Here is a 55,329-nt window from a genome sequence, read left to right as displayed (position 1 = left end):
CCTCGATGCTCGTAAAGATCTCACTGAGCCTTAACCCGCCGGGGGACCTTTTACGCTGCATAGTGCGTCCTGTCATCTATACGAGCCGACATAAATGCGGCCTTCCTATTTATACACGATTCGCACCTGCCGCAGTGCAAAAACTGCCTGCTCTTCCTTACGCCGTTTGAGTAGCAGCTCCATGTGGCGAACAGTTTGTTGCCAAGGATCTTGTACCCTGCTTTCAGTAGAGCCTGCTTGTCAAGGCCGCCTGTCGCAGGCGATATCACCTGCACCCTCTGCCTCTCGCCAGTGCCTATACTGTCGGCGTCGGCAAGGTTCAGCGCCTCCTCGATTGCCCTTGCAAACTCGGGCCGGCAGTCCGCATAGTGGGGGACGTCGTCAAGGTGCGCTCCGTACGCGACCTTGATGGCGCCAATGCTGAGCGCCCATGCGCCTGCTATGGAGATAAAGACGGCGTTTCTTGCAGGCACCACTAGGCTGTGGTCGAATCCTGCCGCAAGTTTCTTACTCCTGTCTGTAAGCGAGTTGGTCGAGCCGTACAGCGACTTCATGAATGAGATGTCGACTATTCTGTGCTCCTCGGCTTTCAAGACCCTGGCAAAGTGCTTTGCGGCCTCTATCTCGCGCCTTGCGCGCTGGCCGTACGCAAATGTTATCATGTATATGTCGTGGTTCTGGGCGAGGATAGCGGCATAGCATATCGAATCAAGACCCCCGCTTGCAATGCAGACGACGCCTGGCACAAAGCAGGTTGGATGGAGGGACTATTCTATCTTGTGTATCGCTCGATTATCCGCCTGTGGTCAGGATACTCTCTGAGGAGCTCCTCCCTCTTGCCCATCTCCCAGTCGGCAAAGTCAAAGCCGGGCGCCACCGTGCAGCCTGCAAGCGAGTACGAGCCCGGCCTTGCGACTGATGCCGCAAACCAGCACCCCGCCCTTACTGCAGCCTGCGGCGCCTGTCCTCTGCCAAGCGTCACCCTCGACATCTTTCCATTTTCGATTACGTGGAGAACAAGCGGGCTTCCGGCGTACAAGTGCCACAGCTCGTCTGATTTTATGCGGTGAAACGCCGAGAAACGGCCCGACTCCAGAAGATAGTAGATGGCAGTCGAGGCGCTCCTTTTGCCGGAAAAGCCCGGCGCGGACACCTGGATCTTTGAGCGAAAAGTCTCGCGGAAATACCCTCCCTCGGGATGCTTTGCAAGCCCGAGCTTTTTCACCCAGTCTCTTGCCTTCAACCAGATCCCTTGGGCGCAGTGTTTGAAAAACATTAATGCAGGTCAGGCGCGCCTTTCACCGTCGGATGATAATAGGACTCATAGGCAAGGCAAACGTCGGCAAGTCGACGTTTTTCAACGCGGCCACAGAGCTTGCGGTGCCCTCTGCCAATTACCCGTTCACCACTATAGAACCAAACGTGGGCGTCGCCTACGCAAGGATCAGGTGCACCTGCCGCGAGTTTGGCGTGCAGGACAATCCCGTGCACTCGATGTGCATCGACGGCAACAGGTTCATACCTGTAAAGCTGATCGACGTCGCAGGCCTTGTGCCGGGAGCGCATGCCGGCAAGGGGCTTGGCAACAAGTTCCTCGACGACGCAAGGCAGGCCGACGCGCTTATACACGTAGTCGACGCGTCGGGCTCAACTGACAGCGGTGGCAAGCCGGTTCCTGCCGGGACGGAGGACCCGATGTCTGACATCAAGTTTGTGGAAGAAGAGTTTGACCTCTGGATGGCCGGAATCGTGTCAAGGGACTGGAGCAAGACGGCACGGGAGGCGGAAAACCAGGGGCAGAAACTGGAGCAGATGCTTGCCAAGAGGTTGTCTGGCCTTGCGATACCTGAGCACCACGTTTTTTCAGCAATACACGAGTCGGGTCTTGGCTCAAAAAAGCCCACTCTGTGGACGGAAGACGACATACTGCATTTCTGCAAGGTGCTCCGGGCCCGCGCAAAGCCCTTCCTTGTCGCGGCAAACAAGGCCGACCTGCCAACCGCCGAGGCAAACATTGCGAAGATGAAGCAGGCAGGAATGAAGGTGGTCCCGTGCGCCTCAGAAGCGGAATCGATGCTGAAAAAGGCGTCCAAGAAAGGGGTATTGCATTATCTGCCCGGCGACAACTCGTTTGAGGTAAAGCCGAGTATGCAACTGAACGAGCAGCAGAAAAAGGCGCTTGACCTTGTCAAGGGGCTGATTGAAAAGTACGGGTCCACCGGCGTCCAGGATGCGATAAACACCGCCTGCTTTGACCTCCTGCACCTTGTCGCCGTCTATCCTGTCGAAGACGAGGTAAAGCTGGCAGACAAGAAGGGAAACGTGCTTCCCGATGTCCGCCTGCTGCCTGAAGGCTCGACTGCCAAGGACTTGGCGGCAACGGTGCACGCCGACTTGGCAAAGGGGTTCCTTTACGCGATTGACGCCCGGACAAAGCAGAGGATAGGCGCAGACCACAAGCTGAAGGCCGGCGACGTGATAAAGATAGTCTCGGCGGCGAGCAGGGGATAGCCATGCTGTGCCTCGGGATAGAAAGCACGGCGCACACCTTTGGCTGCGCGGTCGTGGACGAGAAGGGCAGGATACTTTCAGACGCAAGGGCAGTGTACAGGGCGCCTGAAGGAAAGGGCATACACCCTAGGGAAGCCTCGAGGCACCACATCGAGGCGTCGCACGGAGTACTGAAAGAGGCGCTTTCGCAGGCGGGCGCGGGCATGAAAGACATAGACCTGGTGGGCTACTCGGCCGGCCCGGGCCTCGGCCCTTGCCTGCGCGTGGGCGCAGTCGTCGCCCGCACAGTCGCAGGATACCACAAAAAACCGCTTGTGCCTGTGAACCACGCACTGGGGCACATCGAGCTTGGCGCGGCGCTGACTGGAGCATCGGACCCGCTCGTGCTCCTTGTGTCAGGCGGCCACACCATGATCCTGGCTTTCCTTGAAAAAAGGTGGCGCGTCTTTGGAGAGACGCTTGACATAACGATAGGCCAGCTCTTGGACCAGTTTGGAAGGGCTATGGGCTTTGCGTCGCCATGCGGCGGCAGGATAGAAAAGCTTGCTTCAGAGTCGTCGGGGCAATACCTGCACCTGCCCTACGTTGTCAAGGGAAACGACGTCTCGTTTTCCGGCATGCTGACTGCCGCAGTAAAGCTTGCCTCGACCAGCAAGATGGCAGACGTGTGCTACTCGCTCCAAGAGACATCGTTTGCGATGCTTGCAGAGGCCGTCGAGCGCGCGCTTTCTTTTACGGGCAAGAAGGAGATGATGATAGTGGGAGGCGTCTCTGCGAACAAACGCCTTGCGCAGATGCTTGAAATGGCGTGCGAGCGGCAGGCAAGCAGGTTCTTTGCATGCCCCATAAAATACGCTGGCGACAACGGCGCCCAGATTGCCTGGACGGCCATCTTGGATTACAAGAAAACGAAAAAGGCAGTGAAGATACCGGACGCCTTTGCGACCCAGTCGTGGCGGCTTGACACAGTCGATGTCGCTTGGCGCTAGCCCTTTGCCTGCTTCATCTGCTTTTCCCACTTGCCCGGGGAAAACGCGCCGAACTTGTACGTCTTGCCGTCGGCGACTATGACAAACTTTTTCACGAGGAATCCTTCGGCCTTGAAAGATGATATCTTTTCTAACGGTATGTCAAGCACCACTGCGCCTTCCCTTTTTGACAGGGTAGCCATCCTGCCCTCGGTCTTTTGGAAGACAAGCCTCCTGTCTGTGAGAATGAGTATGCCGCTTCTCAGGTTGTCTTCGGCGCAGTCCTCGGTGTTTATGACGTGCTCGCCGGGCTGGGGGCTGAAACTCACGTTTTTATCTCGACTTTAGTCGCTATATTACTATTGCAGCTCCTCAAGCAAGGCGCCGAGGCCGACATCTACGTCACAGAGTGGCATGGCAAAAAGGCCGTCTCAAAGGTGCGCTCGCCCAAAGCCTATCGCCACGAGGCGCTTGACAGCGCGGTGCGAAGGCAACGGACGGTCCATGAAGCACACTTGATGTCTGCTGCCAAGGCGGCCGGCGTCAGCACGCCGTTTGTGCACTTTGTCGATCCTGACAATGCAGAGATACTGATGGAGTTCGTGCAAGGAAAACAGGCAAAGGACGCGCTTGATGTAAAGATGTGCATGCAGATAGGGCGCTATGCCGCGCTCTTGCACGGCGCAAACATCATACACGGAGACCTTACCACTTCAAATTTCATTGTCAACAATCGGCTGGTGCTTTTGGACTTTGGACTTTCCTACTACTCTGAGCGCATGGAGGACATGGCAGTCGACGTCAGGCTGATAAAGGAGGTTTTCACGAGCGCCCACGTGGGGCTCAGGGGCGCCTTTCCCGCCTTTGTCAGGGGCTACGGGAGCGTCGCGGGCAAGAAAAAGACCTCGCAAATCCTTGCAAACGTGAAGGAGATAGAGCAGCGGGGCCGCTACGCAAGGGTCGAGTGACGCTTTTATCCCCGCCGGACGTACAGCCTGCGTTGCGACGCGTCACCTTTGCAAGCACGAACCAGAACAAGTACAGGGAGGTCAGGTCGATACTTGGGCCGCGCGGGATTGATGTCGAGTTTGCAAAGATGGAGCTCGTCGAAATCCAGTCAGACTCGCTTGAAGCCATAGCTAAAGAGAAAGCAAGGGGCGCATTTTCGCAAATGTCGAGGCCTGTGATAGTGGAAGACGACGGGCTTTTCATAGACGCGCTCTCGGGCTTCCCCGGCCAGTATTCATCGTACGTGTTCAAGACGATAGGCAACGCCGGCATCCTCAAACTGCTCTCAGGCATGCACGACAGGTCAGCGTCTTTTGTGTCGCTCATTGCGTTTTGCGACGGAAAGGACGTCGCTGTTTTTGAAGGGAAGGTGGCCGGCAAGATTTCAGAAAAGGAGGCAAGGGGTGGCTGGGGCTACGACCCCATCTTTGTTCCAGACGGCGCAAAGTGCACCTACGCGGAACTTGAAAACAAGAACGACTACTCGCACAGGAGAAAGGCCCTTGACAGCTTTGCGGAATGGTACCTACACCTCTAGGTATGCGTTTATCCACCTGTCGACGCGGCGCCTGCCGTTCTGCAGGACGACAATTCTAGAGATCTCGCTTTCGTCCATGACATTAAACGATGGCATCGCTGCGCACAGTTTCTTGGCATAGTCACGGACTTCATACATCTCTAGCATGTCGCCGCGCTCGAGCCTCTCGGTTGACATGCCGACGTGCATGTACGACTTTAACTCGATAAAGTGCGGGTTGCCCTCTGCCATCATCTGTGCAAACTCGCCAACGAAACCGCTGCCGTCGTTGTGCCCGCGTATCAGCGTCATGCGAAGCACCGTCCTTGTATCAACTGTTGAAAGGAACCGGAGCGACTCCCACCAGCGCTCCCACGCGTCGGCGTGCAGCGGCCGGTTAATGGCGTGGAACATCTTTTTGTTCGACGCGTTGGTTGAAAGGTAGATCTGGGTCGGGAGCGCGTCCTCGTCAACAAGCCTCCTGAGCATCGCCGGCTCCTGCCCGTTTGTTACAAGGAAGATGGACTTGGTGGCCTTTAGCGTCTTCAGGTATCTTATGAGCTGCGGCAGCTTGGGGTACATCGTGGGCTCGCCTGAGAGCGAGATGGCATAGTGAGCCGGCAGGAGCGACTCGTCAAGTTTTACCTTGTCGTTCTTGGCGCTGCCGTAAAACCCGTTTATCAGCTTCTTGCGCTCCTTTAGCAGCTGCTCTACTATCACGTCGGGCTCGTCGACAAGTTCTGCCGGCATTTCAAGGGTGTCGTAAAACTCGGCCGGCCTCCAGCAGTAGATGCACCGGTTTTCGCAGTTCATCGCAGCCGGCGTCATCTCCATGCACCTGTGCGTCGATATGCCGTAGAACTTGTGCTTGTAGCAGCTGCCCTCGTTTGCAAACGACTTTTTTGTCCAGTGGCATAGTTCCACTGCCGAATGGTTGTAGACGCCGTACTTGGCCTTCTTCAGCTTTGACTGCACCTGCGGCGTTATCTGTATGAGGTCGCCTGCCACGTGAGAGGCGTACTCGTCGGAGCAGCTCATCTTTCCTAAAAGGGGCCCAAAACAGATTTAAGTTTTGCACATTTCCGCTATGGCATGGCAGTCGACACGGGCAGGATAATGAAGGCGGGGCTCGAGCTTGCGGGGTGGAAGAAGGTCCCGGCAGACAGCGCCGTCCACGTCAGGGGCAGCAACATCAGAAAGGTTCTGATTTCAGTCGACGTCGGCACCGCAGAGCTTCTGCTTGCAAAGAGCCTCGGGTGCGACGCTGTCATAGCGCACCACCCGATAGGCATAGCGCGAGTAAACTTTTACAAGGTGTTTGGCCGGCACGTCGAGTACATGGTGGAGCACGGCGTTCCAAAAGGCGTCGCAGAGAAGGCGCTCGCGCCCCTGACAGAGCGCGTCGAGACTAGGACCCATGCGGACATTTACGACGACGTGGTGGGAGCCGCCAGGGTGATGAAGATGCCACTTGTTAACATACACCAGCCCTGCGATGAGTACATGCGCCAGGTGATCCTGAAAAAGATAAGGCGGGGCAGGACAGAGCGCGTGTCTGACATTGTCAGGTCCGTGGGCGAGATCCCCGAGTTCCGCCACGCCGCGACCCGGGTGCGCGTGCGCTACGGCAGCGAAAAAAACAGGGCCGGCCACTGGGCGCTTGTGATAGCCGCAGGAACAAACGGCGGCCATTCGATAGCAAAGGCATACTTTCAGCACGGCGTCGACACCGTCATCTACCTGCACGTCGACCCCGGCGACCTTGCCAAGTTGAAAGAGGAGAAACTGAAGGGGAACCTCGTGGTGCTCGGGCACCTGGCCGGCGACTCGGTAGGCCTCAACGGGCTTGCTGACAAGCTCGAAGATCTCGGCGTGGAGACTGTCAGGATGGGCCTTCTGCCGGGCAAGTGATCTAACGATTATATAATGTGGTCAATGCAGAAGCAGATGCGGCCTTCGTAGTATAGCCTGGTCAGTATAGGCGGCTGTGGACTGTTTTTCGGCAGAAACCGCTTGAGGAGGGTTCAAATCCCTCCGAAGGCCCCATTTTGATTTTCAGATACACCTTGCGGTAGACTTCAAAAAATGAAAAAAGGAAAGAAAAGCGTCCTACCCTTACATCTTGGGCAGGAAGCTGAATTTGCTGTACCTTGTCGTGGCTACGATTATGCCGACGATTGCGACTGCGAGGACGATTGCCGCGATTGCACCGAACTCTGGTATCATTGTCGTGCCGACGATGTCTACCTGCTCGCTGCCTGCCTCAAAGTCGATTGTCAGCGTTCTCGTGTCAGCGCCAAAGTCGTCATCTGCTGTTGTCTCGAGCTCGTCAACGAACACGATGTAGTCCAAGTCGTCGCCGTTGGCGTCGATTGCGTCAACGATGTCTCTTGGCAACTGCAGCATCAGCTGGCCCGCATTGTTTGCGGTGATGCCTGCTGTGATTGTGGCAGTCTCAGAGTCGCCTGTCAGGCTTGTCAGAGATCCGCCAGTTATCTGGTACAGGATATCATGCTCGTCAGCGCCGTCGATCACCAGTGTTGCTGTTCTCCAGCCGCCAGTCGTGCTTGATGTAAAGTCGAATGTTGTGTTTGCGGTTGCGCCAGCATAGCTGACTCTTACTTCGTATTCGCCGCTAACACCAAGGTTGCCTCCAACCCTGAACGTGTAAGTATACGATCCGTCGCTTTCAACGGTTACTTGATCAAATCTGTAAACCGCGCCGTTTGGATTGTATACCTGGATCAAGAGTGGCTGGCCAGTTGGTGTCCGCCCGACGTTTCCGGAGACAGTAATGTCTTCACCTGTGCTGTATTCTGTATTGTCTGTCGCTACGGTGAAGCCTGTCTGCGCATAGGCAATGCCTAGTGTGCCTACAGATGCCACCGACGCCAGCAATATAGCCATTAGTGCGTACGCTTTATACTCCATTGTCCCTCATGCACACCTAACACGCTATATTTCCGTTACTATTTATCCTTTTTGTGCAGAAACTCTAACCTGCACTCTCAATTCAGTTAAACCGTCGCAAAATCGTTTCCCATTTTTCCCAACAAACTCTGGAATTAGATGGAAATCTTGGCAAGACTTATATACGCTATTTTTTCATCAAATAATTTGACTTTGATGTTTTCTGTCGAGCAGAAGCTATTGTGTTTTGAGGAGGCGCCATCCCATGTCTGAAAAGAAAGTAGTCAAGATAACGAACCACGCGTACCAGCCCAAGCACGAAATAATTCCAAAGGTGGAGGCCGAGGAAGTGCTGAAAAAGTACAACGCCAAGCCCGGCCAGCTGCCGTACATTTTGATGAGCGACAAGGGCATAGAGGACTTGGACGTCCGGCCCGGCGACATCATCAAGATCACGAGAAAGAGCCCGACTGCGGGTGAAAGTGTATATTACCGCTACGTGGTGGAAGGGTGAGAACTTTGGTAGAGAATTCTATCGAGATGTGGCCCATTATCAATGATATTCTACGCAGAGAAGGCGTCGCAAGGCAGCATCTGAACTCGTACAACGAGTTCATGGAGCGCGGGCTCCAGAGCATCATCGACGAGGTCGGCGAGATCGAAATCGAGACCGCCGAGTACCCGTACAAGATAAAGCTCGGAAAAGTAAAACTGCAGCAGCCAAGGATAATGGAACTCGACGGCTCTATCACGCACGTCGCGCCGATGGAAGGCCGCCTGCGCAACCTTACCTATGCCTCTCCCATAATGCTCGAATGCTCTGTAGTCGAGGACGGCAAGATCCTCGAATCGCGCTTTATCCACATAGGCGACATGCCTGTAATGGTCAAGTCAAACACGTGCATCCTGCACAACCTGCCAGAGTCAAAACTGGTCGAGTTTGGCGAGGACCCGCGCGACCCCGGCGGATATTTTGTGATAAACGGCTCAGAGCGCGTAATAGTCGGACTCGAGGACTTGTCGTACAACAAGATTATCGTCGACACCGAGGAGACGACAGGCACCATGCTGTACAAGGCCAAGGTCTACTCCTCCATCGTCGGCTACCGCGCAAAGCTCGAGCTCATCATGCGCCCCGACGGCTCGATAGTGACAAAGATCCCCGGCTCACCCGTGGACATACCGCTCATCACTCTTATCCGCGCGCTCGGGCTTGAAGCCGACAAGGACATCGCAGATTCTGTTTCTCTGAACCAGACAATCCAGGACGAGCTTGAGCCGTCTTTTGAAAAGGCAGGCGACGTGGTCACAAGCCGCGACGCCATAGTCTACATTTCAAAGAGAATCGCACCCGGTATGCTCGAAGAGTTCCAGATAAAGAGGGCAGAGACGCTGCTTGACTGGGGACTCCTGCCACACATCGGCAAGAACCCCGAGAACAGGCACGAAAAGGCGCTGTTCCTTGGCGAGGCCGCAAGCAAGCTTATTGAATTGAAACTGGGCTGGATAGAGGCCGACGACAAGGACCACTACGGAAACAAGGTCATCAAGTTCGCAGGCCAGATGCTCGCAGACCTTTTCAGGACCGCGTTCCGCAACCTGATACGCGACATGAAATACCAGCTAGAGCGCTCGGGCCAAAAGCGCGGCATAAACGCTGTCGCTGCAGCAGTCAGGCCGGGCATCGTGTCTGACAAGCTGAACAACGCTATTGCCACGGGTAACTGGGGCCGGGGCAGGGTCGGCGTCACGCAACTCTTGGACAGGACAAACTACATGTCCACAATCAGCCACCTGCGCAGGATCCAGTCGCCGCTTTCAAGAAGCCAGCCCAACTTTGAGGCCCGAGACCTGCACGCGACGCACTTTGGCAGGATCTGCCCTGCAGAGACCCCCGAAGGCTCGAACTGCGGCCTTGTCAAGAACCTGGCGCTTTCTGCGATAATATCTGTAAACGTCCCGTCAGCCGAAGTGACTGAAAAGCTGTACGAGCTTGGCGTCCAGAACGTGGACGAGGCAAACGACAAGCTGCGCGCAAACGGCACGAGAGTGTTCGTTGACGGCAGGCTCATAGGCTACGCAGACAAGGGAGAGGGCCTTGCAGAGACCCTCAGGAACATGAGGCGCACGGGCAAGATCCACCCGCACGTCGGCGTGTTCCTCTACGCCTCGCAGAACGAGAACGCCACAAAGAGGCTTTACATCAGCTGCAACGCCGGCAGGGTCATGCGCCCGCTCGTGGTGCTGAAAGACAGCAAGCCGCTTGTCACCACTGAAACGATAGAAAAGATATCGAAAAAGTTCCTGTCGTGGATGGACCTGCTCTATATGGGCGTGATAGAGCTGGTGGACGCAAACGAGGAAGAGAACTCGTACGTCGCAATCGACCCGAAAAAGATTGACGGCCACACGCACCTGGAGATATTCCCGTCTGCAATCCTCGGCGTGGGCGCCTCCATAATCCCGTACCCGGAGCACAACCAGTCGCCGAGGAACACGTACGAGAGCGCGATGGCAAAGCAGTCGCTTGGCTTTTCGACGCCTCTGATGAACGCAAGCACCTACGTGCGCCAGCACTTCATGCTATACCCGCAGATACCCGTAGTTTCTACAAAGGCGATAAACCTGCTCGGGCTCGACGACAGGCCGACCGGCCAGAACTGCGTCGTCGCGGTGCTGCCGTTTGAAGGCTACAACATAGAGGACGCAGTCGTTTTCAACAAGTCCTCTGTCGACCGCGGGCTTGGCAGGACGTTCTTTTACAGGATCTACGAAGCCGAAGCTAAGCAGTACCCCGGCGGCATGAAGGACACCTTTGAGGTTCCGCAGGCAGACGCCAACATCCGCGGCTACAGGGGCGAAAAGGCATACCGCCTGTTGGAAGCAGATGGCGCCATCATGCACGAAGCTGTGGTGAACGGCGGCGACATACTGATCGGCAGGACCTCGCCTCCAAGGTTCATGGAGGAGTACAAGGAGTTTGAAGTAAAGGGCCCGTACAGGCGCGACACTTCAGTCGGCGTCAGGCCGTCTGAAAACGGCGTAGTCGACACGGTCATAATCACGCAGTCAGTCGAAGGCGGCAAGATGTACAAGATCCGCGTGCGCGACATGCGCATACCCGAGATTGGCGACAAGTTTGCCTCAAGGCACGGCCAGAAAGGAGTGGTCGGCATGCTTGTCAACCAGGAAGACGTGCCCTACACCGAAGACGGCCTTGTGCCAGACGTCATGATAAACCCGCACGCGTTCCCGTCAAGGATGACTGTAGGAATGTTCATGGAGTCGCTTGGCGGAAAAGCCGCGTCGCTTCGCGGAAAAATAGTCGACGGCTCGGCATTTTTGGGCGAGAAACTCGACGACATCAAGGGCGCCATGGAGCAGTACGGCTTCAAGTACACTGGCAAGGAAGTGATGTACGACGGCAGGACTGGCAAGCGCTTCCCTGCTGACGTCTACGTCGGCGTCGTATACTACCAGAAACTGCACCACATGGTCGCAGACAAGATCCACAGCCGCGCCCGCGGACAGGTCCAGATGCTCACAAAGCAGCCGACGGAGGGCAGGGCGCGCGGCGGAGGACTGAGGTTCGGCGAGATGGAGCGCGACTGCCTCATCGCGTACGGCGCGTCCATGATGCTAAAGGACAGGTTGCTCGAAGAATCGGACAAGGCCGAAGTAAACGTCTGCGAGCGCTGCGGCCTGCTTGCGTACTATGACGTCAAGCAGCGCAGGTACGTCTGCAGGGTTTGCGGAGAAAAGGCCAAGATATCGTCAGTGGTAATCGCATACGCGTTCAAACTGCTGTTGCAGGAGATGATGAGCCTCAACGTCGCTCCAAGGCTTATAGCCAAGGAGAAGGTGTAGGAGGGGATTTCGATGATGGAAGAATCTGCCAAGATCCTCGGTGGGATAAAGTTCAGCGTCTGGTCGCCGACTGAAGTCCGCAAGTTCTCTGTCGCAGAAGTCACGGCGCCAGAGACGTACGACGAGGACGGTATGCCGGTGCAAGGAGGCCTGATGGACAACCGCCTCGGCACTCTCGAGCCGGGCCAAAAGTGCGCCACCTGCGGCAACACTTCTGCAAAATGCCCCGGCCACTTTGGGCACATCGAGCTTGCAGAGCCGGTGCTCCACATAGCGTTTGTCGACGACGTGCACAAGCTGCTGCTGACAACATGCAGGTCGTGCAACAGGATAAAGCTCGACCCGGAGAGCCTTGCAGGCTACAAGGCAGTCAGGGACAGCAAGGCGCCATACGCTGTCATCACGCTTGAAAACATCCGCGAAGAGATAATCGAAAAGGCAAAGAAGGTCAAGACCTGCCCGCACTGCGGCAAAGAGCAGTACGACCTGATATTCACCAAGCCCACGATATTTGTGGAAAGGACGGAGGCCGGAGAAAACCGCCTCCTGCCAATCACAATCCGCGAGCGCCTCAGCCACGTCCCGGACGACGACCTCGTACTTCTCGGATACGACCCGTCGACTGCAAGGCCAGAGTGGTTCGTGCTGCAGGTGCTGCCGGTGCCGCCTGTCACGGTAAGGCCGTCAATCATACTTGAGACAGGCATAAGGTCGGAGGACGACCTGACGCACAAGCTGGTGGACATCATACGCGTCAACCAGCGCCTGAAGGAGAGCAAGGAGGCAGGAACGCCGCCGCTCATCGTCCAAGACCTCGTAGACCTCTTGCAGTACCACGTCACGACATACTTTGACAACGAGGTGTCGGGCATCCCGCAGGCCCACCACCGCTCAGGCAGGCCGCTGAAAACGCTGACTCAGAGGCTCAAGGGCAAGGAAGGCCGCTTCAGGGGCTCGCTGTCAGGCAAGCGCGTCGACTTTTCCAGCAGGACCGTGATATCGCCAGACCCTAACCTTGCGATATCAAACGTGGGAGTGCCAACAGACGTCGCCAAGAAACTTACAATCCCCGAGACCGTGTCGCAGTGGAACCTCGAGAGGCTCAAGGAGCTTGTGACAAACGGCCCGAACAATTACCCCGGCGCCAACTACATCATAAGGCCGGACGGCGTCAAGATAAGGCTCGACTACGTGACTGACAGAAAGACAATCGCCGACTCGCTAGCGCCCGGATACATAGTCGAGCGCCATCTTGCAAACGGAGACATCGTGATCTTTAACCGCCAGCCGTCGCTCCACAGGATGTCTATAATGGCGCACTCTGTCGTGGTGCTTCCTTACAGGACGTTCCGCCTGCACCCCGCAGTCTGCCCTCCGTACAACGCAGACTTTGACGGCGACGAGATGAACCTGCACGTGCCGCAGAGCGAGGAGGCAAGGGCAGAGGCGACGCTTCTCATGCGCGTCCAGGACCAGCTCATATCGCCGAGGTACGGCGGACCCATCATCGGCGGAATCCGCGACTTTATCACCGGAGCGTTCATGCTGACACGCGACGAGACCACGCTTTCAAGGGACGAGTTTGCAAATCTGGCACTCGTCGGAGGCTACAAGGGCCCGCTTCCAGAGCCTGCGGTGACAAAGGACGGGGAGAAACTCTACAGCGGCAAGCAGCTGTTCTCGCTGTTTTTGCCCAAGGACTTTAACTTTGTCATAACAAGCAAGTGGAACAAGGCCGCAAAGGGCGAGGGCAAGGACGTCGTGATAAAGAACGGCCAGCTCATATCCGGCGTAATCGACAAGGCGTCGATAGGTGCAGAAGAGCCCGATTCAGTATTGCACAGGATAGCCAAGGACTATGGCACCAACGCGGCGCGCAAGTTCCTCGACTCGATACTGATAATGCTCAAGACCTACATCACACACCGCGGGTTCACCTACGGCTACTCTGACCTTTGGCTGTCGCCGGAGACAAGGCAGGAGATATTCGACGTCATCCAAAAGACCTACGACAAGGTCAAGGAGTTCATCCAGCAGTACAACGACGGCACACTTCCATTGACAAGGGGCCTTTCGGCAGAGGAGGCCCTCGAGCTGTACGTCGTAAACGAGCTTTCACGCGCCCGCGACCGCGCAGGCAGGACTGCTGACAGGGCGTTTCCTGACAACAACTCGGGCATAATAATGGCGTCAACCGGCGCAAGGGGCTCGACTCTCAACATCGGCCAGATGACTGCGGCCTTGGGCCAGCAGTCTATACGCGGCAAGCGCATCCAGAAGGGCTACCGCAACCGCGCGCTCCCGCACTATGTCCACAACGAGTCAAACCCGGACGCAAGGGGCTTTGTCAAGTCAAACTACCGCGACGGCCTGAGCGTGCTGGAGTTCTTCTTCCACGCAATGGGCGGCAGGGAAGGCCTCGTGGACACTGCCGTCAGGACGCAGCAGTCAGTCTACATGCAGAGGAGGCTCATCAACGCGCTTGAGCACCTGAAGATAGAGTACGACCAGACCGTCAGGGACCCGCACGGCAACATCGTGCAGTATCTGTATGGCGAGGACGGCGTTGACCCGGCAAAGAGCGACCACGGCGAGGCGGTCAACATCTCCAGGCTGATTGAAGCTGAAGCAATAGTCGACGAGGGCAGGAAGGCTACGGACGAGGCCATAAAGAAAATAGTTGACGAGCAGGGCTCAAGCCTCAACCCGCGGATGCGCTCCGGCCTTGAAAAGGCGCTTTTAGAAAACAAGCTGAGCAAGGAAGGCGTCGAGAAGGTCATGAAGAAGGTGCTTGACCTGGTGGACAGGGCGCTTGCAGAGCCGGGCGAGGCAATCGGCGTCGTCACCGCCCAGTCGATAGGCGAGCCTGGAACGCAGATGACACTCAGGACGTTCCACTTTGCCGGCGTCAAGGAGCGCAACGTGACGCTCGGTCTTCCAAGGCTCATCGAGCTTGTGGACGCAAGGAAAAAGCCCGTGACGCCAACGATGGACATCTACCTCGACGAGGCGCACCGCGGTTCTAGGGAAAAGGCCCTTGAAGTTGCACGCGACATACTGTTCAAGCAGGTGGGCGACCTCATCGACAAGTCAGAAACAGACTATGAAGGAGTGCTTACCTTCCACTTCTCCGAAGCCAAGCTTGCCGAGCGCGGCTGCACTCTTGAAGAGGTGAACGCCGCGCTTGAAGGCGCCAAGAAAAAGTACGAGGTCAAGATGAGCGAGAGCAAGCGCCAGATAAAGGTGACAGTCCCAGACGAGCCAGACGCGCAGACGCTGCTCACGCTAAAGAACAAGCTCTTGAACACGCGCGTAAAGGGTGTGCCTGACATCGAGCGCGTCACCATAGTCAAGCAGGACGAAGAGTGGGTCATCCAGACCGCAGGCTCTAACCTCGCAAAAGTAGTCATGGTAGACGGCGTCGACACCTCGCGCATAGCCACAAACAACGTGTACGAGATATGGCAGACGCTTGGCATCGAGGCCGCAAGGACGGCGCTTGTCAAGGAGGTAACAAACACGCTTGAAGAGCAGGGTCTTGAAGTAGACGTGCGCCACATCATGCTGGTCGCAGACCTGATGACTTCAAAGGGCTACCTGCAGCAGATAGGCAGGCACGGCATCGCAGGAACAAAGACTTCGGTCCTTGCGCGCGCTGCGTTCGAGATTACGGTCCCGACCATTGCGCGGGCGTCGCTTGAAGGCCAGGTGGAGACGCTCAAGGGCGTCACAGAAAACGTTATAGTAGGCGCCACAGTACCCGTCGGCACCGGAATGGTTGACCTGTACATGAAGGTCAAGGAAGGCAAGAAAGAAGAATGAAATCACTAGAAAAACTCGTCAAGGACGCCGTGGCGGCAGAAAAGTACAAGAGCGGCACGAAGGAGGTGCTCCAGGCTGCCAAAAGCTCGAAACTGATAGTCGTGTCAAAGTCCCTGGACGCAGCCGACAGGGCCAAGCTGGACGAGCAGGCCAAGTCCGCAAATGTCGCTATCTATGAATTTGACGGCAACTCTGTGCAGCTTGGCAAGCTCTGCAACAAGCCGTTTCGGATAAGCGCAATAGCCATCCAGAGCGGCACGGACGCGCAGATAAAGGCCGTAATGGACGAGAGGGGCGCGTAGGCCAGCTGTACGGGGCGTCAGACTTAAATTGGTCATTCCGGTCATGCAAGTGCTGTTGTCTTTAACGCCAAGAGGGACGCTCTGATGACAGAGATCAAGCTGACGTCTGACGAGCTGAAACTCATCTCGCTTTTCTCGAGCGTGACTTCTGCCACTGCGCGCGACTGCATAGTCGACGACAAGATGGACCGCGTCATCTTTGTTGTGAACAAAGGGCAAATGGGATTAGCAATAGGCAAGGGCGGCGCGACCATCAAGCAGCTGCAGAACGTGGTAGGCCGCAAGGTCGAGCTGGTCGAGTTTTCAGACGACCCTGCAGAGTTTATCCGCAACATGCTTGGCGGCGACATGGTGAGCGACGTGCGCATGAACGAGCGCATGGACGGAAGCCAGCAGGCCATAGTGACGGTTGACGCCCGGAAAAAGGGCGCAGTTGTGGGCAGGGAGGGGCGCAACGCCGAGAAGGCCAGGCTCCTTGCAAAGCGATACTTCAATATATCCAATGTTTTGATTACAAGTCCTGAACAGCAAATACACAGGGTGAATATGGATGGGTAAATCTCCACTAGGGTTATTCGCAGGCGGCGTGCTCCGAAGCAAAAAGAGCCGCGGCAGATGGGCGGACAAGTACTACAAGAGGCGCATGCTCATGCTCGACAAGAAGGCAAACCCGCTTGAAGGGGCGCCGCAGGCAAGGGGCATCGTGCTAGAGAAGGTTGGCATCGAGTCCAAGCAGCCAAACTCTGCCGTGCGCAAGTGCGTCAGGGTTCAATTGATAAAGAACGGCAAGTCCGTGACCGCATTCCTTCCAAGGGACGGCGCGCTCAACTTTGTAGACGAGCATGACGAGGTCATCATAGGCGGCATCGGAGGCTCGATGGGCGGCGCTATGGGCGACATCCCCGGCGTCAGGTGGCAGGTCTTCAAGGTAAACGGCGTTTCACTGAAAGAGCTCGTATACGGCAGAAAGGAGAAGCCGAGAAGATGAGCGGAAAAGAGCAAGCAAGCATCCTGCTTTTCAACAAGTGGGACACGAAGGAAATAGACGTAAACGACCTCGGATTAAAGACTGCAATATCTCTGAGGCCGGCCGTGCTCCCGAACACCTTTGGCAGACACGAGCACCAGAGGCTGAAAAAGGCAGAGGTCAACATCGTCGAGCGCCTCGCAAACAAGATGATGCACTTCGGCAAAAAGTATGCCAAGAACACCGGCAGGATGGGAGGCAAGAAGGCACGCGCGCTCAACATGGTAAGGACTGCCTTTGACATTATCCACCTTGAAACCGGCAAGAACCCTGTAGAGCTCTTGGTCAGGGCGATAGAAAACTCGTCGCCAAACGAGGACACCACGCGCATAGTCTACGGAGGCGTCGTGTACCACGTTTCAGTCGACGTCGCGCCACTGCGCAGGGTCGACCTGGCGCTGCGCTTCATCGCAGAAGGCGTGAAAGAATCGGCATACAGCAGCCCGCAGACTGTTGAAGAAGCGCTGGCAAAGGAGATAATCCTGGCGTCAAACAACGACATGGCAAGCCATGCCGTCAAGAAAAAGAACGAGCAAGAAAGAATCGCGATGGCTTCAAGGTAAGAGTTTCTTACCCGCCACTTTTCTATCTTTTTGAACAAGCTTTTTTATGTCTAAACTGCTTGCTCTGAACCTGAGTTGTATGCCAAATTACTGTTTAGATAATCCGCGCAAAATTCGACTTAATTCACTATAATGCGATAAAGTTAAGAGCGAGTATATTAGTTATTTTTTCATAAACCGGGACATGCGAAGTGAAAAATCTTCTAGATCCAATGATATCGAGCTTGATCTATTGAAGTCTATCGACGCAAAACTAGATTCTGTAGTTAAACTTCTGATTTTCAACGTAGTCAGCGATCCTAATCAGACAAAAGCAATACAATGCCTCGCCAAGGCAGGTATGAAATATGCTGAAATCGGCGAGTATTTTGGCTTATCTGAAGATGCGGTAAAGAAGCGAATTAGCAGATTCAAAGTCAAGATCAAGACGAGGAAAGAAAATGAAGAATAAGAAAATTGAAGTGTCAGAAAAACGAGATCCGACTGCAAAGCGACTAGACGCCATAATCAGACTCTTGCTTGATGGTCAATTGGCAAGTGAAAAAAACAAAAGGATAACTAGAATTGACCAAGTACTCGGATTACATTCTATTGGACTTACTGATACTGAAATTGGAAATATTATTGGGTATGAACGAAAGAATGTGGCGGCCATGCGTACCAATGCAAAGAAGATGAAAAAACGTGGGAAAGCGAATGAGTAAGAACGAAGAAATGAAAGATGATAGAAAGCTAGGCGATATTTCAAAACGGTTAGACATGATAATCGTGCTTATGCTAGCAGACCGTGGTCTGACGCAGTCGGAGATTGCTAAAATTCTAGGAGTCAGCTCAAAGACAATTGAAAGGTTATTCGCCAGTTCTTTCAACAAGATTCAGAGGAATAAGAATGACAAGGAATAATCCGGAAACTAATAGTGAAGATGCATTAAGTAATCGACTTGACATAATAATTATGCTATTACTGGATAGACAAAGAACGCAAGATAAGAAAATAACAAAAGCCGATCAAATTCGCATGTTATACTCTGGTGGTTTGAAAAGTGTTGAGATTGGAAAACTGATTGGCTGGCCAGATAGTGCAGTCCGAACAGAAATTAGCAAAATGAGGAGAGATAAGAAGAAATGAATGAAGTACAATTTGACGCAATAAACAAAAAATTGGATTTAATGACGAAGGCTTTGTTATTGAATCTAGTTAAAGACTTAGAGTTTAAAGACAAAGTTCATTCTCTTAGCAAGATTGGATTGAAGGAATCAGATATTGTCAAATTACTGGGCGAAAAAAGAGCAAGAGTGAATTCAGCTTTGAGGCAGACTAGGAAATGAGCGATAACGAACTCAAAGAGCTACAAGACATCAAGAAACTATTGGTAGTCCAATTACTTGTGAATGGTGTTGCTGCTTCTGATCTGGCGGAACTTATTGGAATGGATCCTGCGGACTTTAGTAGAGCTTTTCCTGCTAGAAAGCTGCTCAAGAATCTAAAGAAAAACTCTAGATGATTAGATGCTAAATCTGGCTATTCTCAAGTACTTGGTAAAGAAGACAGGCAAGAAAGAGAAAAGTGTGCGGAACGGGCTCGCCAAGCTTCACCAGCGATATAGCAGTCTAACAATGAATCAGGTGGCTCAGGTCTATGCATTAGAGCGCGGGCTTTCGGTGAGGTCAAAACTTACTCCGGAAGAGAAAAAAACTTTCCCTCATCTGGATATTCAAAAGCCTACGACTATAATCAAGAAAACCGCTAGTAATGATAAGAAACGGCAAGTTAAACAGTTCATCAAATATGATACTGTAGACCCATTCATCAGAGCTCATATTGATGAGGTTAACAAATGCTATACTTTTGGAGCATATACGGCGGCCTTCATATTATGCCGCAAGATTATTGAGAATCTGCTTACCGATATTATAAGAAAGAAATTTCCGCAAAATACACTGGCAAACATCGAACTCTATTTTGATACTTCGCGAAGAAGAACTAGAGACTTTTCGGAAATCTTGAAGAACCTACGAACTCGCGCAAATGACTTTGGCGCGGAAAAAACACTGCTTGAACGTATTCTGACCAAGGCAGATGTATTCAAGGACGACGCTAACGACAAGGCACATTCATGGTATCATATTGTAAAAAGGCCGAAGGAACTGGAAGATGCAGAAGTCCAAAGCATTATTGACATGATCAGTACCTTGGAGAAGAAAATATAGATGTTCGACTGGGCTTGTCCGATCTATAACATGCGAACAGGCTTAAATATTTGCATGACAGCGGTCAAGATAGCAGGTACGGGTGAGCATGAGATTTGAGCGAAAATACTGCTGAACTTGTAGAACTGAGAAGAATAATCAAGCGGCTCGATGTGCTTATTAGCATGATGCTAATGTCCGCCGAACCCAGCGATGAAGTAGCAACCGCCAGAAAGGTCGAAATCTTGAACGCCGCGGGTCTCCGTGCAAGTGAAATTGCCCAAATTTTGGGCATAAGTCCAACTCATGTTTCAGTGGAATTGAGCAGGCTGAGAAAAAAGAGTGCCAAGAAGAAGAAATAGTGGCATATCTTTGGTGAATACTTTTTGAACGAAGATAAGGTCGAACCTATCAAGGTATTCATAAGCTCATCTCAAAAAGAGTTTGAGAGACTCCGGAAAAATCTGAAAACAGAAATAGATGATGTTGAGTTAGCCTACCAAAAAATGCTTAGAGCCATTCTAGTTGAATCCAAGAAAGGAACTAGCATCCAATCAGACATTGACGAGGGCCTTAGTGACTCTGCTATCTATGTTGGTATTTTCGGACAAGTGTACTCCGAAATTACGGTAGAAGAATTCAGGAAGGCATATTCAAGAATGATGCCCGTCTTGATTTACAGATTTAGAAAGAACAAGAGAATAAAGTCTGTTATTAGGGGCCGCAGCAACGTCGATGAATTTCTTAGAGCAGAAGTGAAGCAATATGATATCCGAATAAGAGGACCATTTTCTAACGAAACTGCATTGATAGAGGCCGTAATTACTGACTTGGGTTTCCTAATTGCGAAAATGGTAAAAGAATCTGCAAACATAAGGAGAACAATCGGTCGCTAATTACCCTTACGACCGTATCTGCCTACGCCAGAGCGCAATATGATTAACCCGATTGAAGCGCACTCTTTTTCAATAAATGCTTCAAGGTAAGCCTCCCCTTCTCATTTCCTGCAAGCGCAAACATGGTTTAAATATAGTCAGGAATTAGGTAAGCCTAATTGTGCCGCCCTGCGGGCGGTCCGGTGGTTTGAGATGAGAAAAATTGCTCTGGCGTTGGTTCTGTTGATGTCCGTCGCGCTTGTTGCGCCCTCTGTCGCATCGGCACAGACAGACGACGCCCGCGCGCTCATCATCATCGTCAACATGGAGCGTACAAGGGCACAGCTCTTGCTTGCAGAAAACGCGGTCAGCGCAGGCGACTCTGAAGGCGCGTTTGCACACGCGTTCATACCGCACAGCGTTATCTTTCCTACAGCTAAGCCGCAGCTGCAGGCCGTAGACAGTCAAGCATCGGGGCAACTCGAAGCGGCGCTGACGGATCTCCCGCTCAAGATAAAGTCAGGCGAGCTGTCAGGTGAGCAGGCAGTTGCTGAAATCAAGCGCATTGAAGGGATGATAGACGGAATCCTTGCGCTTCCAGCGCTTGCCGCAGACAAGGGAATGATATCGCAGGCAGTCGTGTTCTTGCTGCGCGACGCGGTCCAATCATACGAGCTTTCAGAATCCGGCGCAAATACAGTCGATTACGAAAACGCGCAGGGGCTGGTGAATGTGGCTGCGTCGAGGTATCAGGAAATATCCAACCAGATAGACAACAGGCGCAACGGCGAGATAGTGACATTCTTTATAGAAATTGAGACCAACCTTGCCCAGAAGGCCCCGGTAGAGGACGTGAGGCGCCTTGCCGACGCAATAGAGCGCGACCTTGCCGAGGATCTGACGGTGAGCGAGGGCGCGACCGGCGGCCAGCACACGCAGTACTTTGCAACCATCCGCGAGCTCTTGGCAAAGGTCGTCGATTCGGTAAAGGCCGGCGACTACAAGGCCGCGGACCAGGCCGCAATAACTGCGTACCTTGACAACTACGAGTACCTGGAAGCGCCGATTGAAAAGCACAACCCTGACCTGATGGTCACAATAGAGATAGAGATGCGCGAGGAGCTTCGCAGGATGATAAAGGCCGGCGACTCTCCTTCTGACATAGAAGAATTCGTCAACGGCATACTTCCCAAGCTTGACGAGGCAGAGGCGATACTTGACAGCGACCCGGAGCTGCAGGGGACAAGCAGCTCTACACAAGCAGGCTTTGCAAACATTGAAGGCCTGAGCCAGGGCTTTGGCACCTACCAGGGCGAGCGCCTTGAAAGGGGAGAGGCTGAAGACTCTGCCAAGGCCGAGGTCAGGGCACACATAGACCAGATAAGGATAAAACTTGACGAGACACTGCGCCTGTACCAGGAGGGGAACAAGGAAGGCGCTATCCTCACTGCAAGGTCGGCCTACCTTGACAGCTATGAAAACGTCGAGCTCCCGCTCAGGCCAATAGACCCCGACTTTACGCTTGAAATGGAGATCAAGTTTGCGGAACTGCGCAACCTGATGCAGGCAGGCGCGCCATACGAGCAGGTGCTTGCCAAGACTGCCGAGATAAAGCAGGGACTGGACGAGTCGGAGCGCCTCGTCTCGGGGACGGGCATAGTGGCGCCCACCATAGCGTTTTCAACTTCGTTTTCCATCATCTTCAGAGAGGGGCTGGAATCCGCGCTCATAGTGGGCGCCATCCTTACTTACCTTGAGGCTTCAAGGAACGAACGCTTCAAAAAGCACGTCTACTACGGCATAGTCCTTGCGTTTGCAGGCACCGCCGCGACCTGGTTTGCAGCCGAGTACATCATCGACATTTCTGGAGCCGGCAGGGAGATGATAGAGGCCATCGCAGGCATCTCTGCGGTAGCGGTGCTGTTCTGGGTCAGCTTTTGGATCCTGAACAAAGTAGAGACGAAAAAGTGGATCGAGTTTGTAAAAGCCAAGGTGTGGAAGGCCACGACCACCGGCAGCGTCATGGTGTTTGTCATGCTCTCCTTCTTTACGGTCTACAGGGAAGGATTTGAGACCGTGCTTTTCTACCAGGCCATGCTCTCGTTTGCAAAATACATGGAGTGGTACGTGGCAGCTGGCCTAATTTCAGGACTCGGAGTTATAGTCGGGACGACCTTTGTCGTGCGCAAACTCGGAAAGAGGCTGCCGCTTCGCGTGCTCTTCGGGCTCACCATGGGAATCGGCGCATACATGTCAATCGCGTTCATGGGCAACGCGGTGCGCGAGTTCCAGGAGATAGGCTACCTCCCGACCACGCACATGATTGGCACCATCCCGAGGCTTGACATCAACCTTGCCACCATGACTGGCATCCACCCCACGCTGGAGACGGTGGTCGCGCAGGTGATTCTCCTTGCCGTGTACCTTGCCGGTTCGCTGTACGTCCTTGTCCTGAAGCCGCGGCGCCAAAAGCTAGTAGAGTCTGCAAGAAAGTCCCGCGCCGACCTTGTCGAAAAGGCCGACATCGACGTCGAGGATCACTAGCGCTTAAAAGCCCGCAAGCCGCACCGGTACACGATGCAGATAAAGGACATCTACAAGCCCGAGTTTGAGACGGTCCTTGTGATGCAGGGCGGGGGCTCGCTTGGAGCCTACGAGTGCGGCGTCTACAAGGCGCTTGAAAAGCGGGGCATAAAATTTGACGTCGTGTCCGGGACATCTATAGGCGCGGTAAATGCGGGCATCATAGCCGGCTCAAAAAGCAGCAATCCTGCAAAGGACCTTGAAGATTTCTGGCTCCACATTTCAGAAAACGTGACGCCGCCGTTTTCTGACGTGTTTCGCAGCATGACTGCTGCGGCCCTCAGCGCGTTTTACGGCAACCCGAACATGTTCCAGCCGCTGTGGAGTCCGCTTGTGCCGCCTGCAAGCATGCCCTACCTTTACGACCTTGCGCCGCTCAAAAAGACGCTTTCTGACTACATCGACTTTTCCCGGCTTGCGCCCGGCACAAGTCCGCGGCTGATAGTCACGTCGACTGACATAAAGACAAGCGAATCGGTGGTGTTTGACAGCCACAAGGCGCAGATAACCGCGGACCACCTCGCGGCTTGCGCCGGGTTTCCGTTCTACGGCATTGCCTGGACAAAGGTCGACGGGCGCTACCTGTGGGACGGGAGCCTCATGAGCAACACGCCCCTGAGGGAGGTCATACACGCCTCGCCCAAGTGCGACAAGCGCGTCTACCTTGTAAACCTCTTTCCTGCGCGCCAGGACAGCCTGCCGGAGAACCTGCTCGACTCGCTCCACAGGGCGCGGGACATCATGTACACGGACAAGACGCATCACAACATCAGGATGTCAAAGACCATCAAGCGGTACCTGACTCTTTTGAAGGAGATGCACGACATGCTGTCAAACATCCCGCTTGATGACGAGATGAAGGAGAGGTTCATGCGCATCGAGCAGGAATACCACAAGGTAGCCACAGTCAGGGGCGCGATAATAGACCAGGTGGTAAAAATAGAGCGCAGAGAAGACGTGCATTTTATCTTTGAAGATGCCGACTTTTCCGTGCCAACCATAAAGAGACTGATAAGGCAGGGCGAAGACGACGCCGAGAAGGTGCTCAGCGCGCTATGATGCCCATCCTGCCCTGGCTGTAATCCTCAATCGCCTGCTGTATCTCCTCTGCGGTGTTCATGACAAACGGGCCGTAGCGGACGACAGGCTCGTTAAGAGGGGCGCCGCCTATCAGGAGCACGCTCAGGTCAGTCTCGGCAGCCACAGAAACACTGTCGCCGTCCCTGTTGAAGATAACAACCTGACCCCTGCCTGCCTTTTTGCCGCCGAAAGTGCCACTGCCGTCAACGACGTAGGCAAACGCGTTATAGTCTGCGGGGACCTTTTGCTCGAATTTTGTTCCCTGCTTTAGCGTGACGTGCAGGTACATTATGGGGATCCTGGTGTCGATGACTGCCTTTTTCCCAAGCGACTCGCCGGCTATGACGCGGATCTTGGCGTTTCCGCCTTCGGCGACCGGTATCTCCGACGCTGGGATTTCCTGGTACCGTGGCTGCATCATCTTGTCGCGCCTCGGCAGGTTGACCCAGAGCTGAAAGCCATGCAGCCTGCCCCCTGTCTTTGCAAAGTCTTTTGCAGGCATCTCCGAGTGCACGACGCCGGACCCTGCGGTCATCCACTGCACGTCGCCGGGAGCAAGCCTGCCTGCGTGGCCCCGCGAGTCCCTGTGCTCAAACTGCCCCTCAAGGAGGTATGTGACAGTTTCAAAGCCGCGGTGCGGGTGGTCCGGAAAACCGCCGAGTTCGCCGGGAGCAAAGTCCTTTGGGCCCATCTCGTCAAGGAGCAGGAACGGGTCGATTTCGCGCAGCGCGCCGTTCGGGAACGCCCTGCGCACTATGACGCCCTCGCCTTCGAGGGTTTCCTTGCCGTTTGCTATATTTTTTATCGATCTTTCCACGCAATCATATAGTCGGCAGTGTATTTAAACTCAGTAGTAATAACTTACCAGGTCTGTCAACCTGACCTTACCTGGTAAGCTCGCGCTAACCTGATTTTCGCAATTTTCTGGCGAATTTTGCGATATATCTTGAACCAGAGTTCGAAAAAAAGAACGCTTATAAAAAAGGACTCTTCCTATACCAAGTCGAATATTGGCAAACACCTCTTTCCGGGTGCAGGCGCACAAGTTCAGCCAAGAGAGCATACAGACGACCCTTGTATGCTCAAAATGCGACGAGGTCTTCCAGAAGGAATTCCCCCTTGACCTCGAAGGGCAGACTATAGAGTTCAAGTGCCCGGTGTGCGGCGCGCCCGGCGAAGCAGACCTTCCATACAAGAGCGCGGAGGAGCGCGAGGAGCTGGAGGAAGACTTTGAAGAGGTGGAGGAAGAGGAATCGGGCGAAGAGTTCGAGGAAGAGTACTAGTTCTTTTTCAGCCTTCCAAGCTGCGCAAGCAACGCTGCTAATTGTATTTCAGGGTGCGCGCCGGACGCAAGCCTGTAGTCGTACTCTGCCATGAGCGCGGCAAACTCGCCGGGGTTTTCAAGCTTCATGTCGTATGCTTCCTGGTTTGCATATTTCAAAAAGTCGGTCTCTGACATGCCGTACACCTGTGTAAGTTCGAGCAACTTTATGCGCGCTTCGTTGAACTTGCCTGCAAGCGCAAGCTTCAGTATGTCGCCCACCTTCGACCTGCCCGAAAGGCCGATTGCGGCGTTCACGTTTGCAGCGTTGACAGCGCCCATGCCGGCTGCTGCCTGCATCACGTTTATCGAGTGGCGCAGGTCGCCTCCAGTTGAATCATAAATCTGCTCAAGCGCCTTCTCGTCGGCCTTTACCTTCTCCTTTGCAGCTATCATCTTCAGGTGCTCTATGACGTCGGCCTTTGGCAAGCGCGTGAACCTGAAAACGACGCACCTGCTCTGGATTGGCTCGATTATCTGCGAAAGATAATTGCAGATTATGATGAACCGGGTGGTCCGGGCGCTGTCCTCTATAATCCTGCGGAGCGCAGTCTGCGCCTCTGATGTCATCTCGTCGGCCTCGTCGAGTATGATTATCTTGGGCTTGTCAAAGTCCTTGTCGGTAGCAAGTTTCACCGATGCCGCAAACTCTTTGACACGCTCGCGCACCATCTTTATCCCGCGCTCGTCAGACGCGTTCAGCTCAAGCGTGTTCTTGCGCCATTCGTCGCCGAGTATCTCCATTGCTATGCAAAGCGCCGCGGTTGTTTTCCCTACGCCTGCAGGACCTGAAAAGAGCATGTGCGGTATGTCCGGGCTCCTTACAAGATTGGTGATGCCCTTTATGATGTCTGACTGGTTGACTATGTCCTCGAGTCTCTTTGGGCGGTACTTTTCCGTCCACATGAGGCTGGCAAGGTCGCTCTTTTTGGACAAGCACTCGAATGAAAGCGGCCAGCGAATTAATAGATTGCTGTCACGCTCTCGTTGCAAAATTTTCAACGGCAAGCTCCAGCTAGCTGGGAGCTTAGCTAAAGCTCGCCCAAGAAGAGATATAACGGAACTGTTGCCTTTACAATTTACCTGAGATGGCCGACGCGACTTCCGAGCCCAAGATTCAAGCTATACAGGATGTCTACCGCATCGGCTACATGAACGAGGAAGTCCGCATTTCATACAAGAAGGACGTGAAACTGACGGTGGGGAGCGTCGCAGTCGACGCCAAGGAAGGCGACATGTCTTCAATCCCGCGCTGGCTTGCAAAGATGCTTGAAAAAGAGGGCGCCGTGGAGATACAGCACAACGACACGGCGGCATACATATCGCGCACGCTAAATCGCGAGAGGATATCGAGGCCGCACGACCTGTCAGGCATCGACATCGACTTTTACGTCAGGGTAAACGACTACCTGGAAGGCCTCAAGGACCGCGAGCGGGACAGCCTCGTTGTTTCATTGAACACGTTTGTCGCTTCGCGCCTTGGCAAGATTGTAAAACTTGCGGCCGCGTCACCTCTTTCCGGCGAGCTTGAAGGCAAGCTTGCGGCAGAAGAGCGAGAACTTTATCACGTCATACACGACGCCTCGACGAAATTCAAGAAAGGGGTGCTGAACTCTGGCTGAGCAGCAGGCCACGACGGCGGCGTACGCCGACAAGCTGAAGGAGTTTCTTCAGGCGTTCCGTGACAAGGACGGAAAATACCGCTACTTTGAAAAAATAAACGACATGATGGCAGAAAACGCCCAGTCGCTTGTGGTCGACTACATCGACTTTGACTCGTACAACCCAGACCTCGCAAAGATGCTGACACACAAGCCCGACGAAATGCTGGCCGCGTTTGACGAGGCCGCGCTTTCAGTCCTTCGCGAGATTCACCCTGACTACGAGCAGGAAGTCCGGGACAAGATAAAGGTCAGGATAGGCAACTACACCGTATCAAAAGGCCTGCGCGACATAAATGCCGACCTGATAGACAAGCTGGTGAGCGTTTCTGGAATGGTGGTCCGCTCGTCGGAGGTCAAGCCGCTTGCAAAAAAGGTGACGTACAAGTGCACCAACTGCGGCGCGCCCACAGAGTCGGTGCTCAAAGGGCTGGTCCTGAAAAAGCCGGTGAAGTGCTCGGCCTGCGGCGAGAAGGAGCTTGAGATGGACCCGGAAAACAGCATATTCATCGACTTTCAGATGGTGCGCCTGCAGGAACTGCCAGAGGACCTACCGGCAGGGCAGCTTCCGCATTACGTCGAAGTCACGGTCATGGGCGACCTAGTCGACCAGTGCAGGCCCGGCGACAGGATAATGCTCACCGGCATCATCAGGATAGAAGCCGAGCAGCTGGCGCCACAGGTAAAGACCAGCCTGTTCAGGCTTCGCATGGAAGGAAACAACATCGAGTACCTGGGAGGCAGGGCCGGAAGCAAGGACACCCGGACAGTCGAGCGCATAGCGATAAGCACGGAAGACGAGAGGCAGATCCAGACCATTGCAAGCAAGCCAGACGCTTACGAGAAACTCGTCGCCTCGTTTGCTCCACACATCTACGGTCAGGAAGTCATCAAGGAGGCGATCCTCCTTTTGATAGTAGGCTCGGTCACAAAGAAACTGGAAGATGGCTCGACGCGCAGGGGCGACATCAACGTGCTGCTCGTAGGCGACCCCGGTACCGCAAAGTCAGAGATGCTAAAGTTTGCAGCTAAGATAGCGCCCCGCGGCCTGTACACGTCCGGCCGCGGCTCGACTGCAGCAGGCCTGACAGCGGCAGTAATCCGCGACAAGTCCGGAATCATGATGCTTGAAGCCGGCGCCGTTGTCCTGGGCGACCAGGGTCTCGTCTGCATCGACGAGTTTGACAAGATAAAGCCCGAAGACCGCTCGGCGCTCCATGAGGTGATGGAGCAGCAGACATGCTCTGTCGCAAAGGGAGGCATCGTAGCGACGCTCAATGCTAGGACGTCGATACTTTCAGCGGCAAACCCGATGTACGGCAAGTACGACCCGTACAAAAACATCACTGAAAACGTGAACCTGCCGGTGCCGTTGCTTACAAGGTTTGACCTGATATTCATAGTGCGCGACATCCCTGAAAAAGACCGCGACAGCCTGATTGCAAGCCACATACTGGAGATCCACCGCGACGCAGAGCACGCCGCCAAGCCGGCGATAGAGATTGACCTGTTTTCAAAGTACCTGACGTATGCCAAGGGAAAGGAGCCGGAACTCACGACGGAAGCCATAGACATCATCCGCAGCTACTACATGGACATGAGAAAGGCCGAGTCGGAGGGCATGATAACAGTCACGCCGAGGCAGCTTGAAGGGCTTGTCAGGCTTGCTACTGCACGCGCAAGGCTCCTGCTGAAGGACAAGGTGGACGCCGACGACGCAAAGAGGGCCATCTACCTTGTCGACCAGATGTTAAAGACCGCCGGAGTCGATGTCAACACGGGCAAGATGGACGTCGGCGTGCTGTACGGCAAGCCGCAGAGCGAGGTGAGCAAGCAAAAGCTGTTCATGGAAGTGTTCAACGGGCTTTCGGGCACCGACAACAGCGAAGTGGAAGAAAAGAACCTGGTGGCAGAGCTTGCCAAGACCGGCAGGTTCTCGGAGGAGGAGGCAAGGGTGCAGATAAACAAGTTCTCAAGGGAAGGCAGGATATACGAGAGAAGGCCCGGCTTCTGGGCCAAAGCGTAGGGTTGCTCCGGTTCACCCGCGTGGCAGAGGCCGGATTTTCAGGCGACTTTAAGCAAAAGGTACTGAATGTATATTCGCTCTTTCCAGAATTGCAGGACGATGAAATAACATGTGGTTTTATCAGAAAGGGCTCGCGCCTCCTGGGGACTGCGCGGGGCTGGTCGGGACAGATAGCGCTCCAGCCAAACGTGGGCCGGATGACTATTGCGCACGAGCTGACGCACCTTCTGCAGGGAAACGGCGTGCCGCACGGCGAAAAGGCGTGCGACATCTGGGCGCTTGCGCGCCTTCCACGCGACATGCTGGACGAGCGGCCGTACTACCTCTTGCGCCACTGGCACCTTGAGAGGTGGCTTCGCAACAGGGCGCAGGCAAAGTCTCTGTGCGAGCAGGCAATCGAGGTGCGCAGGACCAACAGGACATACATCAAGTGGCTGTCAGCCCAGCTACGGCAATTAAGATGATACTATGTAAATAACCCATTGTTTGGGCTTGCATGCAAATCGTATGTAAATTGCATGCGCCAATTAAGATAATACCGGGTGCGTCTGATAACATCAAGGCCGCATGCAACAGGACAGCACCGTTGGCGCCATACTATCAAGCCTTGGCTACGATTCGCTCTACCCGCCGCAGGAAAAGGCGATAGCCGCAGGAATCCTCGACGGCAAGAGCGTGCTTGTCACCACGCCTACTGCAAGCGGCAAGACCCTGGTAGCCATGATGGCGATTGCAAAGACCCTACAGAAGGGCAAAAAGGCCGTCTACCTCACGCCTTTGCGGGCTCTTGCCAGCGAAAAGGCGCAGGACCTGAGGGCGCTTGAGGCAGTAGACCTTGGCACGGGCCGCAAGCCCAACGTCGCGGTGTCAACCGGCGACTATGATTCTGCAGGCAAGGAGCTTGCGTTTTCCGACGTCATAGTCCTTACAAACGAAAAGATGGACACGCTTTTCCGGCACGGCGCAGAGTGGCTTGGCGACGTGGGGCTGTTTGTTTCAGACGAGGTTCACCTGATAGGCGACAGGGAGCGCGGGCCGACACTTGAAATGATGCTCACCAGGATAAGAAAATTATATCCTTCTTCGCAGCTGCTTGCGCTTTCAGCCACCGTCTCTAACGCCGACGAGATCGCCGACTGGCTCTCGTGCGGTCTGGTGGAGAGCAGCTGGCGCCCCACAAAGCTGGTAGAGGGCGTATACGAGTACGGCTCTGTCAGGATGAGCGACAGCACGACGTTCCGCGTCGAACAGACTGCAAACGCCGCGGTCGACCTTGCAATCGACTCGCTTGACGGCGGCGGCCAGGCGCTGATATTCGCAGAGACAAGAAAGCGCGCGGCGTCGCTTGCTGCAAAAGCCGCGGAAGGGGTGTACAAGCGCCTTGACAAGAGCACAAAGGAGCAGGCGGCCAGGGCGTCTGCAGAGATACTTGACAGGGGCGACGACGCCGAGATAACGCATACGCTTGCGCAGCTGGTCGCAAAGGGCGTCGCGTTCCACCACGCCGGCCTCGGCCCTGCAAGCAGGCAGATAGTGGAAGACTCGTTCAAGCAGGGAACGGTGAAACTCTTGACTGCGACGCCCACTCTGGCAGCAGGCGTCAACCTGCCTGCAAGGCGCGTGGTGGTCGCAAGCATATTGCGCTACGACGCCGCTTACGGCGGCAACGTCCCGATAAGCGTCATGGAATACAAGCAGCTGTGCGGCAGGGCGGGCCGGCCAAAATACGACAAGGCCGGCGAGGCCATCATAGTAGCCGAGTCGTCGGTTTCAGGCGACGAGCTTTACGATCATTATGTTCTTGGCACGCCCGAGCCTTTGAGGTCGCAGCTGGCAAGCGACAGGGCAGTCAGGTTCCACCTGCTCTCGACCATTGCGTCCATGCCGGGCATGAAGAGGCCGGAAATAATGTCCGTGTTTTCAAGCACGCTTTTTGCCCGGCAGTACCGCGAGTCGACGGTCCAGTTCAAGGTCGAGTCGGCGCTTGAATATTTAGAGTCAGAAGATCTAGTCAAGCAGAAAAGCGACAGGTACGTCGCAACCGAGTTTGGCAAAAAGACGTCGCTCCTTTACATCGACCCGCAGACTGCCGTCGCCTTCCGCGACGCGCTTTCCAAGGTGGAAAAGGGCAGGCGCAAGCACGCGCTTGGCTTTATACACCTGCTGACACAGAGCCCGGACTTTTACCCGACGCTTTCGCTCCGCAAAAAAGACTATGACGAGGTCGGCCTGCTTTTGCAGGAAAGGCAGGGCGAGCTCCTGTACGACGTGAGCGAGTACGACTGCTCCCGCAGCTTCTGGGCGCTTGCAGAGTGGGTGGAAGAGACAGGCGAGCGGATAATGGGAGACAGGCTCGGCGTGGAGCCGGGAGACATGCACAGGATGGTCGAGACGGGCCAGTGGCTTGCACACGCGCTGTACGAAGTAGCCAAGCTGTCCGGCAGGGAAGACCTGCTTGCCGAGCTTGCAGGCATGCGCACCAGGATACGCTACGGCATAAAGGAGGAGCTGATGCCGCTTGTAGCGCTTGAAGGCGTTGGCAGGGTGCGCGCAAGGGCGCTTTATTCCGCGGGCTTTGTAGACGTTTCTGCAATTGCCCGGGCGCCGCAGGCAAAGCTGGCGTCGGTGCCCAAGATAGGGCCTGCGGTGGCAGAAAAGCTGAAGGTGCAGCTTGCCGCAAGGAGGCAGGCGCAATGACAGAAGGCTACCTCGTGCTCATTTACGGGGCGGTGGTTTCGGCAGTCTCCTTTCTTGCCGTGTATTTCCTCATGCCTGTGACGATAAGGTCGCTTGTGGCAAAAGGCAAGGTGGTGCAGGACTACCACAAGCCGGGCAGGCCGCCGGTCCCCCGGCCGGCAGGGCCGGTGCTGATGGCCGGCATTGCAGCGGCAGAGCTTGCGCTCTTTGCGCTGACGATGAACCTTGGCGTCTTGGCGATACTTGCGTCGACTGCCATCGCGTTTGCAGTCGGATACGTCGACGACAGGCGCGTCATGCCTGGCTGGTTCAAGCCTGCCGCCCTCCTGCTTTCCGCGGTCCCGATAATAGCCCTTGGCGCGCACGGCAGCTACCTCAACCTGGTGTTTGGAAGCGCCCTCATCCCGCTGCTATACATCCCCCTGATTTTCGTGATAATGCCTGTCGCCGGCAACACGATGAACTCTATCGACGTCTTGAACGGCGTGGCAAGCGGCGTGCTTGTCATAGCGTGCGTGCCCCTGCTTGCGGCATGCGCGATATTTGGAAACCTTGACGTTTTACTTGCCGGCCTGCCGCTGCTGTTCGGCGCGCTGGCGTTCTTCAAATACCACAAATACCCAAGCAAGATCTTCCCCGGCGACTCTGGCACGCTGCTTTTTGGAGCAATGTTCGGCGCGCTGGCAATAGCCGGCAAGGCCGAGATAATAGGCGTGGTCGCGCTTCTGCCTGCCGTGATAAACTCGTTCCTGTTCCTCTCAAGCGTCAAGCGCCTCGCAGAGCACAGGGAGATAAAGGCAAGGCCGGTCACACTACTTGACGATTTCAGGCTTGCAGCTTCAAAGGACAGGGCGGCGCCGGCGACGCTTGTCAGGCTCATAGTCGCAGATGGGCCTCTCTCTGAAAAAGAGGTGGCGCAAAAGATATTCAGGCTCGCCGCGTTTTCGGCCGGGCTTGCCTTTGCGACGATAGCCCTGCAGTACTATTTCCTGGTGGTGAGGTGAGGGTGGGGCTAGCGATTCTTGTCACCGTAATGTGGGTCATGCTCCTTGCCATAGCGGCGTTTCTCGTGCTAGTTGTGGCGCCTCTGGAGTCGGTGGCAGACGGGATGCCCAGACTAGCCGTGTCTGCAATTCAGGCGGCGACTGCCATAGCGGCTGTCATCCTCTTTGTGTTTGCACTCAGCAGGCTCAAGCGGGCCTACATGAACAGAAAGATCCCTCGCGTCTAGAGGCGGAATTCATAATCATTAATATACGCTTCAGGGATGCTCAATTAGCACCTAAATAAATGTCAAAAACGGGACTTGCAGTGACGCTGGTGGTTGGCCTCATTGGCGCAGGGTTGGTTGGCGCTATCCCCGCAAGCGCGCAGGGAAACGAGGAGCAGGTAAGCCAGCCTGGCGGCTCGGGCACCAACGTACTGATAAACGAGGTTGAGATGAACCCCCGCGGGAGGGACACGGGAAGGGAGTGGGTCGAGCTTTACAACCCCACGTCGTCTGACATCAACATTGGCAACTTTGCCATCCAGACCCAGGTAAGGCCGTTTACAATCACAATACCTGCCGGGACCGTGATCGGGGCAGGCCAGTTTTACGTGGTCAAGGTAGAGGGCGAGAGATTTTCAATAGTGGAAACCCTTGCCCTTGTCGATTCTGCAGGCAGGACGCTTGACACCACGCCGTCGTCGCTTCTTGACAGGCGCGACGACGCAAGGACGTGGCAGAGGATACCCGACGGCTCTAGCACGTGGCGCTTTACCGCCGGCACGCAGGGCGAACCAAACGATCCTGCCACCTACCAGAAAGACGCCGAGAGGGCGTCAGAACCCGCGCCGGCTACAAGCAATCTGGCGCCGGCTTCTCCCCGGTGTCTCGGCTCGGCGCTCTGCATCGAGGGCAAGGTGATAAAGATGGTCGACACCGACACCATCTATGTTCAAACAGACAAGGACACGTACAAGGTGGACCTGTCCCTCACAAAGGTGTCAAGGAATGACAGGAACTACGAGAGCGGCTCCAAGATAACCAGGTACAACTGCCTTGGAAGCAGCGTCCTCGTGGACCAGGACGACGGGCAGATAAAGGGCAGAAACATCGTGGGTGTAGTCTACTGCGGCTCGCACAACCTCAACCAGGAACTGCTCGACAGCGGGTTTGTGGGCCTCGACTACAGACAGTGCTTTGTGAGCGAGTTTGCAAGCCAGGACTGGGCGGTCCGCAACGGCTGCAAGTGATATATTTTTTGCCGATTTTATGATAATTGCACCGTTTGATCGCTCTTGGGTAATATTGAAACTGCCCAGACAAATTGTTTGAAAACCTTATATCGTAACCTACTTTAGAACGTGCCATGAAGCGTATAGAGGCAGTTATCGCCAGTGAAAAGACAGACGCCGTCAACGATGCACTCAAGAGTGCGGGCGTGAGTGGCGCGACGATTCTCGACGCAAGAGGCAGGGGCAGGGGCGAAAAGCCGCGCGTAGCAGGTGGCAGGGGAACCTCGTCGCACGTGGCAGAGTTTTCGACCAGGGCTTGCGTTATAACCGTGGTTAACGACGGCGACGTCGACAAGGTGGTCAAGGCCATACTGGACGCGGCAAGCACGGGCGCAGCCGGCGACGGCAAGGTCTTCATCTCCTCAGTTGGCGAGGCAGTCGACATCGGTTCTAAAAAGCGCAGCCAGACCGGGATGGTCTGAGCCTACTTTTTAAAGAACTTTTTAGTCTCGCCCAGCGCAAGCACTTGGGCGGGCGCAACCTTTACCACTACCGGCAGGTCGCAAACAGCCCTTCCTATCGCAAGGCACTGCCTCTGCGGGAGCGTCCTCACTATAGACCTGACTGTGTCGCTGTCTGCAAGCGAGACCTTTGATATCTTGTCAAGGTCCGAGTCGTTTGTAAAGTTGAACAAAAAGATGTTGTCCACCTGCCGGTAGATACCGTCGCTAATCGCGTCGGGCTGGTTTGTCACAAACGTGGTGTAGACTCCAAAGTGCCTCATACGGGTCACGATGTCCTCCCAGTACGTCTCGCGGATGTAGAGGTGGGCCTCCTCTGCAACCAAAAAGATGGGCGGTATTGCTTTTCGCTCCAAAAGGTCGACTATCTTGCTCAGCACCAACTCTACCGTCATCCGCCTTACTGTCCCCGAGACCTCGCCCATGTTGACTATCATGGCAGCCCCGCCTGCTTTCATCGCGTCTTCGAACCTAAAGCCGCCTGCGTCGGAAAAGAGCCGCGACGACTGGATGACATGGTACCGGGAGACAAGCGCGTCGCGCACAAGCTCGTTTATGTTCCAGGTGTTGACCGCGTTGCCTATAGCCTCGATGCCAAGCGTGCGCTTGTTCTCAAGCCAGTCCCATATTCGGAAAAACTCGCGCGCAGAGGCGGCGGGCATGTCAAGCGCGTTTTTCAGCATCCCTGCAACCGCAGCTTTTCCGCAGTAGTCAAGCGACAGCTGCAATCCCTTGCCGGGCTCTAGCACCATCACCCTGTCGTGCACGGGCGACTGCGTGCCGTCGCGGTTCCAGCGCAGGCCCCCGTACTCGTTGTTCAGGTCAAACACGACCACGAACGCGCCGTGCTGTACAAGCGTCTTTACGAGCAGCTTTGACAGGTGCGACTTGCCCGACTCTTTCTTGCCGGTTATTATGGTCAGCTTGCCGTCAAGGTCCTCTGCAAATATCTCAAAATCCTCGTCGCCGGCCTGGCCCAGAGGTATCGGATACACGCCGGACCTTCCAAGGAGCGCGTCAAGCTCCTTCATCGCAAGCTTTCTCACCTTGGACTCGACCCTTGAGGGCAGCCACGACACGTCGCTTGCGAGCCTGCCTTCCTTTACTGCGGCGCGGATCTTGGCCTTGAATATCCTTGCGTCCCTGACAAGCCTCGACAGGCTCCCTATGTTGAGCGGGTCGTGCAGGTTTTCCGCACTCGATGCGTTGACCACCTCCTCCTTGACGATGTCCTCTATGAGTGACTGCGACGACAGGTATTCCTCGTCGTAGACCTGCACCACCATGCTCCTTCCCCTGTCCTCTATCAGCAGGTAGTCGCCTTTTGCAGCGCTGTCGTCCTTCATGGCTATCAGCAAAAGCTCGTTGCCGGCCTTTGATAGGATCTTCATACCATTATCGACCCCAAAAGTGTCCTGCGTACGTCGTCTGCTGCAAGCTCTGTCACGCCGTAGCTATTGAGCACGTGGCCGCGAAGGCACGTCACTTCTGTGCTTGTAAATGTCGAGATGTGGTGCGCAAGCCTCAGAGTCTCTGGGTAGCCATGGGCCACGGGGTCGTTGCCGAGCAGCCGCCCGAGAGCCCGGTCCCTCTCGCCCACGACGTCGACCCGGAGGACGGGCGTGTTGCTTCCAAGCCTTGCCATCAGGTTGGTCCCGACGGTACCTTTGACCAGACTCTTGATTATCATGTCGACTTCAAGGTACGCCGGCCCCGGCACGTTTGCAAGCGGAGCCGCGGCCCTTTCAAGCACCTTGAGCCTTGTGTGCTTGCTGATGCCGACAAGCTGGTTCCTGTAAAGCACGCAGTTTTCGGCAATCTTGCCGATGCTCCGCTCCCGGTCCTCGAACACCGACGACCGGAGAGAGCCGTCGACCAGAATTATGGAATTACGCAGGTGGCCCGCAAGCTCGAACTGGATGGCGCGCTCTGCCCTGACCCTCACAAGCCTCCTTGCCACGTCGCCGTCTGCAATCACAAGCCGTGCAAGCCTGTCGTCAAGCTCAGAATCGTAGACAGTGCTTTCGCTCAGGTAGAAAAGCATCGGGCCTATCTTGAAGTGCATCAAGGGCGCACCGCCGTAGGCGATTGCGACCCCGCACTTGATGGCATAAAGCCCGCCCTCCTCGGTCTCTGCGAGTCTGATGCTGCTGGAATCGATGGCCGCTACCATCGCGCTTTCCCTCACAGGCCTGATGGTGGTGACAGTCGCGCACGACTGGCTCTTTGTGCCCCAGCCGTCCACCGGAACGAGTGTCTTGTCGTCGGAGCTGAACATTATCTTCTTGCCCCTCAACTCGTCGAGTTTTGGGGCTAGGCATTTGCTCACCGATTCCAGTATGCCAAAGTCTCCCAGGCTGATGCCTGCAGGCTGATTTAATTGCGTGGCCATGTTGGTCAACAAGATATGCGGGCACAATTATATTAATATTGCGCAACATGAACAATATGGCCAGCAACAAGTTTATCAATAGCTTTGCAAACCGATTGCCTGTGAGCGAGTCGCCGCCTCAGGGCGAGGTCAAGGTAAGGCTCAAGCACGGAGAGTGGGAGATAGAGATAACCTGCGTCGAGAGCAAGGTCAAGCAGGTGGTCGAGACCGTGCTTTCGAGCCTTGATTCTGCGAAAATAGTGGACCCTGCAATCCGTGCACAGATGGACGAGCTAAAGCGCGAAATAGAAGCGCTCAAGGCGCGACCTGTAGAAGCCCGGCCGGTCGCGGCAGAGCAAAAGCCGGTCAAAGGCGGCATGACGTGCAGGGGCCTTCTTGAAACCCTCTGGCTTGAAGGCTATTTTGGAGAAGACAGGTCGCTTGCAGACGTGCACGAGGAGCTGTCAAGGCGCGGCTACAACTATGACAGGACCGCCGTGTCGCACTCGCTGACAGACATGGTGCGCGAAAACATCATGACCCGAAACGGCACGATGCGGAACTACCGGTACATACAGAAGAGGCCGCCAAGCGACGCTACGCCCGGCTAGACTTTTTCTCCACAATCGAATTGAGCCAGTGGATCCCTGCGGTGGTTATCCTGTATTTGCCCGGCTCCTTCTCGTCCCGTGCGACGTGGGCCGCCTTTACCATCTCTGATATCCTGGAGCTTATGGACTTGGGGTTCAGCGCTGTCGCCGACTGGATTTCAGACACCTGCATCGCGTCGTCGGCTGCTTTCCCGGTGTCCTTTGCAATCCTTGCCGCGACAAGCTGCAATGCTACCATGTCCTTGTCAGAAAGACGCACGCCCGAGTCGGGTATCACGCGCGGGCCCTCCGGGGTTATCTTGACCAAGGGTGCGTATTTTTCGATGAGCTCCGTCGCGTCGTAGTTGAGCGATATCTTTCTCGCAAGGTCCATCGACGGGACCTGCTTTGCAAGAAAGTTAAAGACAGACGCCATCACCGATTCTGCCGTCCCGGAAAACTGCACCTTGACGTCGCCGACTGTCACCTGCACGCTAACGTTTTCAGTCCCGCTCAATCCTCTCACCGGTTCGTTGTGTAACACTCTGCCCGGCCTATATATTGAATTCGTTCCTTGCCTTTCTGCTTCTCCATCTGTAAAGCACGTAGGTGCCGGCAAGAAACGCTGCCGAAAGCGCCATGCTGCCTGCATTGAAAACCGCGTCTTCTTCCAAAGTTGTGCATGCAAGCTCGCCCGTGCCGCAGCCGGCTGCAAAAAATATGCCGTTCCAGGCGGAATGAACGACGACTGCAAACCAGCCCTTGCCGGAAGCCCATGTACTCAGGCTGAAGAAAAGCGACGGCACCACGAACAGCCAGTTGCCAAACGCCAGGCTTGCAAGCTCTACGTTTGGCGTATTGAAGATGTGCAAAGCAGCCCAGATGGCGCCTGTGACTATGAGCGCGTGCGAGCTGTTGAACACGTAGAAAGGTATGCCAAAAAACAGCGACTCCTCGATGGGGCCGGCCGCAAGGACGCCTATTAGGGAGCGGGGCACGGACGGCTCCTCGTAGTCTGGCACCAGCTGCTCTATTACTGCGGTGCCCGCCAGGATCAGGCCGATGCCGATTCCGTGGTAAAAGAAAAGCATCTTTGTTATGTAGCCGATGGAATTTCTGCGGTACTTCCTGAGCCACGAACGCGGGTCAAAGTCTGCTTTTTCGTCGGCAAATCTCCCGGTCTCCACGGCAAAGAGCGTACGCCTCCAACAAGCTAAAGAACGTTTCTGGCTTTACATCCAGTCTTCCCAGGCCGCGACGTATTTTTGCAAAAGGTCTGCCGCCGCAGGCGACCTGACGTCTTGTGCGACCTGCGATATGCAGCTCACAAACAGCCCGAGCGGGCTCGGGACTTTTTCAAGCGCCATGATATCGCGTTCGCACTCCTCCGCTATCTTCTCCGTCTCTTTGAGGTAGAGGGAAGAGATGGCATCGATTATCTCTCTTGTTTCTGATTCGGAAACGGACGCGCCTGCAAGCTGGCGCGCAAGGTTCTGCGAGTTTGTCGCAAGCGACTCTGTGTAGTGGTCCCTGACGGGCTTGGGCCTGCGGCTCATTTTGACAGCTTGCCCAGCTTGTCCTTGAGCATCGCGTTTATCTTCTGCCCGTCGGCCTTGCCCCTGAGCACCGCCATGCTCCTGCCCATCAGCATGCTCAGCGCGCCCATGCCCTTTTCCCTGACTACTGCCATGTTGTCTGCTATCACTTTATCCAGAGCGGCGCTCAGCTCGTCGTCGCTTATGGAAGAAACGCCAAGCGCCCTTATCGCCTCGTCGACGGTTGCGGCTTCTTTTTTCATCAGCTTTTCAAAGATGAGTGCAACGGACTCTTTGGCTATCGCTCCCGCGTCGAGCCTCTGAAAGACATCCATAATCATGTCGTCGAAGAGGAGCGACGGGTCGCCTCCCTGCCTCTGCAGGCTGGTGACGTCTTCTGTCAATTTCGATGCCACAAACGTCGGCTGTACCTTCGTGCTTCCTGCTATGCCTTCAAACACCTGTAGATAATCGGAGTCAAATATCTGGCTTGCAAGCTTTTTGTTCAAGCCGTATTTTGACGCTATGCCGTCCACGACCTCGTCCCAGGGCCTCGGGACGCTGGCTGCAAGCGACTCGAGCTTCTCACTTGTGACAGGTATGGTCGGGATGTCTGTCTCGGGGTACATCCTTGCCGCTCCAGGGCGGGGCCGGCTGAACACCGTCCTGCCGTCGAGAGTCGCCGCCCTCGTCTCGGCAGGCACGCCGGCAAGCGCGGCCTTTAGCCTGCGAACTATGGCGTCGGTCGCGTAGGCGACCCTGTCCTCTGGCCCGCCGACTATGACAAACGCATCCTTTTCCTTCAGTTCCAGCTTTTTCTTGACGGCATCGACTTCCTCCTGGCTGATGCCGTAGTTTGGGAGCTCGTCAGAGTGGAACACCCCGCCAAGGTCATAGAACCGGACAAGCTCACCCAGCTCCTTGCCAAGCCTGATGCCGGGGTACGGCTCAAAGCCTAGCATGCCTGCAAAGCCCCTGACCCTGATTGCCCTGAATACCGGGCGCGGACCTGACATTATTTTCTTTACCACCTTTGACTGCGACCTGCCGACGACGTCAGTCGCGTCATCTATCCTGTCGCCGACTGAATTTTCGTCCACGCCTTTCTCTCTCAGTTTTTCTGAAATGACGACAAGCCCGTGCTGCCTCGCCGTCTCGTGCTCTATAACCTTGACCAGCTGATCCAGCTGCTGGACGCCCTTTACCTCCACTACCGCGCCGCCCATGACAGACACGTTGACGTCCTGCCTGATGCTCCCAAGGCCGCGCGCCACCCTCTTGCTTGCTCGCAATAGCCTGCCAAGCGTGAGCGCGACCTGCATAATCTCCTCCGGCCTGCCAGTGACCGGCTCTAGTGCAATTTCCACAAGCGGCACGCCCAGCCTGTCAAGGCCGTACTTGCGGGTGCCGTCGCCTTCCCCGAGCACCTTTGACGCGTCCTCTTCAAGGCAGATGCTCTGCACACCCACTTTTTTGCCAGCAACATCGAGGTGGCCGCCCATCGCTACCAGCATGGTGCGCTGGAATCCGCTTGTGTTGGAGCCGTCGATTACTATTTTGCGCATGACGTGGATCTCGTCCATTATTTTTGAATGGAGGGCAAGCGAGAATACAAGAGCAGTATCAAGTGCCTCGCCGTTCACCTCGTGCGGCGGCTCCTCGTCTGCCTCAACTAGGCAACTCGTTCCGCTTGCGGCGTGGTATTCAGAGGCGCGCATCTTGGAAAACTCGAACATTGCCGCGGGATCATAGGCGCCAAGCTCGCTCTGGGTCGGCCTGAGCCTGCGCATGAAGGCCTTGTCGTACTGCTCGGCCTCTTTGCAGCTGCAGTTGCAGAACAGCTTGCTCTGCGTGCCAAGCTGCTGGTGGATCTCAAAGCCCACCTTCAGGTCGAGCGTTTTTGGATCCGGTAGCGCCACGAAAAGAAATCGATTGGTGCACGTATTAAGCCTTGCCCGCTAGAGCGGTATTGCAGACGAGATCTCGCCTGCCATGTTTTCCTGCATCGCTTTCTTTGGGTCGCCTGCGTTTGCAAGCGCCCACATCGCCTTTGCAGTGGCGGTCTCGGATATCATGTCCGACAGCGGGATTACTCCGATGTCGAGGAGATCCCTACCAGTGTCGTAGACTGTCATGCTCACCCTTCCCCAGATGCACTGAGAGGCCATACACACCATGACGCCTGCGCCCACGGCTTTTTTGAGCGCAGAAAAGCAGTCCTTGCTGACGTGCCCAAGCCCCGTGCCTTCCAAGATTATGGCTTTGTATCCTGCCTTTGCAGCGTGCTCTATTAGATCTGGGTCAAAGCCCGGGTGGTATTTCAAAAGCATCACCCTGCTGTCAAATTTCGTTTTAGCATCAAGTTTTCCCCTGCCCCTCTGCGCGAGCTCGATGCCGCTTGACTGCATCTCCGCCTTGCCTTCTTTGACAAGGGCGACGGGCGTCACGTCGATGGACTCAAACGCGTCGCGCCTGCTCGTGTGGTTCTTTCTCACGCGCGTCCCGACGTGCACCGCGACTGCGTCGTCAGAAGTCCCGCTGTGCATCGCTACAAACACGCCTGCGACCGGCGCCTTTGCGGCAAACGTTGTCGCGCCGATCAGGTTGAGCGCGGCGTCAGAAGAAGGCCTGTCAGAGGAGCGCTGGGCGCCCACGAGCACGACGGGGACCGGCAAGCCCTGCAGCGCAAAGCTGAGCGCCGCTGCGGTGTAGTGCATCGTGTCAGTGCCGTGTGAAACCACTATGCCGTCATATCTATCTAGTTTGACTTTTTCTGCCACCTTCTCGGCAATCGCCGTCCAGTGCTCCGGCTTCAGGTTCTCGCTGTACTCGCTCATAAGGACCTCGGGGTCTACTGAGGCGATGCCTGCAAGCTCGGGCACAGAAGCGTACAGCTCTGACGCCGAAAGCGCAGCCCTGACGCCTCCCGTCCTGTAGTCTATCTTGCTTGCGATGGTGCCACCGGTGCTGATGAGCGCTATTTTTGGAAGGCCCGGCTTTTGTGCCGGCGCCTGCACGTCTGCTGTGGCTGCCTTTGCCGGCCCTGCCAGCTTTTCAAGCGACCTGACCTTTGAAACCTCTACGCCTGTGTTGTATCCGCTTTTCAGTTTGATGACGATGTAATCTTCACTTGCCGACTCGTAGCGGGGCATGATGACGCCGGACATTTCGCCGTCGCCTGTCATGACACGAACGGTGTCGCCCACGGACACGCCGTATTTTGAGAGTATCTTGAGACCCGCGCCCCTGTACCCGCCGCTTTCCATCGCCGCAAGATCCACTGTCGCATTAATAAATTCGCTCTGAACTACTGCTTTCCCGAGCGGGCCTCGTTTGCGAGCCTTATCATCTCTATCGAGGTCTGGGTCAGGAGCTTGAGCGTCTTTACCTTGATTTCGTTTGGGACCTCCGGGTCGTCCACCACCTCGCAGCACCTCTCTATTATGGTGTCAAGCCTGTTGTACGCCTTTCGAAACTCCCAGGCAACGCTCTTCTTGTCCTTGCTGAGCGCCTTTGCGTCCTCGTCACGTATCGCCTCAACGTAGCGCAGGTAGGTGCGAAACGACATGGAAAGGGTGTCCATTATCTCGTCCCTGCTTGCCTTGGAATAGAGCAGCTGCCTCACGGCCTCTTTGGTCTTGCTTGAAATTTGCTCAGCGGGCTCGCCAGGCATGTCACCATTTTCGTCAAGGTGTGTTATAAACTGGTTACGATCTCTCGGTTATCTCGATGTTCCTGTCCTCGAGTATCTTCAATATTGCCTGCTCGATGTCCTTTATCGTTATCTGCCCGAAATCCCACGCGTCGATAAAGTCGCGGAATTCTGCTTCCAGCTCCTTTGCGGTGTACTGGAACTCGGCCATCTTGGCTAAGGTGTCAGGCGACCTGTAGCCCTTGGCTACCATTATGGGGCAGCGCTGGTCGCCTCCAACGGGGATGTACCACGCGTTTTTTGCAAACTCGTACCGGCCGTCCTCTATCATGTTGTACATGCGCATCAGCTCGTCGTTTGAGAGCTTACACAAATCCGAAAACCACGGCTCGCCGGCCCTGTCAGGCACGCCAGAAATAGCGCGCAAGCTAAAGATATACCTTATCAGTGCCCGCCGTGGCGCCCTTCTGACATCTTGACGCGCTGAACGCCGTTTATCTCCTTGATTATCTCCGCAACCTGCGCCGGCACTAGCTCCTGCCAGTCCTCGCCTGCCATCATCCTGCGCCGGACCTCGGTTGCTGACATCTGCTCCCTGTCGACCAGCGGCGCTTCCACTGTCCTTACGCCTGACTCCTGGAACAGGTGGAGCGTGAACGGATCGTTTGCAAACACGACATCGTATTTCGGTACAAGCATGTCCACCTGCCTTGTCCAGAGCGAGTGGACGTCGACGTCGGGCACCGGAATTATCAAGATTCTTCTGGAGTCGATCCTGTTGTCGGCGTCTATTGCCGCTTTTACCATTGCGATGCGCTCGCCTGCTGTAAAGGGGTTCCTCGGCTCGTGGCTCTTTTGCGCGCTCCCGACCACAATCACGAGGTTGTCGACCTGCTTGAGCGCAAACTTGACGGTGGCAAGGTGCCCCCGGTGGAACGGCTGGAACCTGCCTACAAAGAGGCCTGTCGTCAACTCTTGCATGTTGAATGCGCGCTAATTTAAAGCAATTTTGACCCAACGTATAAGAACGCAGGCTTCCTGCTAATGCAGGGATGCTCCAGATAGACGGCTCGCAGGGCGAGGGCGGCGGCCAGATACTACGTACTGCAGTCACGCTGTCTGCCATAACAAACACGCCTGTCGAGATAACAAACATCCGCTCAAAGCGCCCGAACCCCGGCCTCCGGCCGTCGCACCTGACTGCGATAAAGGTCCTTGCAGACCTCTTTGATGCAAAGGTGGAGAACCTGCAGGTCGGCGCAAGCCGGGTGCGTTTTGAGCCTGCAGGCAGGTTCGGAGGCGGAAGCGCAAAGGTGGACATCGGCACCGCCGGCAGCATACCCCTCACGCTCATGGCAGTGGTGCCCGCAGTCTCGCTGTCGGGCAACGAGCTTGAGATAGAGATAACCGGCGGGACCGATGTAAAGGCAAGCCCGACCATCGACTATGTCCGATATGTCGTAGCAGATGCATTCAGGAGCATTGGGATCAAGTTTTCAGTCGATGTTGTAAAGCGCGGGTACTATCCAAAGGGCGGAGGGATGGTAAAGACGACGATAAAGCCATGCAAGACACCTGCAGCATCGGAATTTCTTAACGGCCTGTACGTCGAGCCAAAAATAACGAGCGTCTGCAGCGAGCTTCCAAAGCACGTCGCCGAAAGGCAGATAGCGGCAGCGCTTGTAGCGCTTGAAAAGGCCGGGATAAAGTGCAAAAGCTACTCTGCGTCATACGAGAGCGCGCTCTCGCCCGGCACGTCGGCGCTCGTCTATTCTGTCTCTGACTTTGGGGGGCCGTACATAGGTGGCGACTCTATAGGCGAGAGGGGCAAGCGCGCAGAAGAGGTGGGGCAGGAGGCGGCAGGCAGGTTCATAGAAAGCGCGCTTGCCGGCGCCGCGGTTGATCCATTCTTGGCAGACATGCTGGTGCTTCCACTCTGCCTTGCAAAAGGAAGATCCGCATACAGGACTGCAAGGGTGACGGAGCACCTGCGCACCAACCTTGCAGTCGCCAATGCTCTGACCGGCTGCAAATACGACATCAGGCCCGCAGAAGGCGGACACGTTGTCACGATAGAGGTCTAGAGTCTCTTTACAGAAAACAACTGTGTCAGCCTTTTATTGCATGGGGCTTGCTCTGTTCCATGGCAGCCAGGACCGCCGTCATAGTCGCTGCAATACTTGGAATATCCGCGATATTTATCACCGCGTTTGCAGTCAACGCGTACGCGGCAGGAAACATGCAGTTTAGGGCAGCGGGCGGCCGCGACTTTGACCTTGCCACGCTCTCGTCTGGCATGGTCGTGGAGGCCTGCAACCCGACTTCGGTCCCTGTCAGCTTTGACCAGTACAGGATAGATGTCTACTACAGGGGCGACGAGCTTGCCACCATGTCGCTTGCAGGCAAGACCATAATGCCAAACAGCTCTGAGAGGCTGACAGGAATAGTCGACATCAACGGCAGTACCACCGGCGGGCTTTTTGCCCAGGCGATGGCCGACGCGTTCTCCGGGCGCGACCCAGACGAGAGGTCGCAGATAACGGCCAAGTCGACTCTCAGCTCCCGCGTGCTTGGGATAATCCCGGTCTCTGACACAAAAGACATCGACCTGAGCGCAGAAGGCCAGACGCCTTTTTCAGAAGAATATTCATGCGATTAGATCCGGATTGCGCCTACATCAGGCTTACCTATGATGCGAGCTTTTGACGCTTGCGGAAATGTCAGACCAACACAAGCCGACGAAAAAGCTGGTCCTGCTCGCAGCGATTCTTGCGGCAGGACTTTTGGCAGCGGTGTTTGCCGCAAGCCAGTTGACTGCGACCGCGACGGCCCAGTCTGAGGATGACCAGACGACTGGAACTGAAGAGCAAGCCCCGGTAACAAGCCAGGACCTGGTGGACTGCGAGACAGACCCTTCGCAGGTCCACTGCGTTGAAGAAGCAGAGCTCATCTCTGCGCCCATAGAAGACGGCGACAAGCCGACGCTGTCAGTAACGGGGACGGCTACAGCCAAGACCCCGCCGGACATGTTCTCGGTGACCTTGGGAATCGAAACCAATGCCACTACTGCAGCAGAGGCAGCATCGAGCAACGCGGAACTTGTGAACGCCACCATAGCGGCGCTTGCCGACCTTGGCATAGCAGAAGAGCAGATGGCTACAAGCAGCTACAACCTGTTCCCTGTCTACAGCGACGTGCAGCCTGACCAGGCGTGCATCGAAATCTTCCCGCCGCCTCCGGGATGCGAGCCCGAGCAGGTAATCACGGGCTACAAGGTTTCAAACAGCCTGACAGTCACCCTCGAGACTGAGGGAGAAATTGACGCAGGCACCGTGATAGACACGGCGATTGGAGCCGGCGCAAACAACGTGAGCGGCGTGTTCTTCTTCGTGTCGCAGGAGAGGCAGGAGGAAATACGCGACAGCCTGATAGCTGACGCCATAGCCGACGCAAGGCACAAGGCAGACGTGGCAGCAACAGCGCTTGAGATGCAGGTGTCAGGAATACACTCTGTCAGCCTGGCAGACATGCAGTTCCCCATCTTTGCAAGGGGCGCCGAGTCTCTGCAGGCAAGCACCCCGATCCTGCCCGGCGAACAGGAAGTGACCAGCACCGTGAGCATCACCTACTTCATCAGCGCAGGCGCAGGCACAGAAGAGACCGGCGGCGCCGAGGCCGAGATGGAAGAAGGCGTAGGCGTTGAAAGCGAGACAGAGACACAAAGCGGCAACAGCACGGCAACCACAGAACCGTGACCGTACTACGGAGAGATGATCTCCTCTCCCCTCTATTTTTCTATATTCCGCCGCTGTCCAAAAGCGCGGCAAGAAGCAGGATTGCTATCGCAAGCCCGACCATGACCCTGCCAAGGTGGATTATCTTTGACCTGACAGACTGGACGTAAACGCTGCCGGCACTGCCCGACAGTATCTTCTTTTCCATGTCGGAGTTGAGTATCTTGACGTGCACGACGTAGGCGCCCACGGTGGCAAGCACCAGCACTATCTTTATCAAAAGTATGATGCCGTACGCAGAGTCGGCAAGCGCGCCCGGGTCTGCCGCAAAGGCGCGGGCGTTGTATATGCCGGTTGCCACCAGTATGCCAAACGCCGGGATGGTGACTTTGTTAAACTGCCTTCCTATCCTGACCATCATCCCCACACGCTCGTCAAGCGACTTGACGTGCGCCCTCAGAACCGGCACCGCGACAGCCGCGATAAAGATAGATCCGCCGACCCATATCGAGGAGCAGATGAGGTGGACCCACGTCACGAGGCCGTCGGCAAGCGCCATCGAAAAACCTCACACGCCGGCGCTATATTATCAGTGCTGCAGAACTCTGGCACGAGAAAGGTTTTAATGCGCTCTGCCAAGAGTAACCTGCGTGATTATAGGCCCGCGCAGAGCCATCCTGATTGGGGCGATAGCGGCTATCGCGATCACGATAATCATGATCCCTCTGCTTGTGACCATCACCGCGCCAAACATCAAGGAGGCCAAGGTGCGCCTTTCTGACGTTACAGTCGCAAGCTCTGACGACGAAAGCATGCAGCTGCGCCCGGTAATCACCATAGAGAACCCGACGGACCAGACCCTGACGACATCGCGCATCGAATACGAGCTGTTTGCAGACGGGACTCCGCTTGGGAGCCACACCGTGTCGTTTGAGGACATACCACTAAACGGCAGGCCAGCAATATTTGCAGGCGGGTCTGTGGACATACCGCCGCTTACAGGCCAGCTTTATGTGCTGGAGTTTGACGACGGCATAGCCGACCTCTATGCAAAAATCCGCGACAGCCCCGAGTCGGTCCAGTGGGGCGCAAGGGGCCATGCAGTTATCGAGTCCACTCTTGTCCAGGAAACAGTGGAATTCGAAAACACGCTCTGATTGCAGTGCATTGCAATACAGTCCTAGGCTTTATCATCAAAGCAGCGCCTACGCGTGCACGTGGACCTACCATTACTTGGCAGTGCAGAGCAGGCAGTGGGCAGAAGCACGTCTGCCAAGATAGGGCTTGCTGCAGGCCCTGTCGTGTTCGTGCTGGTCGCGCTCTCGCCTGTTGCAGGCCTCTCGTTTGAGGCAAAAGTCGTCCTCGGGCTTGCGTTGTGGATGGCGGGCTGGTGGGTCACGGCTGCAATCCCGATTTACGCGACTGCGTTCTTGCCGATAATAGTTCTGCCTGCAGCCGGAGCGCTCCCGCTTGCCGATGTCGTGGTGCCATACGCAGACAGGATAGTCTTTCTTTTCATGGGCGGGCTCTTGATGGCAAAGGCAATCGAAAAGTCGGGCGCCCACAAGCGGTTTGCGCTTGGCATAGTAAGCCTGTTTGGAACCCGGCCGAAATACGTCGTAGCAGGATTCATGGTAGTAACCGGCGTCCTGAGCGCCTGGATGAGCAACACTGCCACTGCGATGGTCATGATTCCGATAGCAGCCGCAGTCGTGGCGCTTGTGGCAGACGAGCGCCAGCGCTCGAGGTTTGGAGTCTGCCTTATTCTTGCAGTCGCGTATTCCGCGTCGCTTGGCGGCATGGCAACACTTGTCGGGACGCCTCCAAACGCGGTCTTTGCGTCGCTCTCAAAGTCGCTCCTTGACGTAGACGTCAGCTTCGTGCAGTGGATGGCAGTAGGCGTGCCTGCAAGCGCGCTCTCGCTTTTCGTGGCGTGGCTTTACATGGTGCACGTCGGGGCAAGGGTGGACGGCGTTGTTATCGCCGGCGGCAGGGAGCTTGTCAGGGGCATGCTCGCCGGGCTTGGCAGGATGAGCGGCCAGGAAAAGGCAAGCGCCGCGGTGTTTGGCTCTGCGGCCGTGGCATGGATAACCCGCGGGCTTGTATGGGGCCAGTTTGTCCCGGGAGTCGACGACACGGTGATTGCAATAGCCGCGGCGCTGGCGTTGTTTGTGATACATGCAAAGGACCCTGTGGCGCAAAAAAGCAAGCCTCTTTTAGACTGGGATGCAGCAAGCAGGATCCCCTGGGGAGTGCTGGTACTTGTCGGCGGGGGGCTGTCGCTTGCCGGCGCCTTTTCTGCGACAGGCCTTGACGCGTGGATTGCAGGCAACCTGTCTTTTCTTGCCGGCATGCACTACCTTGTAGTCGTGCTCATCGTGGCAGGCGTGACAATTCTCATAAGCGAGATGATAAGCAACACCGCAACCGTCGCCCTCCTGATACCTGTAGCCGCGTCGCTTGCAGGCACGCTTGGGATAGACCCGCTGATGTTGATGGTGCCGGTCACAGTCGCCACCGCATACGGCTTTATGATGCCAGTCGGAACCCCGCCAAATGCCATTGCGTTTGCCACCGGATACGTCACTGCGCCAAGGATGGCGCGCGTGGGCGTGGTGCTTGACATCATAGGCGTGGTTCTTGTCAGCGTGATAATTGCGGTGCTGGTGCCGCTTGTGTGGTCATGAGTTCAGAGCTTGCGGGTCTGGGTCTTTCCAGCGCAGCATGCAAAAAATGATACACAATGTAACATTTTAAGCACAAAAAAATGATACAATTTTGCAAGGCTGGCCGGTCTCCCCGGGCCGTGAAAAAGCGCGGCTCGCAAAGTTTATTATAATGTGACATTATAATATCAGTGGAATGAAGAGGTCCCTTGAGGTAAAGGTGAGGAAGATAGGCACAAGCTACGGCGTGATAATCTCCAAAGAAGTCCTTGACAGCATGAAGGTGAAAGAAGGCGACACCCTGATAATAAAGGACATCGAGCCGCAAAGGGAAGTCAAAGACGTACGCGGGACGTTTCCGGGGCTCACCTTTGCGCGCGAGCACGGGACTGACAGACTTTGAGCGCCAGAAAGGACGCCATTGCCGGCCACGTCTTTGACACTTATGCATGGGTAGACTACCTGGCCGGCGGCGAAGGCGCAAGGAAGGTCGCCGGCATCCTGGACGGGCAGTCTGGCCGGCTGGTGACGCCGGCAACCGCCGTAGCAGAGCTGACAGAAAGGCTCCTGAGGGAGGGGACGGAGCACTCCAGGATACGGCAGGTTATAAAGTTCATCGGGAGCAGGACCGAGATCTACCCCTGCGACGAGCAGGTGGCCCACAGGGCGGGCGAGCTGAACTTTGAGCAGAAAAAGAAGGTGAAGGGCTGGGGGATGCTGGACTCGCTAAACTACGCCGTCGCCGTCGTGCTTGGCTGCGCCTTTGTGACCGGCGACCCGCATTTCAAGGATTTCGGCAAGGACATCGTTTTTCTGCGCTAGCGTCCTCGCTTTAATCGCGTGCTCGGGTTAGTTCTTTTAAATGGGCTAGCCAAGAAATTAGTTCTCAATACCCGCGGCGTCCAAGACTGTGCCTGTGAACCAGTCGGCAATCAGGGCGCGCAGGGAGAAGGTGGCGTACTACATGGTCAAGGGGATCCCCGAGGGCAGCATCGCCGAGCTGATGGGAGTCCACAGGATTACGGTTGCACGAGACGTCGCATACATCAGGGGAGCAGCCAAGGGCTGGCTCGACGACCTTGCAAGGGACGGCTTTATCCACGAATACCGCCTGGCGCTTGCAAAGATACGCGACCACGAGTTTGAGCTGCAAAAGCTGCTTGCTGAAGCAAACGGTGTTGCACAAAAGGTCGAGATACTCAGGGCGCTTGACCAGAACGTAAAGCTGTACCTCGAACTCCTTGGAGAGACGCCGACGGTGTACGCGTACAAGCGCGCCCTGAGGAAGTTGCAGGAAGGCAAGGGCAATGTTCAGCCGGCTTAAGAAAGAAGTTGACGCAGCGGGCGACGGCGGCATCGACCTTGCCGGCGTGCAGATTCCGTTGGAGCCGGGCTCGTTCTATGCCGACCTCGGCTACCTGCCGCACCCCCGGACGAGAAAACCGGTTCTGCACCTTGCGCCGTACCAGATAGAGACTTGGAAGGCGCTTTTAGACTGCGGGCGCGTGCTTGTGATAAAGTCAAACAAGATAGGGCTTTCGACCTCGACTCTGATGGCCGACTTTCAGCTTGCGGTGCTGCCTTCAAACCACCCCCGGTCATGCAGGGGATACGACCAGCTGCTGATAGCACAGACCATACAGCACGCCCGGGAGCACCTGTACACGCTCCGCAAGCTGATCCTTGAAAGCCAGAAGTACCGGCCGTGGCTCATCACAAAGTCCCGGGACATGGTGCTCAAGGACGAGGCGACAAAGGTGACGGTGCTCTACATACGGAACCCGGAGAGCGAGAACTTTATCTGAATGGTTGATGGGTGACGGCTTATCATACCCCGACAATGATTTACCTGGTCTTCATTTTGGAGAAGCTGGCGTCGCTGCAGCCTTGTCAGAAGCCATAGCAGCAAATTTGATCGAGAGAAAAGAAAACACCGAGAACTTCATACTAAAAATTTTGAACGGGAGAGTGGACTGGCCCGATTTTACACATGGTGCCGCTGGTCAAGGTGTTTCCTGTCTATATGTGGGAAGTAGGCTCGAAAACAAGAGTATGATGGAGCTTTCAGGCAGATGCGCTAGCTATCTCATCAATTCTCAAAAGAGCGATGGCTCTTGGGGTCTTTCTAATGGGGGATCCGCGCTGAAAGACACGGTCTACTCTGGATTCGCGCATGGGGTCGCAGGAATAGTCTATTTTCTTTCCGAATATGCCTTTATTTTCAATGATACAAATGCTGAGAGAGTATGGAAGAAAGGCGTTGAATGGCTTGAAAAGAATTCCATTCCCAATCCAGTCAGCGGGGCACTAGAGTGGAACTTTAGCAATCAGGATGAGAGTAAATGGAAGTGGTGGTGTAATGGATCACCTGGAATCGCGCTGACATTTCTTAGACTGTATGAACGTACAAGGGAAGAAAGATACGCGGATATTGCAAAAAGAGCTCTACGAGTACATAGTCTTGACCCTAGGTTCTCAAATCTAAGTTTATGTCATGGCTTGAGTGGATTGGGAGAAATATATCTTGAGGCCTTCAGAATCTTGAAAGAAGAGAGGTGGTTAGAATCAGCCAAAAACATTGCCCGTACTCTACAGTGTCTTGGACGTGATTCTGAAAATAACTCTGTTTGCTGGCTCACAGAGGATCCAAACTTTCCCAGAGGCGATCTTATGGTCGGTGGAAGCGGGATCTCGCATTTCTTTCTAAAGTTTGCAAATAATGATAAACTGAGCTTTCCACTGCTACTTGATCCCATAGAACAAAGGGACAAACGAATTCAAGACTGATATTCGGTTGCCGATCGATTCATCTAACTAGTTGGGACAAGTACTATAAGAGAATCTTTCCGGCAATAAATGGCCGATAACTAGGTTGTTTTGACGACCCTTTGTGTAGTATCAATGGCAACCATCTCCCGATATTAGAATTCTATCAACATGTGTTCGAGATCAAAAAAGAGTCCGCACTTAAATAGCGTTCCGGCCCCGAAGAACTCCCCCCTTGACCATACAAGAAATCTTACGACAAATACAATTGAAATCTCTGTTATAATTCAGGTCGAGTCAACACTAATTATTGACAAGATTGGTAAAGTGCGGTCACCGGGATTTGAATTCCCGCCCGCCCTTTTTTGGAGAAACGGGTCCCGGGTTACGGGCTTGGAAGGCCAGTGTCCTAGACCAAACTGGACGATGACCGCACTTACGGTAGCCGAAGCGGCGAAGGATATTAAATCTTTCAATCTGGGAAAATTATGTTCAGGACCGTGTCGACTGCCTTGTTCGTTATCTTGCGCTTGTAGTACTCCTTGCCCTTCTTTGGCGCGTCAAGCGCCTTCTCGGCCTCGACTTCGTGCACCGGCCGGTGGTCAAGCGCGCCGTAGAACTGGACGCGGATGTTCTTCATGCTGGATATCACAGTAGCATTGAATGTCTCGTGGAGCCACACTGACGCGATAAAGTAGATGAAAGGCGGGTTTGGCTTTTTGCTCACCATCTCGTAAATCCGGTCAAGCGTGTGCGCGACGTTTTTAGAGTCGGTGTCGATTGCGATGATGTCCGGCTTTACTCCGCCTTTTACGAGCGCGCCCTTGATCTTCTCTGACGGCCCCGGTTCACCCACTATCATCACCATGGTCTTGTGGCTGTCCGGCCTCGACTTGGCTATCGTGTTGTAAGTTTCAAGCGCCAAGTTGACGCGCTCTTGGATGTAGTCGGGCAGGCTTCCGTCCTGCGTCCTGCCCTTGTGGACGGCGTAAAGCACGAGAAGGTTGCCGTCGGTAAACCTGTATTCAGACATGGAGCAAGTTTCAGCCCCACGCCGAGCAATATAATTATTTAGAAGAACGATGCGACTGCCTTTCTTGGCGCGCAAATCTGCCTCTCAAGCTCGTCGAGGCGCTGGAGCGCTTCGGGGTTCTTTTGCAGGTCCTTGAAAGCCTTGTCGTGGCGCACCTTCTTGACGACTGCCATGACTTCCTCGTGCGTGACGCCGTGCTTGATGTCGTATTCAATCTGCTTGGCGCAACTTGAGACCGTGCTGTATTTCTTGTAGTTGCGCTTTTCAAAAGAAGAGGCGTCGGGGGACACGCCCTTGACAAATCGGACAATGACTTTTTCGACATGTTCAAGGTGCCAGTCTTTCATGGCATAATTGTTAGCTTTCATAACCCCATCTACCTTGTATCGTAGGCTATTTAATCTCTGCTTCAGACATAGTCGTCGAGCTTTGTTTTTTCCTGTCCGGGAATCTTCGCGATTTCAAAATGATCTCTTGGCTTGAGCAAAGTCGCTGTCGCGTCTATGCCGAGCTTTGTCGTCAGCAGGTTGACCTGGTCGCTTGACGGGTCCAGGCTCGAGCCCTTTGCGTTTGGAAGTATCACAAAATCCCTGTCGGCCTGACACCTTGACGCGATAGCGTATTCAACTGCCACTGCGTCTGACGGGTCGATGTCGTCGTCGACCACAGTTGCCATCTTGAGCGACGGGTGCGCGGCAAACGCGGCCATTATTGCGTTCTTGGGCTCGCCTTCAAGCCTCTTTTTGATCTGGATTACAGCTGCAAGCCAGTTGCTCCCGCCGTCTGTCAGGTGCACCGCCTGCGTGGTCGGCACCACGCTTTTCACATAGTCGTACATCTTTGCCTCGACCGGCAGGCCCATGAGGAGCCTGTGCTCGGCGTATCCCGGCAGTATGTCGTGGTATATCGCGCCGTTGCGGAACGATATTTTTTCAAGTTCAAAGACGGGCTGCTTGCGCTTGAAGTCGTAGGTCCTCAGCATCTCGACCATCCACTCCTCGTGCGTCCTGTCCTTGAGTATCCTGCCTTCAAGCACGATCTCGGCGTGGCTTGGGACCTGAGCCTGCGCGTAGCCTGTCCTTGCAAGCGACAGGCCGCCTTCCAGAAGCGAGTTTGCTATGAGCATCTCGTCGACGCCGTACGCCGCCTGGTACGCGGCTGCAATGCTCACTGCAGGGTGGACGCCGATTGCTATTGCCACCTTCAGGTCCTCGCCGTGGTCGCGGGCGTAGGTGAAGCACTTGTGCAGGTGCCTGCCTTCCACCATCCTTATCGCCATGTGCCTTTCGTCAAGGCGCAGGAGCCTGTGCGTCGAGGAGTTCTGGTTGCCCTTCTCCTGGTCCTTTGCAAAGACTATGGACGCAGTCGCAAACGCGCCGGCGTCTTTTTCAAAATGCGTGACTATTGGAAGATCGCCAAGGCTCTTTGAAGTGTTCTGCTCAAAGAGGCCCTTTGCCGCTTTTTTTGGCTCGGAGAGCCTGCCAAGGGCTTCTGCCATCCTTGCGTGTATCGCCTTTTTTGCCTCCATCACGCCCTGGGGCCTGCCCTTTGCGCCTATCGCAAGGTGGAACCTCTTTGCGGTGCCGCAGATGTTGCTTGCCACTGAAATCTTGCTTGAACGCACCCTGTCAAAGACTACTGCTTTTCCGCCGTCAAGCTTTGACACGACGGCTGCCAGCTCGAACCTGGGGTCGACCTGCTTTTTGACATGTACAAGCTCGCCCTGCTTTTCGAGAAGTGCCAGGTAACTGCGCAGGTCCGCGCTATCTGCCATCTTTTCTCTCCCCCACGATATTCATAACCTCTCCCATAATTGCTTTCATGTCCTCCAGCCTCAACTGCGAGTTTGCATGGAAGGAGACGGCGCAGATGCCGTTTATCATCGACGCCACCTTCTCGGCAACCGTGTTTGCAAAGAGCGGGTCGTGCCTGCTCGGGATGACCTTGACTGCGCTCGTGCTGCTTGCAGAACTCAGCGCGACTGAAATGGCGCCCAGCCTGCGCTCCCCTTCTGAAATCGAAATAAAACAGCCGTTGCTGTAAAAATGGGCATCGAGCAGGAAAGTTCGGGAACCCGAGTTTACCTGCCGCTGAACGTAGGCGTCAGAACCGCCCTCCATTGCCAGTCTTGCTCGTTTATCTGGACCTGACGGTGATGGGCTTGGCGACGCTGAGCTTCTTGGCTCTTGCGCGCAGCTTTGCCTTGTACTTCAGGTTCCTCGGTTTCGTCCTGAGCCTGTAGCCGCAGCACGGGCACCAGAGGCCATCCCACTTGATGAATATCTCGCAGATCTGGCACCTCTTCTGGCCGCT

The 55,329-nt window shown here is 55.3% G+C and carries 65 protein-coding genes and 2 tRNA genes (1 of these 67 only partly in view); 43 read left to right on the top strand and 24 right to left on the bottom strand.

Annotation, left to right across the window (positions count from 1 at the left end; translation table 11 throughout):
- The 3 genes in view from HXY31_RS05700 to HXY31_RS05690 are tightly spaced (at most 26 nt apart) and all read right to left on the bottom strand, a layout consistent with a single transcriptional unit that may run on beyond the window.
- Positions 1 to 61, bottom strand: the beginning of a protein-coding gene (locus tag HXY31_RS05700; RefSeq protein ID WP_292640710.1) for a 7-carboxy-7-deazaguanine synthase QueE. Its footprint begins 668 nt before the window's first position; the window shows 61 of its 729 coding nt (coding positions 1–61); its start codon is at positions 59 to 61; the stop codon falls past the left edge of the window.
- Positions 51 to 746, bottom strand: a complete 696-nt coding sequence (locus tag HXY31_RS05695) for a 7-cyano-7-deazaguanine synthase (protein WP_292640708.1) — start codon at positions 744 to 746, stop codon at positions 51 to 53. Before HXY31_RS05695 ends, HXY31_RS05700 begins: the two co-directional genes overlap by 11 nt.
- 26 nt (positions 747 to 772) lie before the next feature.
- Positions 773 to 1,243 (bottom strand): cupin domain-containing protein, encoded by a 471-nt coding sequence (locus HXY31_RS05690; RefSeq protein WP_292640706.1) that lies wholly within the window; start codon positions 1,241 to 1,243, stop codon positions 773 to 775.
- A 65-nt stretch (positions 1,244 to 1,308) separates the two neighbouring features.
- Between HXY31_RS05690 and HXY31_RS05685 the strand changes: the two genes are divergently transcribed.
- Positions 1,309 to 2,511, top strand: coding sequence for a redox-regulated ATPase YchF (locus tag HXY31_RS05685; RefSeq protein ID WP_292640704.1), 1,203 nt, complete (start codon positions 1,309 to 1,311; stop codon positions 2,509 to 2,511).
- A gap of 2 nt (positions 2,512 to 2,513) precedes the next feature.
- Positions 2,514 to 3,500: a KEOPS complex N(6)-L-threonylcarbamoyladenine synthase Kae1 gene (gene kae1, locus HXY31_RS05680; RefSeq protein ID WP_292640702.1), complete on the top strand. Its 987-nt coding sequence runs from the start codon at positions 2,514 to 2,516 to the stop codon at positions 3,498 to 3,500.
- Here the strand turns inward: kae1 and HXY31_RS05675 are convergent.
- Positions 3,497 to 3,808 (bottom strand): PH domain-containing protein, encoded by a 312-nt coding sequence (locus HXY31_RS05675; protein WP_292640700.1) that lies wholly within the window; start codon positions 3,806 to 3,808, stop codon positions 3,497 to 3,499. The genes kae1 and HXY31_RS05675 overlap by 4 nt on opposite strands.
- On the opposite strand from HXY31_RS05675, the gene HXY31_RS05670 reads away from it, so the two are divergent.
- Both HXY31_RS05670 and HXY31_RS05665 read left to right on the top strand, forming a co-directional pair.
- Positions 3,779 to 4,447, top strand: a complete 669-nt coding sequence (locus HXY31_RS05670) for a KEOPS complex kinase/ATPase Bud32 (RefSeq protein ID WP_342816494.1) — start codon at positions 3,779 to 3,781, stop codon at positions 4,445 to 4,447. The two genes, HXY31_RS05675 and HXY31_RS05670, sit on opposite strands and share 30 nt — an antisense overlap.
- A 32-nt stretch (positions 4,448 to 4,479) precedes the next feature.
- Complete coding sequence (locus HXY31_RS05665) at positions 4,480 to 5,025, top strand: XTP/dITP diphosphatase (RefSeq protein ID WP_292640696.1); 546 nt, start codon at positions 4,480 to 4,482, stop codon at positions 5,023 to 5,025.
- Here the strand turns inward: HXY31_RS05665 and twy1 are convergent.
- The gene (gene twy1 / locus HXY31_RS05660) at positions 5,014 to 6,042 is read right to left on the bottom strand and encodes a 4-demethylwyosine synthase TYW1 (protein WP_292640694.1); all 1,029 of its coding nucleotides are present in this window, start codon (positions 6,040 to 6,042) and stop codon (positions 5,014 to 5,016) included. The two genes, HXY31_RS05665 and twy1, sit on opposite strands and share 12 nt — an antisense overlap.
- Positions 6,043 to 6,096: 54 nt before the next feature.
- On the opposite strand from twy1, the gene HXY31_RS05655 reads away from it, so the two are divergent.
- Together HXY31_RS05655 and HXY31_RS05650 are read left to right on the top strand one after the other, a co-directional pair.
- Complete coding sequence (locus HXY31_RS05655) at positions 6,097 to 6,915, top strand: hypothetical protein (protein WP_292640691.1); 819 nt, start codon at positions 6,097 to 6,099, stop codon at positions 6,913 to 6,915.
- Positions 6,916 to 6,956: 41 nt separating this feature from the next.
- A tRNA-His gene (locus HXY31_RS05650) sits at positions 6,957 to 7,050 on the top strand.
- A 69-nt stretch (positions 7,051 to 7,119) separates the two neighbouring features.
- Here HXY31_RS05650 and HXY31_RS05645 read toward each other — a convergent pair.
- Entirely contained in the window at positions 7,120 to 7,911 is a 792-nt protein-coding gene (locus HXY31_RS05645; RefSeq protein WP_292640690.1) for a PEFG-CTERM sorting domain-containing protein, read from the bottom strand.
- Between the two features lie 268 nt (positions 7,912 to 8,179).
- Here HXY31_RS05645 and HXY31_RS05640 point away from each other — a divergent pair, with 268 nt between their 5' ends.
- From HXY31_RS05640 to HXY31_RS05565, 17 genes are all read left to right on the top strand, one after another.
- Positions 8,180 to 8,428: a DNA-directed RNA polymerase subunit H gene (locus HXY31_RS05640; RefSeq protein ID WP_292640687.1), complete on the top strand. Its 249-nt coding sequence runs from the start codon at positions 8,180 to 8,182 to the stop codon at positions 8,426 to 8,428.
- 5 nt (positions 8,429 to 8,433) lie between these two features.
- Complete coding sequence (locus HXY31_RS05635) at positions 8,434 to 11,781, top strand: DNA-directed RNA polymerase subunit B (protein ID WP_292640685.1); 3,348 nt, start codon at positions 8,434 to 8,436, stop codon at positions 11,779 to 11,781.
- Positions 11,782 to 11,793: 12 nt separating this feature from the next.
- On the top strand, positions 11,794 to 15,603 hold the full coding sequence (locus HXY31_RS05630; protein ID WP_292640683.1) for a DNA-directed RNA polymerase subunit A': 3,810 nt from the start codon (positions 11,794 to 11,796) through the stop codon (positions 15,601 to 15,603).
- Entirely contained in the window at positions 15,600 to 15,905 is a 306-nt protein-coding gene (locus tag HXY31_RS05625) for a ribosomal L7Ae/L30e/S12e/Gadd45 family protein (RefSeq protein WP_292640680.1), read from the top strand. The genes HXY31_RS05630 and HXY31_RS05625 overlap by 4 nt, the downstream gene beginning before the upstream one ends.
- An 84-nt stretch (positions 15,906 to 15,989) precedes the next feature.
- Complete coding sequence (locus HXY31_RS05620) at positions 15,990 to 16,463, top strand: NusA-like transcription termination signal-binding factor (RefSeq protein ID WP_292640677.1); 474 nt, start codon at positions 15,990 to 15,992, stop codon at positions 16,461 to 16,463.
- Positions 16,456 to 16,893, top strand: a complete 438-nt coding sequence (locus HXY31_RS05615) for a 30S ribosomal protein S12 (protein ID WP_292640674.1) — start codon at positions 16,456 to 16,458, stop codon at positions 16,891 to 16,893. Before HXY31_RS05620 ends, HXY31_RS05615 begins: the two co-directional genes overlap by 8 nt.
- Positions 16,890 to 17,495: a 30S ribosomal protein S7 gene (locus HXY31_RS05610; RefSeq protein ID WP_292640671.1), complete on the top strand. Its 606-nt coding sequence runs from the start codon at positions 16,890 to 16,892 to the stop codon at positions 17,493 to 17,495. The genes HXY31_RS05615 and HXY31_RS05610 overlap by 4 nt, the downstream gene beginning before the upstream one ends.
- 232 nt (positions 17,496 to 17,727) lie before the next feature.
- The gene (locus HXY31_RS05605) at positions 17,728 to 17,946 is read left to right on the top strand and encodes a sigma factor-like helix-turn-helix DNA-binding protein (RefSeq protein WP_292640669.1); all 219 of its coding nucleotides are present in this window, start codon (positions 17,728 to 17,730) and stop codon (positions 17,944 to 17,946) included.
- On the top strand, positions 17,936 to 18,199 hold the full coding sequence (locus HXY31_RS05600) for a hypothetical protein (protein WP_292640666.1): 264 nt from the start codon (positions 17,936 to 17,938) through the stop codon (positions 18,197 to 18,199). The genes HXY31_RS05605 and HXY31_RS05600 overlap by 11 nt, the downstream gene beginning before the upstream one ends.
- Positions 18,192 to 18,398 (top strand): helix-turn-helix domain-containing protein, encoded by a 207-nt coding sequence (locus HXY31_RS12355; RefSeq protein WP_366933082.1) that lies wholly within the window; start codon positions 18,192 to 18,194, stop codon positions 18,396 to 18,398. The genes HXY31_RS05600 and HXY31_RS12355 overlap by 8 nt, the downstream gene beginning before the upstream one ends.
- Positions 18,337 to 18,624 (top strand): hypothetical protein, encoded by a 288-nt coding sequence (locus HXY31_RS05595; RefSeq protein ID WP_292640663.1) that lies wholly within the window; start codon positions 18,337 to 18,339, stop codon positions 18,622 to 18,624. Before HXY31_RS12355 ends, HXY31_RS05595 begins: the two co-directional genes overlap by 62 nt.
- 196 nt (positions 18,625 to 18,820) lie before the next feature.
- Entirely contained in the window at positions 18,821 to 19,000 is a 180-nt protein-coding gene (locus HXY31_RS05590) for a hypothetical protein (protein WP_292640659.1), read from the top strand.
- Positions 19,001 to 19,031: 31 nt separating this feature from the next.
- Positions 19,032 to 19,706 carry a hypothetical protein gene (locus HXY31_RS05585; protein WP_292640657.1) on the top strand — a complete coding sequence of 225 codons (675 nt, stop codon included), beginning with the start codon at positions 19,032 to 19,034 and terminating at the stop codon, positions 19,704 to 19,706.
- Between the two features lie 95 nt (positions 19,707 to 19,801).
- Positions 19,802 to 20,047: a hypothetical protein gene (locus tag HXY31_RS05580; protein ID WP_292640653.1), complete on the top strand. Its 246-nt coding sequence runs from the start codon at positions 19,802 to 19,804 to the stop codon at positions 20,045 to 20,047.
- A gap of 24 nt (positions 20,048 to 20,071) precedes the next feature.
- A complete protein-coding gene (locus HXY31_RS05575; RefSeq protein ID WP_292640650.1) occupies positions 20,072 to 20,581 on the top strand; it encodes a DUF4062 domain-containing protein in 510 nt (169 codons plus the stop codon).
- A gap of 225 nt (positions 20,582 to 20,806) precedes the next feature.
- Positions 20,807 to 23,104: an FTR1 family protein gene (locus HXY31_RS05570; protein ID WP_292640648.1), complete on the top strand. Its 2,298-nt coding sequence runs from the start codon at positions 20,807 to 20,809 to the stop codon at positions 23,102 to 23,104.
- 33 nt (positions 23,105 to 23,137) lie between these two features.
- On the top strand, positions 23,138 to 24,202 hold the full coding sequence (locus tag HXY31_RS05565) for a patatin-like phospholipase family protein (protein ID WP_292640646.1): 1,065 nt from the start codon (positions 23,138 to 23,140) through the stop codon (positions 24,200 to 24,202).
- On the opposite strand, the gene HXY31_RS05560 is transcribed toward HXY31_RS05565, so the two are convergent.
- The gene (locus HXY31_RS05560; protein ID WP_292640644.1) at positions 24,189 to 25,040 is read right to left on the bottom strand and encodes a pirin family protein; all 852 of its coding nucleotides are present in this window, start codon (positions 25,038 to 25,040) and stop codon (positions 24,189 to 24,191) included. The two genes, HXY31_RS05565 and HXY31_RS05560, sit on opposite strands and share 14 nt — an antisense overlap.
- A gap of 193 nt (positions 25,041 to 25,233) precedes the next feature.
- Here HXY31_RS05560 and HXY31_RS05555 point away from each other — a divergent pair, with 193 nt between their 5' ends.
- Entirely contained in the window at positions 25,234 to 25,506 is a 273-nt protein-coding gene (locus HXY31_RS05555) for a hypothetical protein (RefSeq protein ID WP_292640641.1), read from the top strand.
- On the opposite strand, the gene HXY31_RS05550 is transcribed toward HXY31_RS05555, so the two are convergent.
- The gene (locus HXY31_RS05550) at positions 25,503 to 26,450 is read right to left on the bottom strand and encodes a replication factor C small subunit (protein WP_342816499.1); all 948 of its coding nucleotides are present in this window, start codon (positions 26,448 to 26,450) and stop codon (positions 25,503 to 25,505) included. The two genes, HXY31_RS05555 and HXY31_RS05550, sit on opposite strands and share 4 nt — an antisense overlap.
- Before the next feature lie 182 nt (positions 26,451 to 26,632).
- Between HXY31_RS05550 and HXY31_RS05545 the strand changes: the two genes are divergently transcribed.
- The 8 genes from HXY31_RS05545 to HXY31_RS05510 all read left to right on the top strand — a co-directional run bounded on the left by HXY31_RS05545 (position 26,633) and on the right by HXY31_RS05510 (position 34,630).
- The gene (locus HXY31_RS05545; RefSeq protein WP_292640637.1) at positions 26,633 to 27,166 is read left to right on the top strand and encodes a DNA replication complex GINS family protein; all 534 of its coding nucleotides are present in this window, start codon (positions 26,633 to 26,635) and stop codon (positions 27,164 to 27,166) included.
- Positions 27,159 to 29,231, top strand: coding sequence for a minichromosome maintenance protein MCM (locus tag HXY31_RS05540; protein ID WP_292640727.1), 2,073 nt, complete (start codon positions 27,159 to 27,161; stop codon positions 29,229 to 29,231). Before HXY31_RS05545 ends, HXY31_RS05540 begins: the two co-directional genes overlap by 8 nt.
- A gap of 20 nt (positions 29,232 to 29,251) precedes the next feature.
- Positions 29,252 to 29,695, top strand: a complete 444-nt coding sequence (locus tag HXY31_RS05535; RefSeq protein ID WP_292640635.1) for a hypothetical protein — start codon at positions 29,252 to 29,254, stop codon at positions 29,693 to 29,695.
- 103 nt (positions 29,696 to 29,798) lie between these two features.
- A complete protein-coding gene (locus HXY31_RS05530; protein WP_292640633.1) occupies positions 29,799 to 31,928 on the top strand; it encodes a DEAD/DEAH box helicase in 2,130 nt (709 codons plus the stop codon).
- The gene (locus tag HXY31_RS05525) at positions 31,925 to 32,932 is read left to right on the top strand and encodes a UDP-N-acetylglucosamine-1-phosphate transferase (protein ID WP_292640631.1); all 1,008 of its coding nucleotides are present in this window, start codon (positions 31,925 to 31,927) and stop codon (positions 32,930 to 32,932) included. The genes HXY31_RS05530 and HXY31_RS05525 overlap by 4 nt, the downstream gene beginning before the upstream one ends.
- Before the next feature lie 2 nt (positions 32,933 to 32,934).
- Positions 32,935 to 33,159, top strand: a complete 225-nt coding sequence (locus HXY31_RS05520) for a hypothetical protein (protein WP_292640627.1) — start codon at positions 32,935 to 32,937, stop codon at positions 33,157 to 33,159.
- 59 nt (positions 33,160 to 33,218) lie between these two features.
- Positions 33,219 to 34,166 carry a lamin tail domain-containing protein gene (locus HXY31_RS05515; protein ID WP_292640624.1) on the top strand — a complete coding sequence of 316 codons (948 nt, stop codon included), beginning with the start codon at positions 33,219 to 33,221 and terminating at the stop codon, positions 34,164 to 34,166.
- Between the two features lie 116 nt (positions 34,167 to 34,282).
- Positions 34,283 to 34,630 carry a P-II family nitrogen regulator gene (locus HXY31_RS05510; protein ID WP_292640622.1) on the top strand — a complete coding sequence of 116 codons (348 nt, stop codon included), beginning with the start codon at positions 34,283 to 34,285 and terminating at the stop codon, positions 34,628 to 34,630.
- Between the two features lie 2 nt (positions 34,631 to 34,632).
- Here the strand turns inward: HXY31_RS05510 and HXY31_RS05505 are convergent, their stop codons facing one another.
- On the bottom strand, positions 34,633 to 36,060 hold the full coding sequence (locus HXY31_RS05505; RefSeq protein ID WP_292640619.1) for a DUF87 domain-containing protein: 1,428 nt from the start codon (positions 36,058 to 36,060) through the stop codon (positions 34,633 to 34,635).
- Positions 36,057 to 37,061, bottom strand: coding sequence for a DNA double-strand break repair nuclease NurA (locus HXY31_RS05500; protein ID WP_292640616.1), 1,005 nt, complete (start codon positions 37,059 to 37,061; stop codon positions 36,057 to 36,059). Before HXY31_RS05500 ends, HXY31_RS05505 begins: the two co-directional genes overlap by 4 nt.
- Positions 37,062 to 37,162: 101 nt before the next feature.
- Here HXY31_RS05500 and HXY31_RS05495 point away from each other — a divergent pair, with 101 nt between their 5' ends.
- The gene (locus HXY31_RS05495; RefSeq protein WP_292640614.1) at positions 37,163 to 37,651 is read left to right on the top strand and encodes a hypothetical protein; all 489 of its coding nucleotides are present in this window, start codon (positions 37,163 to 37,165) and stop codon (positions 37,649 to 37,651) included.
- On the opposite strand, the gene HXY31_RS05490 is transcribed toward HXY31_RS05495, so the two are convergent.
- The 8 genes from HXY31_RS05490 to HXY31_RS05455 are packed head-to-tail and all read right to left on the bottom strand — an operon-like array spanning position 37,638 to position 43,789.
- On the bottom strand, positions 37,638 to 38,174 hold the full coding sequence (locus HXY31_RS05490) for a hypothetical protein (protein ID WP_292640611.1): 537 nt from the start codon (positions 38,172 to 38,174) through the stop codon (positions 37,638 to 37,640). The two genes, HXY31_RS05495 and HXY31_RS05490, sit on opposite strands and share 14 nt — an antisense overlap.
- Before the next feature lie 10 nt (positions 38,175 to 38,184).
- Positions 38,185 to 38,817, bottom strand: a complete 633-nt coding sequence (locus HXY31_RS05485; RefSeq protein ID WP_292640609.1) for a CPBP family intramembrane glutamic endopeptidase — start codon at positions 38,815 to 38,817, stop codon at positions 38,185 to 38,187.
- Positions 38,818 to 38,862: 45 nt separating this feature from the next.
- Positions 38,863 to 39,186 (bottom strand): hypothetical protein, encoded by a 324-nt coding sequence (locus HXY31_RS05480; RefSeq protein WP_292640607.1) that lies wholly within the window; start codon positions 39,184 to 39,186, stop codon positions 38,863 to 38,865.
- Complete coding sequence (gene gatE / locus HXY31_RS05475) at positions 39,183 to 41,084, bottom strand: Glu-tRNA(Gln) amidotransferase subunit GatE (RefSeq protein WP_292640604.1); 1,902 nt, start codon at positions 41,082 to 41,084, stop codon at positions 39,183 to 39,185. Before gatE ends, HXY31_RS05480 begins: the two co-directional genes overlap by 4 nt.
- Before the next feature lie 39 nt (positions 41,085 to 41,123).
- Positions 41,124 to 42,431 (bottom strand): Glu-tRNA(Gln) amidotransferase subunit GatD, encoded by a 1,308-nt coding sequence (gene gatD, locus HXY31_RS05470; protein ID WP_292640602.1) that lies wholly within the window; start codon positions 42,429 to 42,431, stop codon positions 41,124 to 41,126.
- Between the two features lie 41 nt (positions 42,432 to 42,472).
- On the bottom strand, positions 42,473 to 42,838 hold the full coding sequence (locus HXY31_RS05465; RefSeq protein ID WP_292640600.1) for a hypothetical protein: 366 nt from the start codon (positions 42,836 to 42,838) through the stop codon (positions 42,473 to 42,475).
- Between the two features lie 34 nt (positions 42,839 to 42,872).
- Positions 42,873 to 43,226, bottom strand: a complete 354-nt coding sequence (locus HXY31_RS05460; RefSeq protein WP_292640597.1) for a hypothetical protein — start codon at positions 43,224 to 43,226, stop codon at positions 42,873 to 42,875.
- Positions 43,227 to 43,261: 35 nt separating this feature from the next.
- On the bottom strand, positions 43,262 to 43,789 hold the full coding sequence (locus tag HXY31_RS05455; protein ID WP_292640595.1) for a nicotinamide-nucleotide adenylyltransferase: 528 nt from the start codon (positions 43,787 to 43,789) through the stop codon (positions 43,262 to 43,264).
- Between the two features lie 80 nt (positions 43,790 to 43,869).
- Here HXY31_RS05455 and rtcA point away from each other — a divergent pair, with 80 nt between their 5' ends.
- The 3 genes from rtcA to HXY31_RS05440 are packed head-to-tail and all read left to right on the top strand — an operon-like array spanning position 43,870 to position 46,572.
- Positions 43,870 to 44,901 carry an RNA 3'-terminal phosphate cyclase gene (rtcA, locus tag HXY31_RS05450; protein WP_292640593.1) on the top strand — a complete coding sequence of 344 codons (1,032 nt, stop codon included), beginning with the start codon at positions 43,870 to 43,872 and terminating at the stop codon, positions 44,899 to 44,901.
- A 59-nt stretch (positions 44,902 to 44,960) separates the two neighbouring features.
- Positions 44,961 to 45,476 (top strand): LEA type 2 family protein, encoded by a 516-nt coding sequence (locus HXY31_RS05445; protein WP_292640591.1) that lies wholly within the window; start codon positions 44,961 to 44,963, stop codon positions 45,474 to 45,476.
- Positions 45,477 to 45,534: 58 nt separating this feature from the next.
- Complete coding sequence (locus HXY31_RS05440; RefSeq protein ID WP_292640589.1) at positions 45,535 to 46,572, top strand: SIMPL domain-containing protein; 1,038 nt, start codon at positions 45,535 to 45,537, stop codon at positions 46,570 to 46,572.
- Positions 46,573 to 46,612: 40 nt separating this feature from the next.
- Here the strand turns inward: HXY31_RS05440 and HXY31_RS05435 are convergent, their stop codons facing one another.
- Positions 46,613 to 47,110 carry a CopD family protein gene (locus HXY31_RS05435; RefSeq protein WP_292640586.1) on the bottom strand — a complete coding sequence of 166 codons (498 nt, stop codon included), beginning with the start codon at positions 47,108 to 47,110 and terminating at the stop codon, positions 46,613 to 46,615.
- A gap of 91 nt (positions 47,111 to 47,201) precedes the next feature.
- On the opposite strand from HXY31_RS05435, the gene HXY31_RS05430 reads away from it, so the two are divergent.
- The 7 genes from HXY31_RS05430 to HXY31_RS05400 all read left to right on the top strand — a co-directional run bounded on the left by HXY31_RS05430 (position 47,202) and on the right by HXY31_RS05400 (position 52,004).
- Entirely contained in the window at positions 47,202 to 47,708 is a 507-nt protein-coding gene (locus tag HXY31_RS05430) for a hypothetical protein (protein ID WP_292640584.1), read from the top strand.
- Positions 47,709 to 47,768: 60 nt separating this feature from the next.
- Positions 47,769 to 49,238, top strand: coding sequence for a DASS family sodium-coupled anion symporter (locus HXY31_RS05425; RefSeq protein WP_292640582.1), 1,470 nt, complete (start codon positions 47,769 to 47,771; stop codon positions 49,236 to 49,238).
- A 175-nt stretch (positions 49,239 to 49,413) separates the two neighbouring features.
- Positions 49,414 to 49,620, top strand: a complete 207-nt coding sequence (locus HXY31_RS05420; protein ID WP_292640580.1) for a hypothetical protein — start codon at positions 49,414 to 49,416, stop codon at positions 49,618 to 49,620.
- Positions 49,617 to 50,039, top strand: coding sequence for a PIN domain-containing protein (locus HXY31_RS05415; RefSeq protein WP_292640577.1), 423 nt, complete (start codon positions 49,617 to 49,619; stop codon positions 50,037 to 50,039). The genes HXY31_RS05420 and HXY31_RS05415 overlap by 4 nt, the downstream gene beginning before the upstream one ends.
- A gap of 94 nt (positions 50,040 to 50,133) precedes the next feature.
- Positions 50,134 to 50,541, top strand: coding sequence for a hypothetical protein (locus tag HXY31_RS05410; RefSeq protein ID WP_292640575.1), 408 nt, complete (start codon positions 50,134 to 50,136; stop codon positions 50,539 to 50,541).
- Positions 50,525 to 51,022 (top strand): hypothetical protein, encoded by a 498-nt coding sequence (locus tag HXY31_RS05405; protein WP_292640573.1) that lies wholly within the window; start codon positions 50,525 to 50,527, stop codon positions 51,020 to 51,022. The genes HXY31_RS05410 and HXY31_RS05405 overlap by 17 nt, the downstream gene beginning before the upstream one ends.
- A 7-nt stretch (positions 51,023 to 51,029) precedes the next feature.
- Complete coding sequence (locus HXY31_RS05400) at positions 51,030 to 52,004, top strand: lanthionine synthetase LanC family protein (protein WP_292640725.1); 975 nt, start codon at positions 51,030 to 51,032, stop codon at positions 52,002 to 52,004.
- A gap of 307 nt (positions 52,005 to 52,311) precedes the next feature.
- Here the strand turns inward: HXY31_RS05400 and HXY31_RS05395 are convergent.
- The 5 genes from HXY31_RS05395 to HXY31_RS05375 all read right to left on the bottom strand — a co-directional run bounded on the left by HXY31_RS05395 (position 52,312) and on the right by HXY31_RS05375 (position 55,136).
- A tRNA-Gly gene (locus HXY31_RS05395) sits at positions 52,312 to 52,417 on the bottom strand.
- A 38-nt stretch (positions 52,418 to 52,455) separates the two neighbouring features.
- A complete protein-coding gene (locus HXY31_RS05390) occupies positions 52,456 to 53,016 on the bottom strand; it encodes a hypothetical protein (RefSeq protein WP_292640571.1) in 561 nt (186 codons plus the stop codon).
- A gap of 38 nt (positions 53,017 to 53,054) precedes the next feature.
- Positions 53,055 to 53,384 carry a hypothetical protein gene (locus tag HXY31_RS05385; RefSeq protein WP_292640569.1) on the bottom strand — a complete coding sequence of 110 codons (330 nt, stop codon included), beginning with the start codon at positions 53,382 to 53,384 and terminating at the stop codon, positions 53,055 to 53,057.
- A gap of 41 nt (positions 53,385 to 53,425) precedes the next feature.
- Positions 53,426 to 54,790, bottom strand: coding sequence for a UbiD family decarboxylase (locus tag HXY31_RS05380; protein WP_292640566.1), 1,365 nt, complete (start codon positions 54,788 to 54,790; stop codon positions 53,426 to 53,428).
- On the bottom strand, positions 54,780 to 55,136 hold the full coding sequence (locus tag HXY31_RS05375; RefSeq protein WP_292640564.1) for a hypothetical protein: 357 nt from the start codon (positions 55,134 to 55,136) through the stop codon (positions 54,780 to 54,782). Before HXY31_RS05375 ends, HXY31_RS05380 begins: the two co-directional genes overlap by 11 nt.
- Positions 55,137 to 55,329: the final 193 nt, after the last annotated feature.

Origin of the sequence: Nitrososphaera sp., assembly GCF_013388945.1 — an archaeon.
GTDB lineage: Archaea > Thermoproteota > Nitrososphaeria > Nitrososphaerales > Nitrososphaeraceae > Nitrososphaera.
This window is presented reverse-complemented; position numbering and strand designations above follow the sequence as displayed.

Bases quoted from the DNA above. Each gene is read 5' to 3' on its own strand.
- HXY31_RS05685 (WP_292640704.1), top strand. From the start codon at position 1,309: ATGATAATAGGACTCATAGGCAAGGCAAACGTCGGCAAGTCGACGTTT.
- kae1 (WP_292640702.1), top strand. From the start codon at position 2,514: ATGCTGTGCCTCGGGATAGAAAGCACGGCGCACACCTTTGGCTGCGCG.
- twy1 (WP_292640694.1), bottom strand. From the start codon at position 6,042: ATGAGCTGCTCCGACGAGTACGCCTCTCACGTGGCAGGCGACCTCATA.
- HXY31_RS05655 (WP_292640691.1), top strand. From the start codon at position 6,097: ATGGCAGTCGACACGGGCAGGATAATGAAGGCGGGGCTCGAGCTTGCG.
- HXY31_RS05645 (WP_292640690.1), bottom strand. From the start codon at position 7,911: ATGGCTATATTGCTGGCGTCGGTGGCATCTGTAGGCACACTAGGCATT.
- HXY31_RS05640 (WP_292640687.1), top strand. From the start codon at position 8,180: ATGTCTGAAAAGAAAGTAGTCAAGATAACGAACCACGCGTACCAGCCC.
- HXY31_RS05630 (WP_292640683.1), top strand. From the start codon at position 11,794: ATGATGGAAGAATCTGCCAAGATCCTCGGTGGGATAAAGTTCAGCGTC.
- HXY31_RS05625 (WP_292640680.1), top strand. From the start codon at position 15,600: ATGAAATCACTAGAAAAACTCGTCAAGGACGCCGTGGCGGCAGAAAAG.
- HXY31_RS05620 (WP_292640677.1), top strand. From the start codon at position 15,990: ATGACAGAGATCAAGCTGACGTCTGACGAGCTGAAACTCATCTCGCTT.
- HXY31_RS05615 (WP_292640674.1), top strand. From the start codon at position 16,456: ATGGGTAAATCTCCACTAGGGTTATTCGCAGGCGGCGTGCTCCGAAGC.
- HXY31_RS05610 (WP_292640671.1), top strand. From the start codon at position 16,890: ATGAGCGGAAAAGAGCAAGCAAGCATCCTGCTTTTCAACAAGTGGGAC.
- HXY31_RS05600 (WP_292640666.1), top strand. From the start codon at position 17,936: ATGAAGAATAAGAAAATTGAAGTGTCAGAAAAACGAGATCCGACTGCA.
- HXY31_RS12355 (WP_366933082.1), top strand. From the start codon at position 18,192: ATGAGTAAGAACGAAGAAATGAAAGATGATAGAAAGCTAGGCGATATT.
- HXY31_RS05590 (WP_292640659.1), top strand. From the start codon at position 18,821: ATGAGCGATAACGAACTCAAAGAGCTACAAGACATCAAGAAACTATTG.
- HXY31_RS05570 (WP_292640648.1), top strand. From the start codon at position 20,807: ATGTCCGTCGCGCTTGTTGCGCCCTCTGTCGCATCGGCACAGACAGAC.
- HXY31_RS05565 (WP_292640646.1), top strand. From the start codon at position 23,138: ATGCAGATAAAGGACATCTACAAGCCCGAGTTTGAGACGGTCCTTGTG.
- HXY31_RS05550 (WP_342816499.1), bottom strand. From the start codon at position 26,450: ATGTGGACGGAAAAGTACCGCCCAAAGAGACTCGAGGACATAGTCAAC.
- HXY31_RS05545 (WP_292640637.1), top strand. From the start codon at position 26,633: ATGGCCGACGCGACTTCCGAGCCCAAGATTCAAGCTATACAGGATGTC.
- HXY31_RS05530 (WP_292640633.1), top strand. From the start codon at position 29,799: ATGCAACAGGACAGCACCGTTGGCGCCATACTATCAAGCCTTGGCTAC.
- HXY31_RS05525 (WP_292640631.1), top strand. From the start codon at position 31,925: ATGACAGAAGGCTACCTCGTGCTCATTTACGGGGCGGTGGTTTCGGCA.
- HXY31_RS05515 (WP_292640624.1), top strand. From the start codon at position 33,219: ATGTCAAAAACGGGACTTGCAGTGACGCTGGTGGTTGGCCTCATTGGC.
- HXY31_RS05510 (WP_292640622.1), top strand. From the start codon at position 34,283: ATGAAGCGTATAGAGGCAGTTATCGCCAGTGAAAAGACAGACGCCGTC.
- HXY31_RS05505 (WP_292640619.1), bottom strand. From the start codon at position 36,060: ATGAAGATCCTATCAAAGGCCGGCAACGAGCTTTTGCTGATAGCCATG.
- HXY31_RS05500 (WP_292640616.1), bottom strand. From the start codon at position 37,061: ATGGCCACGCAATTAAATCAGCCTGCAGGCATCAGCCTGGGAGACTTT.
- HXY31_RS05480 (WP_292640607.1), bottom strand. From the start codon at position 39,186: ATGAGCCGCAGGCCCAAGCCCGTCAGGGACCACTACACAGAGTCGCTT.
- gatD (WP_292640602.1), bottom strand. From the start codon at position 42,431: ATGGAAAGCGGCGGGTACAGGGGCGCGGGTCTCAAGATACTCTCAAAA.
- HXY31_RS05465 (WP_292640600.1), bottom strand. From the start codon at position 42,838: ATGCCTGGCGAGCCCGCTGAGCAAATTTCAAGCAAGACCAAAGAGGCC.
- rtcA (WP_292640593.1), top strand. From the start codon at position 43,870: ATGCTCCAGATAGACGGCTCGCAGGGCGAGGGCGGCGGCCAGATACTA.
- HXY31_RS05445 (WP_292640591.1), top strand. From the start codon at position 44,961: ATGGCAGCCAGGACCGCCGTCATAGTCGCTGCAATACTTGGAATATCC.
- HXY31_RS05440 (WP_292640589.1), top strand. From the start codon at position 45,535: ATGTCAGACCAACACAAGCCGACGAAAAAGCTGGTCCTGCTCGCAGCG.
- HXY31_RS05435 (WP_292640586.1), bottom strand. From the start codon at position 47,110: ATGGCGCTTGCCGACGGCCTCGTGACGTGGGTCCACCTCATCTGCTCC.
- HXY31_RS05420 (WP_292640580.1), top strand. From the start codon at position 49,414: ATGAAGAGGTCCCTTGAGGTAAAGGTGAGGAAGATAGGCACAAGCTAC.
- HXY31_RS05405 (WP_292640573.1), top strand. From the start codon at position 50,525: ATGTTCAGCCGGCTTAAGAAAGAAGTTGACGCAGCGGGCGACGGCGGC.
- HXY31_RS05400 (WP_292640725.1), top strand. From the start codon at position 51,030: ATGGGTGACGGCTTATCATACCCCGACAATGATTTACCTGGTCTTCAT.
- HXY31_RS05390 (WP_292640571.1), bottom strand. From the start codon at position 53,016: ATGTCTGAATACAGGTTTACCGACGGCAACCTTCTCGTGCTTTACGCC.
- HXY31_RS05385 (WP_292640569.1), bottom strand. From the start codon at position 53,384: ATGAAAGCTAACAATTATGCCATGAAAGACTGGCACCTTGAACATGTC.
- HXY31_RS05380 (WP_292640566.1), bottom strand. From the start codon at position 54,790: ATGGCAGATAGCGCGGACCTGCGCAGTTACCTGGCACTTCTCGAAAAG.
- HXY31_RS05375 (WP_292640564.1), bottom strand. From the start codon at position 55,136: ATGGAGGGCGGTTCTGACGCCTACGTTCAGCGGCAGGTAAACTCGGGT.